Below are 57,464 nucleotides of genomic sequence, written 5' to 3'. Positions count from 1 at the left end.
CGCCGGTGGCCCTCCCGTGCCCACCTGGTGTTCGAGGCAGTGTTCGGGTGGACTGCCCCCACTCGGGAGATGAGCGCTGCCGCGGGGGTCGGCGATTGGGTTCGTCAATCCTGTACGTACACAGCGGAACTGTTCGAGCGGCCCGATGTCATCGCGGCAGCTCCGGCGCTGCTCGGTCAGATGCGCACCGATCCCGAACTGGGGCAGGCCCTGTGGGGAAGCTTCGGTGCGACGGGTGCGGAACTGCTGTCGAAGGTGATGCGTGCGCAATGCCCGGAGATCGATGAGCGGGAGGCGCAGGATCGAGCCAACGCCACCATGTTCATGATCATCGGAGCGAATATGCTCGCGCGTCAGTTGCTTCCCGACGAGCAGGCGGACGCAGTGATCAAATATTTGCCAGAACTGCTGGCAGGGCCCGGCGAGAGCACCGGATCCGCCGACTCTTCTGGTTAGCCACCGGAATCTTCCTGACGGTAAAGCCGGGCGAGGCGCCGGTTGCCCGGTTAGTGTCGAAGGATGCGCAGGGCCGCACAATTGTTCGCTGCCGTCATGGCAGTGGTTGTCGTCAGCGGCTGTGGCAGCGCCAATCCCCTGGGTGGAGGCCCGCTTTCGGGTGATCTGAACACGTTGATCGTCGGTTCGGCGGATTTCCCGGAGTCGAAGATGGTGGCCGAGCTGTACGCGCAGATATTGCAGACCAACGGCTTTCAGATCACCAGGCAGTTGGGCATCGGTAGCCGCGAAACGTACGTCCCGGCGGTCAAGGACCATTCGATAGACCTCATCGCCGATTACACCGGAAATCTGCTGCGCTACTTCGACCCGGAGGCCACCGCTACCAAACCCGATGACGTTGAGCTTGCGCTCGTGCGCAAGCTGGACGGCGACCTGGACATCCTGACTCCTTCGCCGGCATCGGATGCCGACACGTTGTGCGTCACCAGAGCGACCGCGAACAAGTGGAATCTGCACTCCATCGCCGACCTCGCCGGGCATTCGGGAGAGGTGACGGTGGGCGCACCCTCGGAGTTCTTACACCGCAGCGTCGGACTGGCCGGACTCAAGGCCAATTACGGGTTGGACATCCCGGAATCACGCTTCGTCGCCATCAGCGATGGCGGCGGCCCGGCGACGGCCAAGGCGTTGTTGGACGGGACCATCACCGCGGCCAATATTTTCAGTACGTCCCCGGCCATTGCCGAGCACGATCTGGTGGTCTTGGACGATCCCAAGTTCACCTTCCCGGCCGGCAATGTGGTGCCATTGGTCAACGCGCAGAAGAAGTCCGACAAGTTGAAGAAGGTGCTCGACGCGTTGTCGGCGCGATTGACCACCGAGGACCTCACCACGCTCAACGCCGCAGTGTCCGGCAACAACGGCGTCGACCCCAAGCAAGCTGCGCAGAAATGGTTGACGGACAAGGGCTTCGACAAACCGATGGGCAATTGATCGCGTGATCACTTTTGAGAATGTCACTAAGAAGTATCCCGATGGAACCACGGCGGTCGACGATCTCAGCATGCACGTGGACAAGGGATCGTTCACAGTATTCGTGGGGCCTTCGGGGTGTGGGAAGACCACCTCGATGCGGATGATCAACAGGATGACTGACCCCACCTCGGGCGTACTGACGGTCGACGGCGCCGACATCAGGACGGTGGATCCCGTCAAACTGCGGTTGGGCATCGGATACGTCATCCAGAACGCGGGTCTCATGCCGCATCAGCGTGTCATCGACAACGTGGCGACGGTTCCGGTGTTACGTGGTGAATCCCGGCGCACCGCGCGTAAGTCCGCACTCGAAGTGCTGGAACGCGTGGGCCTCGATCCTCAGTTGGCCACCAGGTATCCGGCGCAGCTGTCCGGGGGGCAACAGCAGCGCGTCGGTGTGGCACGTGCGTTGGCGGCCGACCCGCCGATCCTGTTGATGGACGAACCCTTCAGCGCCGTCGACCCGAACGTACGCGATGACCTGCAGGCCGAGATGCAGCGACTGCAGGCCGAACTCAACAAGACCATCGTCTTCGTCACGCACGATATCGACGAGGCAATCAAACTTGGGGACAAGGTGGCGGTCTTCGGGCCCGGCGGTGTGTTGCAGCAGTACGACGAACCCGAGCGTGTGTTATCCAACCCGGCAAGTGATTTCGTGGCCGGATTCATCGGGCGCGATCGCGGCTATCGCGGTCTACAGTTCCGTGACGCGGGTGAGGTGCCGTTGTATGAGGTCAGGCAGGTTCTGGAGTCGCAGATCGGTGACCTGATCATTGCGCCGGGCGACTGGGTGCTGGTCTGCAATCCCGACGGCACTCCGTTCGGGTGGATGGACGACGCCGGGGTGGATGTGTACCGGTCAGGGAAGTCGCTGTACGACAGCGTAATTGCGGGCGGGTCGCTGTTCGGTCCGGACGGGACGTTGCGGCAGGCGCTGGATGCTGCGCTGTCTTCGCCGTGTGGGCTGGGTGTGGCGATCGGTGCTGATGGCCGGGTGCGTGGCGGTGTCCGGGGTGACGATGTGTTGGTCGCTCTGGATCGTCAACGCCACAACGGTCAGCGGTGATATGCGCTATCTCTTCACTCATCTCGGCGACGCGTGGCAGCTGTCGCTGATCCACTTGCGGCTGTCGCTGGTACCGATTCTCATCGGCCTGGCCATCGCAATCCCTTGTGGCGCACTGATTCACCGGCACCGCACGGTGCGGCGGGTGACGACGGTAATCGCCAGCATCGTATTCACCGTCCCCTCATTGGCACTGTTCGTCGCGTTGCCGCTGATCATCCCGACCCGGATACTCGACGAGGCCAACGTGATGGTGGCGCTGACTCTCTACACGACTGCGCTGCTCATTCGCGCGGTACCGGAGGCGCTCGACGCGATCGCGCCGAACGTGCGCGACGCGGCCACCGCGGTGGGATACCGCCCGTTGGCTCGCCTCATCAGGGTCGAGTTACCGCTGTCCATACCGGTGCTGGTTGCGGGCTTGAGAGTGGTTGCCGTCACCAATATCTCGATGGTCTCGGTGGGTTCGGTGATTGGCATCGGCGGTCTGGGTACCTGGTTCACCGAGGGCTACCAGGCCAACAAGAGCAGCCAAATCGTCGCGGGGATCGTCGCGATCTTTCTGCTGGCCGTCATCGTGGATTCGCTGCTGGTGATCCTCGGACGCGCTGCCACACCATGGACCAGAGCGACGAAGACCGTTGGTGCCGCGTGAATTTTCTCTCCGACGCGCTCGGCTACATATTCACCGCGTCCCATTGGACTGGCAACAGCGGCCTGGGAATGCGGATCGGTGAACACCTGGAGTACACCCTGATCGCGGTGCTGGCGGCGGTGGTGATCGCCGTGCCGATGGGTCTGTTCATTGGGCATACCGGTCGCGGCACCTTCCTGGTGGTGAGCGCGGTGAACGCGCTTCGGGCGTTACCGACACTGGGCGTGCTGCTGCTGGGTGTGCTGCTGTGGGGTCTGGGCCTGTTGCCGCCGACGGTGGCGTTGCTGCTGTTGGGTGTGCCGCCGCTGCTGGCGGGCACCTATTCGGGTGTCGCGAACGTGGACCGCACGGTGGTGGAGGCGGCTCGGGCCATGGGCATGACCGAACGCCAAGTGTTGTTCGGCGTCGAGGTGCCCAACGCACTGCCGCTCATGCTGTCCGGGCTGCGGACGGCGACATTGCAGATCGTCGCGACGGCCACTGTCGCTGCCTACGCCAGCCTTGGCGGGCTCGGCCGGTATCTCATCGACGGCATCAAGGTCCGGCAATTCCACCTGGCCCTGGTCGGTGCCATCATGGTCACCGCGTTGGCCCTGCTGCTCGATGCGTTCCTTGCTTTCGCGGTGTGGCTCTCGGCGCCGGGGACCGGACGGCTGCGGACCGTTGCCGCGCTTACGGACGGCGCCGGCCGGGTCAGTTCAGGTGGTAGGGGCTCAAGAGGAACTCAATTTGCGCGGTCGCCTACGGTAGACGGGTGAATACCCCCGAGGCGACTGGGCCTGCCGTGCTGACCTGGCGGGCTCACGACGCATCGCGCATGGAATCCACCAGGGTCCAACTATCTGGTCGGCGTATCCGCGCACACGGCCGTTTCGTGGCAGGTGCGTCCGACGCCCACCCGGCGTTCAGTGCTTCATACGACCTGGTCACCGACGAAACCGGCTCCACCAATCGGTTGTCCTTGTCCACCACGGTCGCCGAGCGGGAACGCCAGCTGTCGATCGCCCGGGACGAAGAGGGCATGTGGACGGTGCAGAACCATGAGGGTGCGACGCGCGCCACGTTTGACGGCGCCCTGGACGTCGACGTGGTGTTCAGCCCCTTCTTCAACGCACTGCCGATTCGCCGGACGGGCCTCTACCAGCAGGAAGGCAGTGCTGTACTGCCTGTTGTGTACGTGACCCTGCCGGATCTGGCGGTCAGTCCCGCCACCATCAGCTACCGCAACGACGGCAAGGGCATCAAGGTCGTCTCACCAGTCGCCGACACCACCGTCACCGTGGATGACGAGGGATTCCTCCTGGAGTACCCCGGACTCGCCATCCGCATCTAGGGCACGTTCCGCAGCACGCCTCCGGCACGACCTGCTTCGGCCAACTGTTCACGCCAGTCGGCATCCTGTCGGCTGATGCCGGTGATATCGAACCGCTTGTGCGCCTCGTATCGCTGCCGCGCGGCGTACCCGGCCTCCACCAGCAGCTCTACCGAGTCTTCGGCATTCAGGGTGTTCCAGGTCGCCGCCAGCAGCGCCATGGCCTCTTCCAGGGCCGGCAGCACGCCGTCTGGGTTCGATTCGCACATGGCGCGCACCAACGATGGATCTGTGGCGGCAACCCTGGTGCCGTCCCGGAATGATCCGGCGGCCAGCGAGTAGGCCAGGGGGATCCCGTCGGCGGTGACGGCGAGAGCCTCGGCGAGTAGGTGCGGCAGGTGCGAGATAGTTGCCGCGGCCGAATCGTGCTCGTCGGAGCGCGCCGGAACCACGACGGATCCGCAGTCCAGCGCCAGCTGGGTCACCTGTGCGAACACGTGCGGATCGACACCGTCGTCGACGCTGACCACCCAGGTCGCGTCGTGGAAAAGCTTTGCGTTCCCGGCGTTCCAGCCGGATTCGGTTGTTCCCGCCATGGGGTGGCCCCCGACGAATCGCGCAGTCAATCCGTGCGCCGATACTTCTTGCAGTACAGCGGATTTCACGCTCGTGACGTCGGTGATCGGACACTCCGGAGCCAGTTCCGAAATGCGGGTGAGCAATGGTGACAGGGCCGGAACCGGCACCGCGAGCACGATGAGAGCCTGGGCATTGCGGGCTCGCCGCAGCGCCAGGTCCAGGTCGGCGGTGGCGTCGTAGCCGGCGGCACGTGCGGCGTCAGTGCCCTCGGCGGAGCGGTTGTATCCCCAGACGTGCCGCCCCGCGGCGGTGGCCGCGCGCACGAGGGAGCCACCGATGAGTCCGAGGCCAAGTACGCAGATCGGGGGGCGTTGGTGGTCGTGTTCGGCGGCGTTCACTCCATCAGGTTTGCATACGTGACCAAATGGATTGTGGTCACAACACGGTGTGTGGCACTACCGTATTGCCCATGGACGCACAGCGCGCAAAGGCCGTAGGGCCCAGTGCCGAGAGCCTGGAGGGCTTCGGCGTAGCCGTCGTGCGCGAGGAAGGCCGCTGGCGGGTGACATCGCTGAAGGCTGGAGCGCTCACCGATTTGGCGGCTGCCGAGACCGAGCTGCGTGAATTACGTAGCGCCGGTGCGGTCTTCGGTTTGCTGGATGTTGACGAGGAATTCTTCATCATCATTCGGCCGGCCCCCTCGGGAACGCATCTGCTGATTTCCGACGCCACGGCGGCCATCGATTACGACATCGCTGTCGAGGTACTCGACAGACTGAATGTGCCGGTCCCGGAGCTCGATCCTGATGAGCTCGACGAGGTCGATCCCTGGGAGGAAGGCGATCTGGGCTTGCTTTCCGATATCGGGTTGCCCGAGCCGGTGCTCAGCGTGATCCTCAGCGAGAGCGATCTCTACCCCGACGAACAGCTCGGCATGATCGCGGCCCGCATGGGCTTCGCCGATGAGTTCGGTGCGGTGCTCGACAAGCTGGATCGTTGACATTCCCAGACGATGAGTCGCTGATTCGTGCCGCGCTGGTCGCGGCGGGTGAGGCCGGTGCGGACGATGTGCCGATCGGTGCGGTGATCTACGCCGCCGACGGAACAGAACTTGCTCGTGCTGCGAATGCTCGTGAACGCCTTGGTGATCCGACCGCACACGCGGAGGTTCTGGCGCTACGGGAGGCCGCTGCCAAGCATGGTGACGGCTGGCGGCTGGAGGGTGCGACGCTGGCGGTGACCGTCGAGCCCTGCACCATGTGCGCCGGGGCCCTGGTTCTTGCCAGGGTGGGCCGTGTGGTGTTCGGGGCCTGGGAACCCAAGACCGGCGCCGTGGGATCGCTGTGGGACGTGGTGCGGGATCGTCGTCAGTCGCATCGTCCCGAAGTGCGCGGCGGGGTGCTGGAGCAGGAATGCGCGGCGCTGCTGGAGGAGTTCTTCGCCACGAAAAGGTAAGTGACCCGCCCGGCGCGATCAGGGGTCGGGGTCTCGCGCCGGACGGGCCGTATTTAGGGGGCTTTACCGGTGCCAGTCGTTACCGTGGTCGGGCCCGCGATCGGGTCCTCGGTCGTCACGATGATCATCGGGGTGCCAGTCACGCCCGTGGTCGTCTCCGTCACGGTCGCGGTGGAAGTCGTCATGGCATTCGCCCCCTTCCCAGTTGAATCCCCAGATGGGATTCCAGAACTCGCCCGGGCACCAGTGGTAGGCGGGAGCAGGTAGGGCCGGAGCAGGTGCGGCGCTGGCGGTGGCAGCCAACCCGAGCCCACTCGCGGCGATGGCAGCGGATGCGGCAATTCCAACGAGGATTTTCACGGGAACAGCAAAACATTGCTAACTGGCAATACGAACCCTCTATTCGTACAGAATGCTGTAAATACGCTGTTAGTCATGCAATTTCATGCATACGACGAGCACCCTTGATCACGGAAAGGCGTCAAATAGCAAACAATCCCACTCACCGGGTGTGCCGGTGGGCGGGATTGTCTGTGGGCTAGATGCGGTTACGGCCTCCAGTCGTGATCGTGGTCGTGCCAGTCGCCACGGTCATGGTCGTGCCAGTCGCCACGGTCGTCACCGCGCCAGTCGCGGTCATGCCGGTCGCCATCGCGATCGCGGTGCCAGTCGTCGTGGCACTCTCCGAATTCCCAGTTGAATCCCCAGATGGGGTTCCAGAACTCGCCCGGGCACCAGTGGTAAGTGGGTGCGGGTATGGCGGGCGCGGCGTTGGCTGTGGCCGCCAGGCCGAGTCCGCCGGCCGCGATGGCTGCGGACGCCGCGATTCCTACGAGGATTTTCATTGGTCAGGGCCTTCCAATCTTGATTGTGTCGATCTCTGCCGTACCGACCTCGTCGTGGCGTTTGACCGCCGCGCAGCATCCGCCCGCCCCGACGGGGCGGCCGCTGCGATGTCAACGAGAACCTGCACAAGCAAGATGGAAAGCCACATTCCTGAGAGCCGCGCCGCTGTATTCGTAGAGGACGCTGGGAGTTCTCTGTCAGTCATGCAATCTCACGCATATGGACGGTGTGTTGCTAACACTGCCGGTCGGTAGCGCGATATAGCACCTTCACCCGTGGTGGTGCGTGGGTCGTCCCGGATAGCTGGGCCAACCGATTGGGGGATAGGGCCTTGCTGCCTGTAGTCTTCTCGGCGGTGGCGTGTCCGAGCGGCCTAAGGAGCACGCCTCGAAAGCGTGTGACGGGTAACCCCCGTCCGAGGGTTCAAATCCCTCCGCCACCGCCATTACCCTCTGACTGCTAGAGCAGATCAGGGGGTATTTTTTTGCGCTTACCGGGTCGGCCCTCAGGCCTTGCCGGGGCAGTACACGGTGTTCGCGTCGTGCATCAGTTGAGACACCTGCTGCGACGCAAGTCCCTGCGCCATCAGCTGGCCGGTGATCTTCATGACCGCAAAACCGTAGGGGCTCATGCCAAAGCCGATACGCCCCTGATCCAGGGCATCGCAGGAGTCATGGCCCGCGGAGATCAACTGCTCGGGGTCCCCTTCGATGCCATGCGAGGCCAACAGCTTCAAATACTGGTCGTCAACAGCGTCGGCATGCGCCACTCCGCCCGACATCAGCACAGCGAAAGCCGCCACCACGATTGCTTTGAACATCGATCAAACCCCCGGTCCCCAGAGTGTTGTGCGGAAATATCCGGAGGGAAGTGTGGCAGTCTCACAGCATCCTCACGGTGACTTTGAAGGAAATTGCGAGGTTTTCGGTGTTCGGTCTGTATCGAACGCCGAACACGGCAGCGCTAGCCCGTACCGCGCCGACGCAACCACTCATCCAGTACGTGCAGCGACCGCGCGGTGCTATCGGTCACCACGCGCAGGAGCACCCTCTCGGAGTGATCGTTGATGTCGACGCCGTTGAGGCATGTCGTGAGGACGGTGCCGCCTTTCTCGGCGGTAAGGCGGTGGCTGATGGTCCAGCGGGCGGGATTGCCCTCGCGGACCGCGCCCACGAAGTCGACGGCCAGCAGCTCACCCGGATCCGCGGCGACGACGGTGCAATCGCCGGTGCCGAGTAGCCGGGTGCCCATGATGGCCGGATGAGTGATCCGGTACTGGCAACCGACCTCCGGTCGGAACCCGTCGGTCTGCAGGGACCACAGGTCCGGATCGACCATCGCCCGCCACACCTGCGGCGGCGGGTAGGCGAAAGATCGCTCGAACAAGATCATTTCGACGCCCTCACGCGGGCAGCGTAGGCGCTGCGCGGCGCCAGCGCTCAGTCTCGGCGCAATGTGAAGAAGTAGGGCTGGTCCATATCGCGCAGGTCCATGATGCCGAGCAATGTCGCGTCATCCACCTTGCGGAAGTGGTCGATGATCGCCTTGTGGTCGTAGACCATGGCCGCACTGACGGCGCCGCGGAACTCGATGTTGCGCAGCCGGGCGCGATGCTTGTTGGTCCGGATCAGCGGCTTGAGCGCGGACAGTGCGGTCGGCGAGGTGCGCTTGACCATCGGGGACTCAGTCAGCCCACTGATCCGGCCCGCCAGACCCATCGGTGCCAGCATCGGGTCGACCGCGAAGATATCGCCGCTAGCGTCGCTGAACAGCAGTGGATGCACATGATCGACATCGTCGAACTGCTTGCCGTACCAGCCCGACACCGTCAGGATGCCGTCCATCGAATGCCCGGTAGGCACCTCACCGCCATGCCAGCGCTGGCCTATCAACTCTTCGGATCGCACGGGCTCCAAATTGTCGAAGAAGACCAAGGCCTCTGCAGTGGTGGTGCCCTGTTCCAGCGCGAGAAGATCCGACATCGTTGTCATGAGCCGAGCCTACGACCCGAGGGCGCGACGTGCCCAGGGCAAAATAGCCTGCGATGACTGACCAGTACTTCTCCATCGACGCCACCTTGCCCGGGACTGCGGGCCGGGCCGGTGTCATTCATACCCCGCACGGCGACATCCAGACCCCGGCCTTCATCGCCGTCGGAACCAAGGCCACCGTCAAGGCGGTTCTGCCGGAAACCATGGCCGCGCTCGGGGCCCAGGCGGTGCTTGCCAACGCCTACCACCTCTATCTGCAACCCGGACCGGACATTGTCGACGAGGCCGGCGGACTGGGCGCCTTCATGAACTGGCCCGGGCCGACATTCACCGACAGCGGCGGGTTCCAGGTGCTCTCGCTGGGTTCCGGGGCGCGCAAGGTGATGGCGATGGAAGTCGACAGAGCGCGTGCTGACGACCATGTGATCGCAGGCAAGGACAAGCTCGCCCACGTGGATGACGACGGGGTGACCTTCACTTCGCATCTGGATGGGTCCACGCATCGGTTCACCCCCGAGGTGTCCATGCAGATCCAGCATCAGCTGGGCGCCGACATCATGTTCGCCTTCGACGAACTCACCACCTTGATCAATACCCGTGAATATCAGGAGGATTCGGTACAGCGCACCCACGAGTGGGCGCAGCGTTGCCTGGACGAGCACGAGAAGTTGACGCGTGAGCGCGCCGACAAGCCGTATCAGGCGTTGTTTGGTGTGGTGCAGGGCGCGCAGTACGAGGATCTTCGGCGCCAGGCCGCGCGGGGGCTGGAATCCCTCGTGAGCAGCGGGGATCGCGGCTTTGATGGTTACGGCATCGGCGGCGCGCTGGAGAAGCAGAATCTCGGCACCATCGTCGGCTGGGTGACATCCGAACTACCCGAACACAAGCCGCGCCATCTGCTCGGGATCAGCGAGCCCGACGACCTCTTCGCGGCGGTCGCGGCGGGGGCGGACACCTTCGATTGCGTGTCGCCGTCACGGGTCGCGCGCAACGCCGCCGTCTACACCCGCGATGGTCGGGTCAACATCACCGGCGCCAAGTATCGCCGGGACTTCACCCCCATCGACGCCGAGTGTGACTGCTACACCTGCGCGCATTACACGCGGGCGTACCTGCACCATCTGTTCAAGGCCAAGGAGATCCTGGCCTCTACCTTGGCCACTATCCACAACGAGCGGTTCACCATTGGATTGGTCGACCGCATCCGGGCCAGCATGGTGGACGGGCGCTTCGACGAGCTGCGGGACGACACGTTGGGCCGCTACTACGGTTAAATTCCGGCGGCCGGACGCCGTTGCCTCAGGCGGATCTCAGAATCTCAACGCACACTGGACGCATGCCTACTACGACCGATCCGGGCACCCTGCTTCTTCAGGTGCTCGACCCGGCCAATCGTGCGAATCCGTACCCCGTCTACGGCCAGTTGGTCGAGCAGACGCAGACCGGTCCGGTGCACCCGCCCGGTATGGCAGTGAGTGTGCTGGCGACCTTCGCGGACTGCAACGCGGTGCTGCGCCACCCGCAGGCGTCATCGGACCGCCGTAAGTCGAAGATCGTCCAACGACAGCTTGCCCAGAATCCCAATCTGGTCGGCAGGCCCTCGTTCTTGGGGCTGGACGCCCCCGATCACACTCGGTTACGTAAGTTGGCTTCAAAGGCATTCGCCCCCAAGGTGATCAACGCGATGGCGGAAGACATCCAGGCCCTGGTGGATCAGCTGGTGGAGAACCTCGCCCGGTGCGGAACCTTCAATCTGGTCACGGATTTCGCCTATCCGCTGCCCGTCGCGGTGATCTGCCGCATGCTGGGGGTCCCCATCGAAGACGAGCCGGAATTCGGCAGGGCCTCGGCGCTTCTCTCCCAGGGATTGGACCCGGTGTACGCGTTGACCGGACAGTCTCCGGCCAACATGGACGAACGGTTCCAGGCCGCTCACTGGATGTGGGACTACTTCATCGACCTCATCGCGGCCCGGCGGCGCAATCTTGGTGACGATCTGCTGTCCGCGCTGATCCAGGTGGAAGAGGCCGGTGATCAGCTCACCGAGGAGGAGATCATCTCCACCTGCACCCTGCTGCTCATTGCCGGACACGAGACCACCGTCAACCTGATCGCCAACGCCTCGCTGGCCATGCTGCGTGATCCAAAGCAGTGGAAACTGTTGGGGCAGAATGCTGATCGCGCACCCTTGGTTGTCGAAGAGACGCTGCGCTACGATCCGCCGGTGCACATGGTCGCCCGTGTCGCCGACGGGGACATGACCATTCGCGACTTCACACTGCCGAGCGGCGAGTGGGTGCTGCTGATGCTTGCTGCCGCACAACGTGATCCGGAGGTCGGCCCCGACTTGGATGTCTTCAATCCCGACCGTGCCGAGATCAAACACCTGGCCTTCGGGCACGGACCACACTTTTGTCTGGGTGCTCCGCTGGCCCGGCTGGAGGCCAAGCTGGCGTTGAGTTCGATCACCGCCCGGTTCCCGGAAGCCCGGCTAATGGGTGAGCCCACCTACCGGCCGAATGTCACGCTGCGCGGGCTCGCCGATCTTCCGGTGGGCATCGCCTAGCGCGCGACCGACTTCTCCAGACGCTGTTCCAGCCGGTCCTGCACCACCGACATCGCCATGCAGACGATCCAGTAGTAGACCCCGGCGGTGACGTAAAGCGTGAAGAACTGGAAGGTCGGTGCGGCGGCGACCTGCGCCGTGCGCATCACGTCGGTCACGAGGATCGCCGATGCCAGCGAGGTGTCCTTCACCAGCGAGATCAACGTGTTCGACAGCGGCGGCACCGCGACCCGGCTGGCCTGCGGAATGACGATGCGCCACAACGTGGTGCTGTAACTCATGCCCAGGCTGGAGGCGGCCTCCCACTGCCCGCGCGGAATGCTCAGGATGGACGAGCGGATGATTTCCGCGGCATAGCCGCCCACGTTGAGACTGAACGCGATGACGGCGGCGGGGAAGGGACTGATCTTCACTCCGAACTCGGGCAGTGCGAAGAAGATCAGAAACAGCTGAAGCAGCAGCGGCGTACCGCGAATAATCGAAATGTAGATGCGGGCGAGGCCGGATAGCACGCGATGATCCGACATGCGGGCCAACGCCACCCCGAGGGCGATCACCAGTCCGATCACGAAACTGATGGCGGTCAGCGGCAAGGTGACAGTGACCATGGCGCGTGCCATCGGCCACAGATTGTCCAGTACCAACTGAGTGTTGGATCTGACCTCACTGGAATCGTTCTGGCCTGCTTCGGTTTTGGTTGTTCCGCTGGCATCGGCCTTCAGGTATTTCTGGGAGATGCGGGTCAATGTGCCGTCGGCCGCCAGCTGATCCAGCGCCCTGTCGAGGTCGGGTAGTAGGCCGCTGTTCTTCCGGGCCGCGAACCCCTGCTCACTGCGCTGTCCGGTGGTCCCGGCGATCTTCACGGCCGGATCGCCGGTGCTGGCCAGGTAGGCGTAGACGGCGATGCTGTCGTTGATGACGACGTCGACCCTGCCCTGGCTCAGCAGGGTGATGGACTGGGTGAAGCCCTCGACCGTCTCCACCCGGGCGCCGGCGTCGCGGGCGATCTGCGACCAGTTGCTCGTCGCGTTCTCGGCGGCCACCTTGCCTCGGACATCGGCCAGGCCGTGAATGGTGTCGTCATTGGCGCGGGTGACGATCACGCCCTCGCCGAGGGCGTAGGGCTTAGACAGGTCGTACTTGGCCTTGCGTGCAGGGGTGATCGTGACTTGGTTCGCGACGACGTCGAACCGTTCGGCGTCCAGTCCGGCGAAGATCGCGTCCCAGGGAATCTCCACAAACTCCACCGGGCGGCCCAGTTTCTCACCGACGGCGCGGGCCACATCCACGTCGTAGCCCGTCAACTCCCCGGTGCGCCCGTCGTGAAAGCTGAACGGCGCGTACACGCCCTCGGTGCCGACGCGTAACGGTTCCTGTGCCGGGGCCGCGCAACCGGCTACCGCCACCAGTGCGAGAAGCGCAAGCATGATGGCACGAAGCACCGCGGGAGGCTAACACGATTCGTCCGCCTTCAGGTCGCTTCGAATCAGCCCGGGTATATCCAGGGCTGACACGGGATGCGCCCGGAATCGAACTGGCTCAGCAGATCGGCGGCGTCGGCGGCCTGGTACCCGAGCGAATCACAGATCAACGCGAACGCCCGATCCGCACCGAGATCGGCGAGGGTCACCGCGCCATCCCGTTTGGCCAACCGTGCCCCCGCGGTATTGAGAACCAAAGGGACATGGCCGTACGTCGGCACCGGATAGCCCAGCAGTGCGGCCAGATAGGCCTGCCGCGGTGCGGAGGCCAACAGGTCGTCGCCGCGCACCACCTGATCGACGCCCTGCTCCTGGTCGTCGATCACCACCGCGACGTTGTAGGCGGTGACGCCGTCACCGCGGCGCACCACGAAATCATCGACGAGGCCGGTGTATTCACCGTGTATCAGGTCGTGCACGGTGAATGACGAGTTTTCTGTGCGCAGTCGTAGCGCGGGCGGGCGCGCGGCGCGCCGTTGCTTTCGTTCGGATTCCGGCAGCTCGCGGCAGGTGCCCGGATACGCGCCCGGCGGTGAGTGTGGTGCCGTCGGGGCTTGGGCGATGTCTTTTCTGCTGCAATAACATTCGTACAGCAGGTCGCGAGAATCTAGCGAGGTGATCACCTCTCCGTAGGTGGTGGTCCGATCGGACTGCCACATCACGGGCAGCTCCCACCGCACACCGATCGCGGCGAGGTCGGCCAGCTGGCGCTGCGCCACCGCGGAGTTTGTCCGGGTATCGAGGTCCTCCACTCGCATCAGGAACCGGCGCCCGCTCGACTGCGCGAACAGCCATGCCAACAATGCCGTCCGTAGATTTCCTATGTGCAGGTCGCCCGAGGGGCTCGGTGCGAACCGCCCCGCACCCGTCATATAGTCTTCGCGCAAGCGCTCATCCGTCACACCAAGCCCGGCACAATATCGTTGAGACTGAACGCGATTGGTCGTTCGAGCTGCTCGTAGGTGCAGGAATGCGGATCGCGATCCGGGCGCCAGCGGTTGAATTGGGCGGTGTGCCGGAACCGCACGCCCTCCATGTGGTCGTAGCGAACCTCCACCACCCGCTCGGGGCGCAGCGCGACGAAGGACAGGTCCTTGCCGGCATTCCACCGAGAGCCCGCGTTCTTCTGCGGTGTGCGTTCGCCCGCCTCGTGCGCGGCCCAGTTCCACGGGTGCCCGTCGAGGGAGGTGACCAGTGGTTGCAGTTCCTGGAAGAGGCGCTTGCGTTCGGCCATGGGGAAAGCGCCGATTACGCCGACCGATGCCAACACGCCGTCGTTCTGATACAGGCCCAGCAGCAGCGACCCGATGGCGTCGTCGCCCGATTTGTGCACCCGGTACCCCGCGACAACGCAATCGGCGGTCCGTTCGGGCTTGATCTTGAACATCACGCGCTTGTCGGGTTGATAGGGGATCGCCAACGGTTTCGCGATGAGCCCATCGGTACCGGCCCCCTCGAACTTCTCGAACCAGTGCTGCGCCAGGGTCTGGTCGGTGGTCGCGGGGGTGAGGTGAATGGAGTTCCCGGCACCGGACAGTGCCTCGGTCAGCGCGGCACGCCGCTCGCTGAACGGCCGGGCCGTGTAGTCCTCGTTACCCAGCGCCAGCAGGTCGAATGCGATGAAGGAGGCGGGTGTCTGCTCGGCGAGCAGCCGTACCCGCGAATCTGCCGGGTGAATCCGCTGTTGCAGTGCCTCGAAATCCAGCCCCGCCTCGGTGGCGATCACGATCTCGCCGTCGACGACGCATCGCTGGGGCAGCTCGGCAAGAATCGCCGCCACCAACTCGGGGAAGTACCGGGTCAGGGGCTTCTCGTTGCGACTGCCCAGCTCTACCTCGTCGCCGTCACGAAACACGATCGACCTGAACCCATCCCACTTGGGCTCATAGGAGGCGTCGGCCGGGATTTTTGCGACAGGTTTTGCGAGCATTGGCGCGATAGGAGGCATGACGGGCAGGTCCATTCCCATATGATGACGGTAATGCCCACGCCCGCCGAGGAACTGGATGTCGACGGCATCGCCGTCCGGCTGAGCAACCCTGACAAGGTGTACTTCCCGCAGTTGGGAGCGGAGGGTGGCACCAAACGCCACCTCGCCGAGTACTACCGCACAGTGGCTGTCGGCCCGATGATGAACGCGGTGCGCGACCGCCCCACACACCTGCAGCGTTTCCCCGACGGCATCGACGGCGAAGAGATCTACCAAAAACGGCTGCCGAAGCACTATCCGGAGTACCTGGACAGCTGTGAGGTCACCTTTCCCTCTGGTCGCACCGCGGAGGTGCTGCGAGTGACCAAGCCCGCCGCGATCGTATGGGCAGCGCAGATGGGCACGGTGACGCTGCACCCCTGGCAGGTTCGTTTCCCCGATCTGGATCATCCCGACGAGCTGCGCATTGATTTGGACCCGCAGCCGGGAACCGGTTTCGACGAAGCCAAGTCGGTTGCGCTCGAGGTGTTGCGCCCGCTACTGGACGAGCTGGGGTTTGTCGCCTACCCGAAAACATCCGGCGGTCGCGGCATCCACGTCTACCTACGTATCGAGGCCCGTTGGGACTTCATCGAGGTGCGCCGGGCCGGGATCGCGCTGGCGCGCGAGGTGGAACGTCGCGCGCCCAAGCAGGTGACCACCTCGTGGTGGAAGGAAGAACGCGGGGAGCGCATCTTCATCGACTTCAACCAAAACGCGCGCGATCGCACCATGGCATCGGCGTACTCGGTGCGGCGCACGCCCATCGCCACCGTATCCACGCCGTTGACGTGGGAAGAACTGGTGGACGCCGAACCCGATGATTTCACCATCGCTACCGTGCCCGATCTGCTGCGGAAACGACCGGACCCCATGGCGAAGATGGATGATGCACCGCAGTCGATCGAGCCGCTGCTGGAGATGGTAGAACGAGACGAGGCGGACGGATTGGGGGATATGCCGTATCCGCCGAACTACCCGAAGATGCCGGGAGAACCGAAACGCGTTCAGCCGTCTCGGGATACCGATAGGAAGCAGTAGTGACGGTCCGCAGTATGTCGTGGCGGGCGGCTGGTGTGTGGTTGGCGGCCGGACTTGTGGCCGTGCTGCTGCAGCATTGGCTGATACCGCTGAACGCCCCGAACAGCTTCGGGTTGTTCACCAACGGTGGCGATCTGATGACCTACCGGTTCGGAGGTCTGCGGGTTCTGCACGGTGAACCGTTGTACGCCACCGAGATACCGGATGCGGGATGGTTCACCTATACCCCGTTCGCGGCAATGATCTTCGCGCCATTGGGTTTTGTGTCGTTGGGGGCTGCGAAGGTCATCTGGTTTTTGGTGAATCTGGGGGCCCTGTTCGCCATCATCTGGCGCTGCTGGCGGGTGCTCGGATACTCCGCGAATGCGCCCCTGGCTGTCGCGTGCGCGGGAATGAACTTGGTGGCCTGGGATATTCAGCCGATCCACGGCACCCTGTGGCAGGGGCAGGTGAATCTCGTACTGGCCGCACCCATCATCTGGGATCTCACCCGACCCGAAGGGGCCCGGTGGCGCGGCTGGTCGGTGGGTGTCGCCGCGGGTGTCAAACTGACGGCCGTCATCTTCGTTCCGTACCTGCTGATCACTCGACAATGGCGCGCCGCGTCAGCGGCGATGGTGACGGCCATGGGCACCGTGCTACTGGGATGGATTGTGCTGCCCTCTGATTCGTCCGACTATTGGTTGGGTGCGGTGCGGACGACGGGCCATATCGGCTCGCTGGACCATCCGGCCAACTCGTCGATAGGCGGCGTCCTGGCGAATATCTACACGCCGCAGCAGATGCCGACCTGGTTGTGGGTTCTACTCGCCGGCTGCGCCGCCCTGTGGGGAATGGCCGCCGCGTGGCGCGCGCATTCGGCGGGCCACGAGCTGCTCGCGGTCATCGTCGTTGGGATGGTCGGCTGCGTGGTCTCGCCGTTGGCGTGGACTCACCATTGGGTGTGGACAGTTCCGCTGATGGTGTTGTTGGTCAACCACATTCTGACGACGAAGGGCAGGGCCCGGTGGCAGTGGGCCGCGGCGTCCGCCGTGATCGCGCTGCTCGTGTCCATGTGGTGGTATCTGGGACTCTATGTGCGCGCGATGCGGCTGAATCCTGATTTCGAGTCCTACATCACCGGCTGGGACGCGGTCATCGCGCACATGTCGCGCGCGGAAAGAGTCTTCGACACGGCGCTCTATCCGTTGCTGTTTCTTGCGGTGGCGATTTGGGTACTCGCTACCAAACGCTTAGGGGCCGGTACCGTGCAGTAATGAGACATTGGGCGGCGGCCTGCGCCGTCGCGCTGTTCACGGTGAGTGGTTGTTCGTTATGGGATAAGGCTGGGTCCACCCAGATGTCCTACACACCGCAACAGACCGGCGCGTCGCCGGTTCGCTACGACTCGGACCCGCTGGAGCAGCGTTTCCCCAAGCTGCCCAAGCCGGTTACCGGTGAGTGGGTGCAGGGCTTCTTCAGTGACGAGCCCCTGCCCGGCCCCGACACCACGTATTGGGTGGACGCGATCATCGAGATGCCGCCGCAGCAGCTGGCCGCGTACGTGGCGCCCTTCCGTTCGAGCATGGTGCTCGCATCCAGGCCACGCCTGTGGAAGACCCTCGATGCCGGGGTGCCGTCCACCGCGCAGTTCGAGCGCAGCGATGAGCTTGACCGGATGTTGTCCACCAAGACCGACAAGGGTGGCTGGGAGGTCAAGGCGTTCGCGCCCAAGGACGGTTCGGTTCTCGTCCTGTCGGCGCGGGGTAAGGACGCCAGTTAGGACCGTCGGGTGCGACGGTTGCGCAGGCCGCGGGCCGGTTCGAGAACCTTCTCGACGGTGTCCTCGTCCTTGCCCTCCGCGTCCGGGGTCTCTTCGTCCTTGACGTCGGTGTTCTCGGCGTCTTCGGGCGCGACGGCCTCGTCCACGTCGGTGTCCTCGGGGGCCTCAGCGTCCCCGGCATCCGCAGAGTCCTCGGTGTCGGGTGTGGCGGCCTTCTTCTTGGCCGGGCGGGGCGTGCGTTCCGGCGCGGGACGCTCGGCCACGAAGGCCAGGTGATAGGCCGCGAACGCCAGGATCCCGATCGCCGCGGCGGCGCCGTACACCCCGAACTCCCAGATGCCGAACCGGTCCAGGTTCAGCCAGATCTCGGCGATCGCCGTTCCGGTGACCAGTGCACCGGCCAGGAAGCTGCCGGTGAAGGCGGCGGCACGCAGCGTGAGGGCCAGTTGTGGCGTCGCGAACTCGGGCCGACGGGTCTGCCGCCAGGCGGCGAGGGCCGGTACGCCCGCGGCCGCCAGCAGCGCGCCGCTGATGATGCGCATCCACGTACCGAAGGTGTGGCCGGTTGAGCCGTTCAGCTCAGGCCAGCGGGGCAGGGCGAAAAAGAAAAAAAGCAGTCCCGCGATCAAGGAGAGAGCGGCATGGCTGCTGGTCAGAACGATGGTCGCCGTCCGGCGTCCGGCAGCCATTGCCCTCCTTGATGCGGTCCTGCAGTGGCGGACGTACTTAAGCCTTACTTGAACATCCGTATTACTCCTTTGGACAGCATAGACACCTCGTCCGGGGATGATCCAAGCCTGCTTGACCAGGCGCGGGGCAAGTCACCGCTGATGTTGTCCGTAGACAAGCCGCGTCCGGTGCCGTCACGGGGGCTGACAGAGGCAGATCAGGCCGAGGTAGTTGAGATGTATGCGCGTGGCATGTCGCTAGCGGCGATTGCCCGTGAACGGCGGATGAGTCGGGGGTCGGTGGCGAAGCTGCTGGATCGGGCGGGAGTGGAGCGGAGGAAGGTGGGAAGAAGGAGGAAACGGGTTTAAGCCCTATTTTCCGACAGCTTTGAGAAATTATGCTGAACCGTATATTCGTACCCTAGATTCCTCGGTGCTCCCAAGTTTTCAAACGTTCTTCACATACTTTCTGATACGACTCCATCTCCTCTTGAGCCGCTATCTCGTGTTTGATAAAATCCATTGCTCCATTCCCAGCGCCCGGTATTATGATGACACCGTCTGACGCGATCAGTCGGCCGCTAAGTTTTGAAACGATACTGCTATTCAACATGTCCTTCTGCTGTTGTATCGCGGCAGCTTTCTTCTGGGCTGAGCTGTCTGTTTCGAGCTCGTCACATAGACGTTGGCATTCGATGAGCATGCTGCGGCAGAGTTCGTACTGTTCCCTATTTGGAGCGTCGATCATGTGAACTTTTCTAGCGAAATACAGTTGCTCTATATGTTCTAAGGTGGGGTCTACTACGTCGTAATCTGACACGTTGGCAAGCAGGAGGTGCCGCCCCAGCTCCATTCGACGCTTAAGTTTATGGCTCATCTCGGCGTACTCTTCGTCGGTTAACTTATTTTCGCTGCCGCCTGAGTTTTGCCTGCATAGGTAGTACTGCATGGTGTCAATTGCGGCAATCATGTTCTGAAATCCAAGCTCACGGCTATCGCCCCGAGAAGAATTGATACTGCTGACACGACTACGCTCGCCGAGGGCTATAGATTCCTTGGTCACCTTCCTGCCACCGCGATACCAAAGATAGCCAAAGATCAGTGCTATCAGCGCGATGACGGCACCTATGACTCCTGCCCATACCCCGATGGCTTCCATGGATGGAGTCTATCTCTTCAAGCGTCGTTGAACCTCGCAGATGTATGGGATAGTTCCTACAAGCAAGCAAATTTTGATTAGAAAGGTGCCTTATGGCCAAGAAGGTCACGGTAACGCTCGTGGATGATGTTGATGGTGAAGCTGCCGCCGACGAATCCGTAGAATTTGGCCTTGATGGCATTACCTACGAAATAGACCTTTCGTCTAAAAATGCCGAGAAGTTACGCAAGCAGCTCTCTGCCTGGGCGGAGCACGCTCGCAAGGTGAGCGGTCGCCGTGGCAGCTCGGGCTCAGGCCGTAAGCGGGCAACCATCGACCGTGCACAGAGTGCGGCAATCCGTGAGTGGGCTGGCAAGAATGGGCACGCGGTCTCATCGCGTGGGCGTATTCCTGCCGAGGTTATTGACGCGTTCAACGCAGCGAACTAATTAGTCAAGTATGCAAGGTCACTTTAGCGGCCAGACCTTTCGTGTTTTCAGGAAATCATCTGAAACCGCGTAGTCCCACAAATGCTCCCACACGCCGAAAAAAGCATGAATGTTCTGTTTATGCCAGGCTTTCCTCGTTAGTTCGCAGAACACATCTGCCAACCAGCGGGCAATGGTCAGGGCATAGTAACGGCCATACCGCTGAACAAGCTCGGCCTGCCCTGTGCGAATTGAGGCATCAAGTGGCGTGGTCATCACGTCGTTAGTCTCGTTGACAAACAGAACAGACGAGTAGGGGGCGAGTAGGGCATGAGCAAGTGCCGCCCGCGACTCAACACCTTGCTGCGCACGTTTTCCGTAATAATGTTTGGTCAGGATTGCTTCAGCGACATCGTTCCACCAGTTGGCAATCGGTTCGTCTTGGCTCAAATTAGGGTCGCCAAGTTCTGCAAAGTTGGCGTACCGGCCACGTCCGGCATCTGCAAATGCGTCAAGACAGTTGAGGATGCTTGATGTAATTTCATTCTTCGGGCGGGAGTAGCGGATCTCCAGTTGGTGGTTGTTTGCGATTTCTTCGACCTTGTCGCAAAGTATAGTTAACTTATGCCCGTAAGACTTCACGAACTTTTGAGTCGGCAATTCGCCTTGGTGGTTGATGGCATGGTCTGCGACTAGGATGAGCTTGCAGAGACGCTCTAAACCAATTGACAGACCGAAAAATGCCGTGTAATACACGCCTGTGAGATCGGCGTAGTTGGCATGTCCTAGTGCTGTCGCACCGGAGCCTATTAACTGCCGCACGAGTGCAGCTTCGCGTCCAAGGGCACGCCACTCAGGTATGTCCCAGGGGTTCCTTGCGTCGGTCATATCAAGTAGCCTATGCGGACTAGCAAGGCTAATCAACGGATTTTACTTATCACGTTGGTGGTTGAAGGATGTCGCTTGCTTCCCTTGCGTTGTTCGTTCGCTGGGCTGTTGCAGATTCTCGAGCGAGCAGGTCGAGAACAAATTCTCTTAGGTGCGGAAGTCTTCGCGCGATTTCTGCAGGCTCGGGTCGTTCAGTCTCAGTAGTATTGCCGTGTACTATTGCGCTTCGTCCAGCGTAGTTTTCGTCAAAGAACTTTCTGGCGCTCTTTCCATCGTATTTCTTGGGATCGAGCTTACCCGCCAGATCTTTACCGAGCCTCAGAATGGATTTCTTCTGCGCTTCTTCGAGCACTTTCGCAATTTGGTCGCGTACTTGGGTATCCCACCGTTCAGATCCCATCACTTCGCCTTGTAGATTTTTCAGTGCTGCAACTAGCGTCTTGTCATCCTTTTCGGGTTTTGTATCGGCAATCAGTGCCTCGATAGCAGTGACGAACAATATGTACTTGATTTCCAAATTCGTCGTCGCCAGCGCCATATGGAACGTTGTGTACGCCAGTTCAAGTTGCCGATTCAGCCCGTCCGGCACTAACTCGCGTGCCGTGGATAAATCTTCTGACAGAAAGTTGTCCAGTAGTCGCGCAACGCGTATTTCCGCTCTTCCGCTAACTCTGATAGCGTTTCCTTCGGGCTGTAGGTAAACACGCAGTCCGCGCGCTTCAGCTGATCGTTCTCGGTCGCCCTCTTCGTGCTGCATCGGCACTGCGTCAAAGTCAGCGCCAATTTCAGCCTTTGCAAAAGCCACCAAGAGTTGTTGACGCCAAAGCATGCCAGCTTCAAATGCCGCATCCGAAGACGGGAACCCTTCGCCTCGAAGCATTAGCCAGTCGGCGTTCTTAAAGCCTGTTTGACTGTGCTCGGGATATAGCGCGACAACTTCGGTGCCTGAATCGTGGATCACACGCGTTGTTTCGGAAGAATCTAAGGTCTTGTCGCCCAAGACAATCCTGTTTTCAAAGGCGTAAGGCATAGATGGATTCTATGCGCGTGCTTCACAGCGGAATGCGCTAAAACATGACTCTGACGTTTGCTCTTGCAGCACGCTTCCGCCCCGGTTAGCCTCGTCACATGTCTGGTGGGGTGTTGGGGGTTCCTCCTGAGGAGCTGCAGCGCGTATCGCGGCTGATTGCTGCGACGGCAGCGGGTGATGCGCGGACGCGGCAAGTCCGGTGGGTTCTATTTCTATTTCGTCTGTCGAGGACGGCAAAGCAAGGTCTGTGATCTGCCCTATATCCGAGCGAGTCAGGCAGAGCATGCCGTGGCAGAGCACTACCGCACCGTCACCCTCGGAGAAGATTTCAAGATTCGGCTTTCAGAACTGTTCGCAGGAGCGGTAGACCAGTCTCGGGCTTCCCGACACAGTGACCGTACCCGGATGAAAAAGCGCCTGACCGAACTCGACCGGCAAGAAGATCGCTACGTCGAACTAGCTCTTGACCCGGACTGGCCGAAAGAAAAGATCACCGCCAAACTGCGCCAGCTCCGCGACGAACGCAAACGCCTGATCCAAGAACTCGATGCCGGTGTTCAGTCCATCACTCAGGCATTCACGAACGTATCCCACGTCCTCGACTACCTCGACAGCCGTATGAGATGTACCGAGAGAGCGGCAACAGATACAAGGCGGCTCTCAATCGCACGATTTTCAACCGCCTGTACCTCAATGTGGACGATGACCAGCCAAACGCATCCCCAGACGGGAGCAGGACGGTCTACGTGGCCTCAGACGAACTGAGCGAGCCGTTCGAGGAAATCATCGAGCTACGGCGCGACTGGCACGCACGCCAGACCACAGGCGGCACGGGCATCCAAACCTTGCACCGACACCACTACAGCCGCAAAAACAACAGCAGCGCCCCTGTTAGGGACGCTGCCGCTGATAACACCACGGTGCTCTCACTACTTGAACAGGCGTTTTATAGCCCTCAGTGTTCAAATAGCAGCACTTTGGCGGAGGATAGGGGATTTGAACCCCTGAGGGCTATTAACCCAACCCGCGTTCCAGGCGAGCGCCATAGGCCACTAGGCGAATCCTCCGTCGGTCATGGTAGCGGACTGGGCTGGGTGCTTATGTCCACCGTCGCCGTGACCGGCCCGGATGCACGTCGTGAGCTGGCCACGAGGGCCGCGCCGGCGATCAGCGCGACTACGAGAGCACCCAGCAGCGGCCGGAACCCGAGAGCACGCGCGAGGTAGGGCGCGGAGCTGGCACCGAGAAAGACCGTGAATCCGTACAGGGCTGTACCCGCACCGCGTCGGGGAGCGGCCCGATCGCCGAACATGGTGACCATTGCCGTGGAGGCGATCGCGATCCCGGCGACGAAGATATTGCTGCCGACGATGATGACCGGAATCGATTCGGCACCTAGCGCCTCGACAGCCAGTCCCACGGCGGCCAGCAGGTATCCCACCAGCGCCCCGGTTTCGGTACCGACCTTGCCCACCCATGACCCGACAAACGGGGCCACCAACATTCCGGGAATGCCGGCCAGCCGAATCGTGGTGCCCATGGATTCGGGCAGGTGCAACGCATCCACCAGCTGAGTCGCCAGGCTCGTGTACATCGCGACGAACGACAACATCAGCACGAAGACGGCCGCCAGTGGCACCGCGATATCGGCACGGGTGAGTAGGCGAGCCTGTGCGGCGAAGCCCGACACCACCCGCGCCGACGGGTCCCCGCTGCGCTCCTCGCGCATGACGAGCGCCAGCAGCGCGACATTGACCGCGAGTCCGGCGGCGCTCACCCAGAACAGCCACTGCCAACCCCATGCGTCAGTGATGACGGAAGCCATTACCTGGCCGAGCACACCCGCCATCAGGTACGCGGTGGATACCGCGCCGATCGCGGTGGTCGCCGTCCGTCGCGGCAGCGCCTCTCCGAGATAACTCAACGCGGACGGCGAGAACGCGCCTCCGGCGAAACCTTGCAGCACCAGGAGCAATCCGAACAGTGCGGGTGTCGGGGCGAAGGGAACCAGGAAGGTCAGGACGGCCATGACGGATACCCCGGCGAGCAGTACAGGCCGACGGCCAAAGCGGTCTGTCACGGGCCCGAACAGCAGGAAACCCGCCGCGTAGCCGAAGAGTGCCGCGGACAGGGCGGGCGTCATGTTCTGCCCGCCGTAGGACGCCGACACCGAGTGGTGGATCGGAATCCACACGTAGAGCTGCATGGTGACCTGCAGCGCGCACAGCACGATCAGGACAACCCGCGTCATTTCTGCACTATTGGCCGGGCACGGGTGCACCGGCAACCAGCGGCCGCATTGTCCGTCACCTCCGAGATCGGCTGATTCCCAGCGATTCTCCAGACTGCCCGGGGATGTTCTTCAGGAATCGCGGGGACAATCGGGGCGTGTCGCCGTCGGGGACATTGGTGTTGGCCGAGCTGCCCGCCTATGCGCGAAACAATCCGCTGTACGCAGGCCCGTCGCTCATTCACGGCTGGCTGCCGGTGGCGATTCAGCTTCTGGCCGCGCTGACACTGGTTGCCGGTCTCTATCGCAGGCCACGGAGTTGGCTCCGTGTGTGGGTGCCCAGTGCCGTGCTGTGCGGTGTGGCTGTGGGTTCATTGGCGTACTGGTACATCACCTCGCAAGGGATGGCCGACAACCCGCCGCCGCTCCTGCTGTGGACATGGATCGGTTTGGCCGCAGTGGCATTGGTTGTCGTGATCGCGGGCTGGGTGCGGACACAGTGGATACGGCGGGGCGCGATGATGCTGGCGGTGCCGCTGTGTCTGTTGGCCGCCGCCACGGTGCTCAATCAGTGGATCGACTACTACGACACGTTGCGCTTGGCGTGGGCGGCGGTGACCGCCGGCCCATTGCCCGACGAGGCCGATTTGGCGACGGTGCAGGACCTGAAGGGCAAAGGATCCACGACAACGGGGCGGGTCGTTCCCGTCGATATCCCTGCGGACGCTTCGGGATTCCGTCACCGCGCCGAGTACGTCTACCTGCCACCCGCCTGGTTCGCGCGGCCCGCGCCCCCGCAACTTCCTGTCATCGTCATGATCTCCGGGGCGTGGTCGACGCCCGCCGACTGGGTACGCCAGGGCAACGCGGCCGGTGCCATGGACCGCTTCGCGCGGTCACATGACGGTGTCACCCCGGTACTGGTTTTCGCCGACACCGGAGGCTCATTCAACAACGACACGGAATGTGTCAACGGGCCGCGCGGCAACGTCGCCGATCACATCACCAAAGAGGTTGTTCCTTATGTGACTTCAGAGTTCGGCACCAGTGCGAGCCCCGGCAGCTGGGGTGTCGTGGGCTGGTCGATGGGCGGAACCTGTGCGGCCGACCTGACCATCACCCACCCGGAGCTCTTCCACGCCTTCGTCGACATGGCCGGCGACCTCACTCCCAACGCGGGCACCAAGGATCAAACGGTGGCACGGCTCTACGCCGGTGACGAAGGACAGTGGGCGCGGTTCGACACGTTGTCGGCGATGCGGAGCCATGGCCGCTATCAGGATGTGGCGGGCTGGCTGGACGTATCGACGACCGCAAAGATCAGGGCGGGGCAGGAGCAGTTCACCGGCCCGATCGCGGCGAGTCGGCTCTGTGCGGCGGCGTTGCCCGCCGGCATCGAGTGTGCGGTGGTGCGGCGGACCGGCAACCACGACTGGGCGTACGCGCAGGAGGCCTTCGCGGATGCCTTCCCGTGGATTGCCGGGCGGTTGGGCACGGCCGGCGTGACGCGGACGGCGCTGCCCGCGCAGGCGCAGTGAATTGCAATCATTGGCAACGTAATCCGTCACGTTGTGACGGGCTCCGGCATGCCGCAAGATGTGTGCATGCGCGCCGCCTACATCGAGCAGCGAGGACCCGCGGAGAACATCAGATACGGCACGCTTCCCGAACCTGTGGCGGGGGCCGATGAGGTGCTCGTCCAGGTCGGCGCGGTAGCCGTCAATCCGGTCGACACCTTCGTGCGGTCGGGTGCGTACCCGACGTCAATTCCGCTACCGTTCGTGGTGGGACGCGACCTGGTCGGCACGGTTGTGCACGATGCCGGGGGATTCCGTGCCGGCGACCAGGTGTGGTGCACCAGTCTCGGATACGACGGAAGGCAAGGTGCTACAGCGGAATTGGCCATAGTGCCGGCCGAAAGACTGTATGAGTTGCCGGCGGATGTCGATCCGCTGGCGGCCGTCGCGTTGGCCCACCCGGCCTCCACCGCATATCTGGCAACCGTCGAGTATGGCGAAATCAGGGCCGGGGAAACAGTGCTGATTGTCGGCGCCGGCGGAAATGTGGGGTCGGCGGCCATCGCCCTCGCGGTCCGAAGCGGTGCGCGGGTGATCGCGGTTGCCTCCCAGCGCAGCCTGGACAGATGCAGGCAACTTGGCGCCCATGAGGCGTACGACTACACCACGGACTGGCTTGGGCCGGTGAGTAAGGCGCACCACGGTGGCGTCGACGTCTATGTCGACACTTCGGGTGTCAACGATCTCGCCGCAGCGGTGGATCTGCTTGCGCCACACGGCCGCATCGTCCTGCTATCGGGAGACGGTACCCGGGAGACCCAGCGGGCCGTCCCCCTGGGTCCGCTGTACCGCAAGAGCGGATCCATCCGCGGATTTGTCATGTCCAGGGCGTCGACCTGTCAGCTCGCCGGTGCGGCCCAGCGCACCGCGATTCTGTTGTCCGACGGCGACCTGACACCGAATACCATTGATATGATGCAGTTTTCGGAAGCGGCGCGGGCGCACCGGCGTATCGAAACCGAGGTCATGAGCGGCACTCGCCTCGTACTGCTGCCCGCGTGATTCCCGGCCGCAACCAGGCGTTTACCGTCCACGGCTCATCGACTTGACGGACCCGGAAACCAACTTGACGGACCGTCCGCGGATACATCGCTGCACCCCAGCACCGGTGCCAGCCTTTTATGCGTGACCCTCTTCGAAATCGAAACCAGCGCCTTCTCCACCGCAACCCCTGACGAGCTGTACGCCTTGGTCAGCGACCTCCCCGAGAGTGGTCGTTGGAGTCCCGAATGCATTGGTGGACAGTGGATATCCGGTGAACCGGGCCAGGTCGGCGCCCGCTTCCGCGGAAACAACAATCGTGCGACCGATGTCGTTGCCTGGGCGCCGGTGGTGCGCGGCGGCTGGCAGACGGAGAGTGAGATCGTGGCCGCCGAAGCGCCTAGGCAGTTCAGCTGGTCCATCCTGAATCGATCGGGCGAACTGCAGGAGAGCGTCTGGAGCTACTTTGTCGATGCCGCCGAGGGCGGATCGATCCTGCGGCACCACTACCGGATGGGTAAGCCCACCGAGGGCATCACCGAGATCATGTCGCACCTCGATGAAGAGGGTAAGCAGCGGTTCGTCAGTGAGTGGGGCGACAAGCTCCGCGCCGATATGCAGGCCACCGTGGACGCCATCGCGCGTATCACCGAGGAGTCTCGCGCAACCCAGGAAGCCGGAGTACCCCAATGATTCTGCAGCGCATCGGAAACCGCGGTATCAAGCTCGGCACGCTCTTCGAGCGCGCCGCACGCAGGCACCCCTCCAACACCCTGACGCTGGATCACCGGCCTTCGCTGGCTCCGCAGCTGGAGGGCACCGCGACCATCGCCGCGGTGGCTGCCGCGGTGGACGATATCGCGCGACGGCTGCGTGCCGCCGGTGTCGCTCCGGGCGAAAAACTGGTCATCCACAAGTCCGATGGTTTCGACATCACGTTGGCGGCATGTGCCGCCGCCCGAGTGGGCGCGGTACCAGTTCTGCTGTCCCCCAAGCTCGACGGCCCGACGGTGGCCACCCTCATCAGGCGGGTCGGCAACCCGACGCTGTTGACCGACGCCGCCAAGCTCGACGGTGAGCTGGCAGGCGAGCCCATCGCCGAAATCACTTCTCGCGTCTTACTCGCCGAGGGCGAACACCCCCAGGCCGTCACACTGTCAGGACTGACTCCCGCCGCTGCGGCGCCTGCCGTTATCCCTAGTCCACACGATCCGGCCCTTATCACCCACACCTCCGGTACCACCGGAGTGCCCAAGCTTGCGGTGCACACCAACTTCACCTTTGAGGCGCGCTATCGCCCACAAGCCGCCGTGGCCGCACTGGTGCGCCGCCGCGAGCCCATCGTTATCCACGTGTCCTTCGTGCATTCGCGTCTGGTGACCGCACTGGCGATCGCGATCCTGCGCGGCTTCCCGGTGGTGGTACTCGTCGACGACGAACCCGAGCACGCCGCGGAGATCTTCCTGCGCGTGAAGCCGGGAATCCTTGAGGCCCACCCGAATACTTTTATCAACTGGGAGGTGCTGGCCGAAGACCCGCGACGCCCACTGGCCTCGGTGAAGTACTTCAGCAGCACCTTCGATGCCATTCATCCTCGCACCGTGCGCACGCTGCTCGCGGCCTCGGGTCGGCGGCGCCCGCTATTCGGACAGCTATACGGACAAAGCGAGGTTGGTCCTATCGTGGCACGCGGGTTCAGCCGCTTCCGTTCCGCGGACTCCGATGGGCGTTGCGTCGGTTACCCCTTCCCGGGCATGACCGATGTGCGGATCGTGTCACGCAATGGACAGCCGCCGTCGTCGGAAAACCCCGGCTACATCGAGGTGCGCACCGACGGCCGGATTCGTACCTATCTCGGCGAGCAGGAACGCTACGACAAGCAGCTCGATGACGGCTGGTGGCGGATGGGCGATGTCGGCTACCGCACCCGCTGGGGTTGCATCCATCTGCTCGATCGCGAGGTTGACCTCATCGACGGTTTCGGCAGCACCCTGGCCGCCGAGGATCGTCTGTTCCTGGCGGTCGATGAGCTCACCGAGGTGATCATCGTCGCCGGTCCGAATGGCCTCGCCCAGCCGGTCGTGTGCACGAAAAACGATGTGCCGCTGAATCTGAACGCGTGGGACGCGGCGGCGGCGCAGCTGCCACCCATGGCGCCGCCCTTGCAGCTGCGTCTCGATGAACTGCCGCAGACGGCCACCACGAAAATCAAGAGGCTGGAACTGTCTGCGCGCATCGGAGCGGGGGCCCTCTGATGAGCCGCTCGCGCGAAGAGAATGGAGCCCAGTGATGAGCCGGCTCATTGTGGTTGGTGGCGGTATCGGCGGGCTTGCCGCCGCGTTGAGCGCGGCCTCGTCGGGTAACGAGGTGATCGTACTGGAGCGGGCCCGTGAGTTCGCCGAGATCGGGGCGGGTATCCAGTTGGCGCCCAACGGGTTACATGCGCTGGACCTGCTGGGTGTGGGCGACAAGATCGCACGCATCGGAGTCCAGGTGGACTCGCTGCGACTGTTCGACGCCACCGTCGATCGTTTGATCAACACGATGAGCCTGGGCGCGGACTACCAGCATCGGTTCGATAGTCCGTACCTGGTGGTTCACCGCGCGGAGCTGCATCGCATCCTGGTCGACAAATGCGCCGCGGACAGCCGCATCGAACTGCGCAGCCGCAGTGAAGTGTTCGGATATCAGCAGGATACCGCGGGAGTGCGCGCGCTACTTGCCGATGGCACCAGCGTGGAAGGCGACGGTCTGATCGGCGCCGACGGTGTCAACTCTGCCATCCGACGCACCCTGCTGGACGACGGAGAACCGCGGGTCGCCGGGATCACGGTGTACCGCACCACGGTCCCGATCGACCGTGTTGACGAGAGCCTGCAATCTAATTCGGTCACCTGGTGGACCGGGCCCGGATGCCATCTGGTGACCTACCCGATCGCCGGTGGCGCACTGCTCAATCTGGCGGCGAGCCGAACCGACGGCGCCATGGAGGCGTTCTCGGGAGTCTCGGTAAGTGGGGCCCGGGTGCTCGCCGAGCTGGCCCCCTTGCGGGGCACGGCCCGCAGTCTGCTTGAGCTGGGCCGGGACTGGAGGTCCTGGGCACTGGTGGATCGTGACCCGGTGCGGCAGTGGTCCGACCGCCGGGTGGCGTTGTTAGGTGACGCGGCGCATCCCATGCTGCATTATGCGGCGCAGGGTGCCAGCCAGGCACTCGAAGACGCCATCGTCCTCGGCGCGATCATCGGTGCCGATCCCGACCGTATCCCGGGCAGATTCAGCCGGTTCGTCGAGGCCCGGCGCGACCGCACCGGCGATGTGACATTGGCGGCCCGGGACAGCATCGGCATCTGGCACGCGGCCGGGCACGCGGCCGCTGAGCGCAATGAAAAGCTGGGCGCCATGCGCGATTCCGATCTGCATGAGGCATTGGCCTGGATGCACGGCGAGACCGATTTCGGCCTGGCCGCGGTGGCGTCAACGGTGGGGGTGCGGTAGATGTCGGATCATCAGATTTGCATCATCGGCGCCGGCCCTCGCGGCCTGGCGGTGCTGGAGCGGCTGTGCGCCAACGAACGTCACGCACCCAGCGCGGACAGGATCGTCGTGCACGTGGTCGATCCGTACTCACCGGGAGCCGGATCGGTGTGGCGCACCGATCAGTCCTGGCATCTGTTGATGAACACCGTGGCCTCGCAAATCACCGTCTTCACCGACGACAGCGTGGCCATCGCGGGCCCCATCGAACCTGGGCCGACTCTCTACGAATGGGCACAAAGCCTTGCATTGCTGGGGGATCCATCGCGCAGTGGCGAGAAGGCCATCGCCGAGGCACGCACGCTGCGGTCCAATTCGTATCCGACGCGCGCACTCTACGGGCACTACCTCAGCGATAGTTTCGCCCGCGTCGTCGGATGGGCGCCGGAGCACGTCACGGTTCGTGTGCACCGTTCCCGTGCGGTGGCGCTGGCCGATACTCACGGCGATATCGATGGGCCCCAGGGGGTTCGGCTGGAGAACGGAGCCCGCTTACACGATCTCAAGGCCGTCATTCTCGCCGTCGGACATGTGCCCGCGGGGCTGCGGCCCGGCGAGGCGCGCGCAGCCTCCCTGGCCCGCATCCACGGACTGACCTATGTCACGCCGGCCAATCCGGCGGACATCGACCTGTCGGCCATCACAGCAGGTGAGCCCGTGGCAGTTCGGGGACTGGGACTGAACTTCTTCGACTACATGGCGTTGTTGACGGTGGGCCGGGGCGGGAAGTTCGTGCGTGAGGGCGCGCGCCTGGTGTACCGCCCGTCGGGGCAGGAACCCGTGCTGTACGCCAGTTCGCGCCGTGGCATCCCGTACCACGCCCGCGGCGAGAACCAGAAGGGTTCCTCCGGGCGTTACTTCCCGCGGCTGCTCACCGTCGAGCGGATTGCCCAGCTCCGCGCGGATCTCGGAGGGCTGCTGCAGTTCCGCCGCGACCTGTGGCCGCTTATCGCGCGCGAGGTGGAATGCGTGTACTACGAACGGCATTTGACTCAGCGTGGTGCACCGGTAGAGGAGTTCGCCGAGCGTTACCTTCATGCCGCGCAGGACGCGTTGCCTGCGATTCTGTCTGATCATGGGCTGGGAGATATCGTCTGGAAGTGGGATGATCTCGACCGCCCCTGGGGCGACCGTCAGTTCAGTGGCCCCGAGGATTTCACCGCGTGGATCCTTGAGCACCTGCGGGCCGATGTCGTGATGGCGCGCGAGGGCAATGTCGACGGGCCGGTGAAGGCGGCACTCGACGTGCTGCGGGACCTTCGCAACGAGATCCGGCTCGCAGTGGATCACGGTGGTCTGGACGGAAAGTCATACCGGGACGAACTGGAGAGCTGGTACACGCCGCTCAATGCCTTCTTGTCCATCGGACCTCCGGCCCAGCGGATCGAGGAGATCATTGCGCTGGTGGAGGCAGGTGTCATGCATTTGGTGGGACCGCAGATGCAGGTGCGCTTCGACACCCACGATCCCGCGGTGGTCATCGAGTCGCCGCTGGTGCCGGGATCGGCGGTACGCACGCGCAGTCTCATCGAGGCTCGACTGCACGAACCGGACCTGCGCCGCAGCAGTGATCCGCTGCTGGTCTTCCTGCAGGAGACGGGACAATGCCGCCAATACGAGATTCCGACGGACGATCAGAAGGCCTACCAGACACGAGGACTGGCGGTCACGGAGCGTCCGTATCGGTTGATCAGTGCGGATGGGAGGGTGCATCCGCGACGGTTCGCCTATGGGGTTCCCACCGAGTCGGTGCATTGGGTCACCGCGGCGGGGATCAGGCCGGGAGTGGATTCGGTGACACTGGGTGACGCCGATGCGATCGCTCGTGCCGCATTGGCCTGTGCGCCCAATCCTGTTGCGGATGTGGGTGATCACGGGGTGTTGGTGTGAGCGGTTTCTTGGACTCCGGGCTGCTGTCCCCGGTGAGCGCTGGCACCAACGCCGAGGCCGAACTGACCGATGCGGCGTGGTTGCAGGCGATGCTCGATGCCGAGGTCGCGCTGGCGGCCGCCCAAGCGGATATCGGTGTGCTGCCGAGGGATGCGGCCGATGTCATCGCCAAGGCAGCGGCCGCGCACGATATCGATGTCCGCACGGTGGCTTTATCGGCTCGGGAGACCGCCAACCCCGTGGTTGGGCTGATCAAGGAACTGACCCGAGTCGTGGGTGAGATCGAGCCGAGTGCCACGGATTACGTGCATCGCGGGTCGACGAGCCAGGACATTCTCGACACCGGGGCGATGATGCTGACGAAGCGGGTGCTGGAGTTGATCGCCACGGACCTGGGCCATGTGGCCGAGGCGCTTGCGGAGCTGGCCGCGCAGCACCGTGACACCGTGATGGCCGCCCGCACGCTGGCCGTGCAGGCAGTGCCGACGACGTTCGGGCTCAAGGCATCCGGGTGGCGTGCGCTGGTTCTCGAGGCGCACACACGGGTGTGCGCGCTGGCGAATGCGCTTCCGGTATCGCTCGGCGGTGCGGCGGGAACTCTTGCCGGATACCTCGAGTACGCGGGGTCGGAGGGGGCCGAGCCCGGTGCGTTCGTCGAGAAACTGAACGCGGCATTCGCGCGCAGAACGGGGCTGGCCGAGTCCGGCTTGCCGTGGCATGCGCTGCGCGCTCCCATCGCGGATATCGGCAGCACCACAGCCTTTGTTGCGGGAGCTCTCGGGAAGCTCGCGGTGGACGTACTGACGTTGAGCCGCACCGAGATCGCGGAAGTAGCGGAGCCCGCCCCACCTGGGCGCGGCGTGTCCTCGGCGATGCCACACAAGCGAAATCCGGTGTTGGCAACCATGATCCGATCGGCGGCGCTGCAGGTTCCGGCCCTGAGCCTCGTCCTGACGCAGTCGTTGCTCAGCGAGGACGAGCGCTCGGCCGGGGGCTGGCACGCGGAATGGCTGGTGTTGCGGGAGTGTTTGCGTCTCACCGGGGGTGCAGCCCAGACCGCCGTTGAACTGAGCCGCGGACTGCAGGTGCGCGCCGAACGGATGTCGGAGAATCTTGCCCTGCTCGGCGGTCAGCCGTCGGCCGAGCGACTGTCGGCGGCACTCGCCCCACGGCTGGGCAAGGGGCCGGCGAAAGCCGTCGTCACCGCCGTGGTGGATGAGGCGGTCGCGCGTAACCTGAGTTTGCGTGAGGCAAGCCTGGCCCGGCCGGAGATCATCGAGTGGTTGAGCGAGGCCGAGATCGATGAACTGCTGGACCCCACCACCTACACCGGAGCGGCAGGTCAGCTGGTTGAGGAGGCCATCGCACGCCCTTCCTGAGGAAATCACCTGCGCGAACTTTCACTCAGGTTGATTCTTTGCGAACTGTTCGCGCGCAAGAGTCTTGACGGTGCCCTACCCCGCCCATACGGTTGCCACGCACACACGGCAGACGGGTAGTTGGGATTGACTGAGATTCAGGCGAGTGGGGCGCGCGACGCGGTGCCGAGTGCGGGCCATTCAGCGCTGGCCGTGCTGCGGCTACTGGCTTCTGGAACGGCTCCCGACGTGTTCGAGGTCAGGCTCAGGGAGATGGCGCGTGAGTCCTCGCCACCGTGGAGCGCCGCGGATCTACACCGGGCCAGGGGGTACGCCGAGCGCATCTACGGCCTTATCGAGGGGCAGAATCAGCGTGAGGCACGGCTGTCCAACTTGGTGGGCGTGGGTATCGACCTACTCGGCTGCCATGACCTCGATGAGGCGTCAACGACCCTGGTCAAACGTGCACGGATCATGCTCGACGCCGACTTCTCCTTCATCTCGGTGCGCGACGACTCGGCTCCGGAGATGCGGCATCACGTGCGCTACGTCGACGGGCCCACCACCGCCATAAACCACGGGCTCTACTTCCCGATCGGAGACGACGTCGGGTTGGTCAGTCTGTACCGCATGGGGCAGGGCCCGGTGTGGACCGCGGATTACCCTTCCGACACCAGATTCAGCCGGGCCAGCGACGGCGATGCCGCCATGCGTTCTGAGGGTGTGCACAGCCTGATGGTCATGCCGATGGAACATGAGGGACGGCATTTCGGCAACCTCTACGTCGGTTCACGGACGGTGCGCAGCTTCACCGCGGCCGAACGGTCTCTGTTCGCGAGCCTGTGCTCGTTCGCGGGTATCGCTCTTGCGCGCGCCCGCGAATTCTCCAGCAATACAGCGCAAATCAGCGCATTGGAGCGCCGGCTGGAGCTGCGGACCACGCTATTGGACACCGGTGCGGGTCCCGGAGGCATGGACGGCTTCGTCCTCACCGCCGGGGAGCAGCTCGGCGTCGCGATGCGGGTGACGGGACATGACGGAGGTGAGATCGCGTCCTATAAATGGAAACCGAACGCGCACAACATCCTTACCGCCGCGCTGACCGTTGGTGACGACTTCCACGGTGAGCTATCCGTCGCGAGTCTGGACGACGGGCCGGTCTCGTTGTACCCGTTGAAAATTCAGGATCTCGCCACCACCGCCGCCGTAGTGCTGTGCGGTGACAACCGGATGTCGCTGTCGGTGTCGCAGCTGCGTAATGACCTGTTGCGCGACGTGCTGGACTACCGCCAGCGTGACAGTAGGCTGGTCCAAATCTATGCCCGCCGTTTGGCTTTGGATCTCAATCAGCCGCATATCGTCGTCATCGTCAGACCCGAACGTGGCGGGCTGGATCGTGCGTCGCTGTGGTCGGCATCATTCGCCTCGCGGGTGGGTGGCTTGCGCGCCACACAGGACGAGGTCGTGGTGCTGCTCATCCCGGGATCCGACGCGGGGCGCACCGCCCAGACGGTATGGGACGAGACGACGGCACACCTTCGGATGCCGGTGACGGTGTCCTCCGCCGGACCGTCAGACCGGATCGAGTCCATCGAGGACACCTACCAGGACGCGATGCGCTGTATGGATGCGATGAGCGCACTGGGCGCCCTTGGAACAGCTGCTGCCGCAAACGAACTCGGCTTCCTGGGGGTGCTTTTATCGCGCCACCAGGATGTGGAGGGATTCGTCAGATCGATGGTCGGCCCCGTCATCGACTATGACGAGGACCGCGACACCGATCTGTTGCAGACACTCGACGTGTATTTCACCGTCGGTGCCAGTCCCACCCGCGCCGCGAAGATCCTGCACACACACCCGAACACCGTGGTGCGCCGACTCGACCGGGTGAATGAACTACTTGGTGACGGGTGGCAGGATGCCGAGCGGCTCCTGGACACGCAGCTCGCCATCAAGCTGTGGAAAGTGAGAGGTTCGCTGCTCACTCGCCAGACCGGGTGACACCAGGCATCCGACTGCCGCCGCGATGGACACCAGGGTGGCATGCCGGTGCCATCCGGTGAACGACCGTCCTGCGAAGTCCTGCATGCCCATCCGGTTCGCCAGGTGCAGGTATCCCTGTTGCACGTGATCTGCCAGTGCCACCTGATGCGCCTGTGACGAGGTGGAGAACTCGGGGTCATTGGTCAACCAGAGTTCGGTGCGCGCACGCGAATGGTCCAGGGGAGTCATCCCGACGAGCGTCAACGGTGTCCGCGATCGTGGTGCCGCGGGGTCGGCCAGCTGAACCTTGGCGATGCTGATCAGGTGGCGGCGTCCCTGATAGACGTACTGCTCGGTGCGGCGGGAGCCCTTGGTGGCCTGCACGATCTGGGCGGCCGGCAGCACACGCCCCTGGTAGCCCGCGAATGCCGGGTCAACGACCTGAAGCTGTAGGTCGCTGGGTACTCGGGTGGTCGCGACCTGGTGTGCGAGTGTCCCGAAGACCTGTGCCAGGTCCGCGCCACTGGCGCCGAGCAGATCGAAGATGACCGGCGCCTTCGCGGGGCGCGCCACCCGGGCGAACTCTTGGAACGACGAGAGCGCGCAGCCGCTCACCGACTCCAGCGGGTAGTCCTCGGGGATGGAGGTCTTCGACTTCTTGGTGGTGGACTCCAGCCAGGGCTGCGACAGGTGCAGCCGCCAGCTCACCGGCACCGCGAAGCCGTCGGCAGCGAGCCACACGCTGAGGGCCAGCTGGCCGTTGACCGCGCGGCCGGCGCGCGGGCAATACCGTCGGTCCACGCCTACCGAGTGCACGCCGGCCTTGGGGATCAGCATCGGGGTCACCACCCATGCCGCCGCGTGGTACGCGCTGGTGAGATAGGACGTCAGGTCCCGGCGCACCGCCCACCAGTCCCAGGTGGAGCTGTTCACGAAGTGATGCAGATTCTGCTCGCTCACCTCGCGACCCATCGATTGGCCCATGCTGGCCGCCATGTTCCGTGCCGACTTACGTCCGCGCACCTTCAGCAGGCCGGTGACATAGTCCTCACCCTTGGCGCGCTGATCGCAGCGTGGCAGCGATCGCAGCACTTCGGGGCATACATGCGAGGCTACGGACGCCATCGCGTCGACCGAGTTGACGCGTGGGCGCGTATCGAACAGTTCGGTCGCGGCCTGGGTCTTGGTCGCAGATGTCATGCTGAAGCACCTCGATGAGTTAGCGGATGTTCAATGTCGACCCAAGAATGGGCGAGACTCGGGCTGAGGGCCAGGTATTGGCACCACACAAAGTGACGGACTATGCGGGTGCCCCGCTACACCGACGTTGGTGGACTAATGCGAGATGGCTGATTGGTGAACAGCCCTCTGAACTGGGACTTGTTGTTTGCGACCTGAGTGCATAGGTGGCGCAATGGGGTGGCTAGGGGGTCAACTTGACGGATTGTCTCCGAACTGACGAATTGAATTCGCGATTGTTTGGTGCGCGATGCCGTATCCCGAAGATAGAGAGGTGATTACCCGGCGGGAATTGCTAGGAACAGCCTTTGCGTTGGCTGGAGCGGCGGCGATTGCCGGTTGCGGCTCGCAGGCTCGTGCGGCAAACCCGCAAGTTACGGTGACCGGCGGCGCGATTCGGGGGGAGACCGCCGGCACGGTGCACGTGTTCCGCGGCGTTCCCTATGCGCAGCCGCCGACGGGAGAGAATCGTTTCCGATCCCCCCGTGCGGTGACTCCGTGGGCAGACACGTTGAACACCACCCGGTTTGGCTCGGACTTCATTCAGCCGGCCGGTGGCGATCCGGTGCGTCAGGAAGATGCGCTCTACGCCAATGTGTGGACGCCGTCGGTCGACGGCGCAGCGTCGCTGCCGGTGATCGTCTACGTCCACGGTGGTGGCTGGTCCCGGGGGGCGGGCAGCCTGCCGGTGTACGACGGGGCAGCGCTCGCCGATCGCGCCGGTGCCGTCGTCGTCAACTTCAACTATCGGCTGGGTGCGTTCGGGTTCTGCAGTCATCCGGCTCTGGAAGACCCCGCCACCGGGCTGCACGCCAACTGGGGGTTACAAGACCAGATCGCCCTGCTGCGCTGGGTTGGTGAGAATGCCAAGGCATTTGGCGGTGATCCGGGAAACATCACGCTCGTCGGTACCTCGGCGGGTGGTGCGAGCACGTGGCAGCTGTCCCTGCACCCGCAGACGCGCCCGCTGCTGCGCCGGATCATCAGTATCAGCCAGGCGCACGTGTGGAGTCCGTACCTGAGCCTCACTCCGGACGATGCCACCGCGGCGTTCGATGCGCTGGCCGCCGCTCAGGGGATCGCGGTGAAGAATCTGAAAGACGTACCGGCGGATCGGATCCGCGACTGGTGGGTTGCGCAATTCGCCCTGCCGAAGCAGCAGCGGGTGGTCAAGAGCGGTCGTCAGTACCGCGGACCGGTGCTGGATCCGGTGCTCCTTCCGGCCTTCGACGTCAATCAGCCGTTACCGGACATCCCCACCATCTCCATCTATACGAGCACCGAGGGAGCCTTCTTCACCGGCCCCAACGCGCCCGAACCACAGGCGCAACCCACCGATGCGGCCTCGCTGCACGCCGCGTTCCGCGACATCCTGGAGCAGGGGGTGCCCTCCGTGTCGGAGGCGACTGTCTCCGATGCCGTTGCCTTGTACACAGATTCGGCAAAGCAGGATGGCAGGCCGACGGATCCACTATCGCTGTGGACTGAGCTGTGGGGCGATGCCCTGATCCGTCACGACATCCTCGCGTTCACCCGTCGTGCAGCGGTGGAGCGACGCGCACCGCTGTACCTGATGGAGTATGCGCACCCGGTGAAGCCGCCGTACTTCGGTGTGCCGCACGAGTCGACATCGCCGTTCCTCTTCGGTACCTACGCACACCCGACCAACGTGGCCAAGTTCGGCGACGGTCCGAAAGAGCGGGAAACCTCGGCCGCCTTTATGGATCTGGTGGCGGAGTTCGTGCACGGCAAGGCGCCGGCAAGTCCGCGGCTGCCGCAATGGGATCCGGTGGGACAGGACGTGCACCAGCTCGTGCTGCGTGACGGAGCCGGAACCATCACCACCCCTCCCAAGACCACACAGCTGGGCGTTCTCGACGCAGTCCAGTGGGGCAAGTGAATCGGAAATCAAACGAATGGAGATCACGAGAATGACTGCGCCATCACTGCTGCTCAATACCGGACGGGCAGTACAGCAGCCGGTCTGGGAGAACAACGCACATCTGGAGCGGGTGCGCTCTGAGCTCAGCGAGCTGCCCGCACTGGTCGGATCCGACGAGATCAGGACTCTGCGCACGCTGCTGAGCACTGTCGCTCAGGGCCGGGCCACCATCATCCAGGCGGGTGACTGCGCGGAGGACCCGCAGGAGTCGACCGATGCACACGTGGCCCGCAAGGTTGGGCTACTCAACATCCTCGCCGGCACCATGCGGATGAAGACGCATCGTCCGGTGCTGCGCGTCGGACGCATCGGCGGGCAGTACGCCAAACCGCGGTCCAAGCCCACCGAGACCATCGACGGTGTCGAGTTGCCCTCATTCCGTGGGCATCTGGTCAACAGTCCGCAACCGCATCCGGTGCACCGGCGCGCCAATCCGGACCGGATGCTGGCCGGATACTGGGCCGCGAACCGGGTGATGAGTCACCTGGGGTGGCGGGTGCCTTCCTCACTGTCTGTCATCGAGCCGCCGGTGTGGACGTCCCATGAGGCGTTACTGCTCGACTACGAGGGGCCCCAGCTGCGCCGCGACGGTGAGAACCGCATGGTGCTCACGTCCACGCACTGGCCCTGGATCGGGGACCGGACCCGGCATCTCGACGGCCCGCATGTCGAATTGTTCTCCCGGATTGCCAATCCCGTCGCGTGCAAGGTGGGGCCGTCGATGACGACGGAAGACCTGCTCGCGCTGTGCGACAAACTGGATCCGGAGCACGAGAGCGGTCGACTCACACTGATCGCGCGGTTGGGTGCCTCGTCGGTGCGGTCCAAGCTTCCTGACTTGGTTGCCGCAGTTCGCGATTCCGGTCACCCGGTGATCTGGCTGTGCGACCCGCTGCACGCCAACACGGTGTCCACCGATTCGGGGTACAAGACTCGGCACGTCCAGACGGCCATCGACGAGGTACGTGGCTTCCGTGAGGTGCTCGCCGATGCCGGTGTGCACGCGGGTGGGTTGCACCTTGAGGCCACACCGGACGACGTCATCGAGTGCGTTTACGACGGCTCCCAGAATCACGAAGTGGGCGAGCGGTATTCAACGCTGTGCGATCCGCGACTCAACGCCGCGCAGGCAACCGAGGTGGTGTCCGCATGGTAGCGGTGGTCACCGGTGCAGGTGGCGGAGTTGGTTCACGGGTGGTGACCACGCTGGCACGCCGGGATGAGCGGGTAGTCGCGGTGGATATCGATGAGGTGGCCATCAAGCAGCTCGTCGAATATGCCGCCGATGAGGGGCTGGATGTCATCGGGCAGGTCCTGGACATCACCGATGACACTGCCGTCGCGGTGGGGGTGTCCGATATCGAGTCCCGTGTGGGCCCGATAACCTCGCTGGTCAACGGCGCGGGCGTACTGAGGACCGGCGCGGCGGTGGAGTTTTCCGACGCAGACTGGGCACGCACCTTCGATGTCAACGTACGTGCGCCCTTCGTGCTGAGCCGGGAGGTGGCGCGGCACATGATTCCGCGCCGCGCGGGATCAATCGTGACGATCGCCTCTAACGCGGCATTGGTGGCGCGTAAGGGAATGACGGCATATTCGGCGTCCAAGGCGGCCGCCAATGCCTTCACCAAGAGCCTTGGGCTTGAGCTCGCCGAGCATGGAATCCGTTGTAACGTGGTGGCTCCGGGATCTACGGACACCCCCATGCTGCGGGCCATGCTCGGTGATTCCTCCGACGCCGGGCTCATCGCCGGAAGCCTTGACGACTACAAGCCGGGGATTCCGTTGGGGCGCGTTGCCCAGCCACAGCACATCGCCGATGCCGTGGCCTTCCTGCTTTCCGACCAAGCCGCCCACATCACCATGCACACGCTGGTGGTCGACGGCGGCGCGACGCTAGGGGTTTGACCCATGACCACCGTTGATGCTCTTCGCGTAAACGGCTCATCGCCAGCCACACGCGGCATCCCGATCATTGCCGAATACGACCTGCCCACCGTCGATCTGCTGCCCGCCAACACCGCGACCTGGCAGATCGATCCCGACCGCGCTGTACTGCTCATTCACGATATGCAGCGCTACTTCCTTGCTCCACTGCCTGTTTCATTGCGCGCGGAGCTGGTGAGCAACGTCGCCGCCATCCGTGACCGGAGCGTGGCGGCCGGAATCCCGATCGCCTACACGGCCCAACCCGGCAGCATGACCCAGGAGCAGCGCGGTCTGCTCAAGGATTTCTGGGGTCCCGGGATGCGTGTCGACGAGGAACATCGCCGGATCGTCGATCCGATCGCTCCCGAAGCGGGGGATTGGGTTTTCACGAAGTGGCGCTACAGCGCATTCCATCGCTCGGCGCTGTTGGAGCGGATGCATGCGACCGGTCGGGACCAGTTGGTGATCTGCGGGGTCTACGCGCACGTCGGAGTGCTGATGACGGCGGTGGACGCGTTCACCCACGACATCGAGACCTTCCTGGTGGCCGATGCGATCGCCGATTTCGATGACGAATCGCATTGGATGGCACTGGAATACGCGGCGCGGCGGTGCGCCGTGCTGACCGTTACGGATGAGGTGCTGACATGAGCGATCTGCTGGGGCGGGTATTGGCCGGAGAAGCCGGACCGTTCGCGCTGCTGTATCGGCCGGAATCCGGTGCGCCGGACACCGTCGATGTGTTCGCCGGCGCGGTGACCTCCGTCGAAAGAATCGCCGACCTGCCACTGCGTGACGATCAGATTGGGCATGATCTGCTGGCATTGGTGCCGTATCGGCAAATCGCCGAGCGAGGATTTGTGGCGCCGGATGACGGTGCTCCGCTATTGGCGCTGGAGATCGAGCGGCAGGAGCTGGTGCCGCTGACCGAGGTGCTGGATCGAATCCCCGAGCATCCGGTGGTGGTGGGCCACAGCGATTTCGACATCGATGACGAGGAGTACGCGCGTCTGGCAGCGGGCATCATCTCCGAGGAGATAGGCCAGGGTGCCGGCGCCAACTTCGTGTTGAAGCGGAACCTGCTCGTGCAGTTGCACGATTATTCGATCAACACGGCATTGACGCTCTTCCGCCGGCTGCTGGAGCGTGAGAAGGGTGCGTATTGGACGTTCCTGGTGAGCACCGGGGAACAGGTGTTCGTCGGTGCCACGCCCGAACGCCATATCAGCGTGCAGGATTCGTTGGCGGTGATGAACCCGATCAGTGGGACCTACCGGTACGGCGTGAATGGTCCGAGCCTGGATGCCGTCATGGAATTCCTTGCCGACACCAAGGAGTCCGATGAGCTCTACATGGTGGTCGATGAGGAGCTGAAGATGATGGCCCGCATCTGCCCCGACGGTGGACAGGTGCAGGGACCGTATCTGAAGGAGATGGCGCGGCTCGCCCATACCGAGTATTTGATCTCGGGTGTGACGAACCGCGATCCGCGAGAGATCTTGGCCGAGACCATGTTCGCGCCCACCGTGACCGGAAGTCCATTGGAGAACGCGTGCCGCGTGATCCAGCGCTATGAGCCCGAGGGCCGCCGGTACTACAGCGGTGTCGCCGCGTTGATCAGCACCGACCCCGTCGGCGTGCGGCAACTGGATTCGGCGATCCTGATCCGGACCGCCGAGATCTCACCGGATGGAGCACTGACCGCCGGTACCGGGGCCACCATCGTCAGGCATTCCAATCCTACGAGTGAGGCCGCCGAGACCCGCAGCAAGGCAGCGGGATTGCTCTCTGTATTGACCACTCGCCGTGAGCTACGCAGCCATCCACGGGTGACGGAAGCGCTCGCGAACCGCAACACCGGTATCGGGACCTTCTGGCTGGGGCACGGTTCGGGGGAGAGCGCCACGAACTTGGCGGGCCGTACCGCGCTGGTGGTCGACGCGGAGGACACCTTCACCTCGATGATCGGGTTGCAGTTGCGGGCCTTGGGATTACGGGTCGAGATTCGCCGGTTTGATGAGCACATCGATCCCGGATCACATGACTTCCTGGTGCTCGGCCCGGGGCCTGGAGACCCGACGGCGATCGATGTACCGAAGATCGCCGCCCTCACCGCATTGACGAAGACGGCGCTGACTCGGCGCGTGCCCTTTCTGTCGATCTGCCTGAGTCATCAGGTGCTGTGCCGGCAGCTGGGCCTGCCTATCCGGCGCAGGGAGCAGCCGAACCAGGGTGTGCAGCGGCAGATCGATCTGTTCGGTACCGAGCGGTACGTCGGGTTCTACAACACCTTCGCCGCGGTGACGGGCGGGGAGTGGGTGGACACTGCGGCGGGCCGGGTGCAGATCAGCGCGGACGCGGTCACGGGTGAGGTGCATGCATTGCGTGCGAAGCGATTCGCGTCGATCCAGTTCCATGCCGAGTCCATTCTGACGCGGGATGGCGTCGGGATCTTCGGTGAGCTGTTGACGCCGCTGGCGACGGGGGTTCCGGTACTAGCATGACGAGTGTGCGCATCGACATTCACGCTCACTTGTGGTCCGACGACTATCTCTCGTTGCTTGACGGTTACGGGCGCCCCGGCACCGATGTCCATCGCGGTCTCGGGGCCGGGGCCACGCGGGACGATCTGGACGGGCGTTTTGCGTTGATGGATGAGGCGGGCGTGGACCTGCAGATCCTCACCGCGACACCGGCATCGCCGCATTTCGAGGACGAGGTTGCGGCCGTGGCAAGTGCGCGGTTCATCAACGACGAGTACGCGAAGCTGGCGACGGAGTATCCGGGGCGGTTCCGTGCGCTGGCATCATTGCCGCTGCCGCATATCCCGGCCGCGCTGGAGGAATTGACTCGGGCGATCGATGAGCTGGACATGTACGGCGCGGCGATCACCACCTCGGTGCTCGGGCGTTCCATCGCCGATCCGATCTTCGATCCGCTGTATGCGGAGCTGAATCGCAGGGGTGCAATCCTTTTCGTACACCCCGCGGGGTGTGGTGCGGAATCGTCACTGATCACTGATCACTCACTGACCTGGTCAATCGGGGCGCCGATCGAGGACACCATCGCGATCATGCATCTGATCGTTGCGGGTATCCCGTCGCGGTATCCGGACATGAAGATCGTGACGTGTCATCTGGGCGGTGCGTTGCCCATGGTGTTGGAGCGTGCGAACCGGCAGGTCACCGAGTGGGAAGCGACGCATTGCCCGGAAGCGCCCAAGGATGCCGTCCGCCGGCTGTGGTTCGACACCGTCGGGCATGACCACACCCCCGCATTGCAGGCGGCTGTCGCGTCATTGGGTGCGGACAGGCTGATCTTCGGATCGGACTTTCCCTACCAAGGGGGCGCCAGGTACGTCAGCTCCGCGAGCTACATCGAGGATGGTCTGCCGGCCGAGGATGCGTCGTTAATCCTGGACCACAACGGCGCTGAGTTGTTGGGGTTGAGCGGCGCTAAACATCTTCTGCCCCAATAGTTTCAACAGTCACAAACCGAGCGGTTCTGTCGGTGGGTGCGGTTATCATTCGAACATGGGTTCGATTGAGGTGTTGGAGGCGGCGGTTGATGCCGTGTGCGCTGACACCTTGGACGGGTTCTCGAACTCTGAGCTGCTGGCGGTGTTGGCGCGGGTGGAAGTGGCCCAACGGCGGCTGCTGTCTGCCTCACACGCCGGGATTGCGCAGTTGGTACGGCAAGCGTCTCCGGTAGAGCTTGGGGGCACGTCGTTTCCGGATGTGTTGTCCCGGCGCCTGCATATCAGCAGGGGTGCGGCCCGGCGGCGGATCGCCGACGCCGAGCATCTCGCCCCGCGGCGGGCGATCACCGGTGAGGTGCTTGAACCTCAACTACCGCGCACCGCCGAAGCGTTGGAGCGCGGCGATATCGGCGAGGAACACGTGCGGGTGATTCGGCAGTTCTTTGACCGGCTGCCGGTGGTGGTCGATGCCCCGACTCGCCAAGCGGCCGAGGCGCAGTTGGCTGTCATGGCCTCCCAGTTTCGGCCCGAACAGCTGCGTACCGGTGCCGACCGGATGATGGCACTGCTGAACCCGGACGGAGAGTTCTCCGATGTGGATCGGGCCCGGCGCCGCGGGGTGAGCATCGGACAACAAGGCTTCGATGGCATGTCACCCATCTCGGGACTACTCGATCCGGAGACCCGGGCCTATCTGGATGCGGTGTTTACGAAACTGGCCGCACCGGGCATGTGTAACCCGGCCGATCAAACACCCCTTGTGGATGGCGAGCCGTCACCCGAAGCCGCCGAACACGACACCCGCACCAGCGCGCAACGCAACCACGACGCACTGCGCGCCGCTCTGCGAGCAACATTGGCCTCCGGCGAATTGGGTTCACACCACGGCCTGCCCGTGACGGTCGTTGTCACCACCACCTTGCGAGAGTTGGAAGACGCGGCCGGTATCGCGATCACCGGCGCCAGCACCCGCCTACCGATGCGGGACCTGATCCGCGCGGCCACGCATGCTCACCACTACCTGAGCATCGTCGATGACGACGGCAGACCCCTGTATCTGGGACGTGCCAAGCGGATCGCGTCGGCGGATCAGCGGATCGTGTTACACGCCCGCGATCGTGGCTGCACCCACCCCGGCTGCCAAGTCCCTGGATATCTCTGCGAGGTCCACCACCTCACCGAATGGGCCCAGGGCGGACCCACCGACATCGACAACCTCACCTTCGCCTGCGCACCACACCACCGCCTCCTAGGCCACGGCTGGACCACCCGAAAACGCAAAGACGGCACCACCGAATGGATACCCCCACCACAGCTGAAGCTGGGTGAGGAAAGACCGCTGACCCCCGCCTACTAGACTGATGGCCGGACCCCGCGCGGCGTCTATCCTGTGAACTCCCCCAGGGCTGGAAGGCAGCAAGGGTCAACGGGCTCTGTCGGGTGCGCGGGGTCCCCTTTCCGAAGATCGCGCCCTCCGGATGCCCCTCAGGGGCGAATAGGGGAAAGTCGTGTCGTTCCTGTCGCTTGGACCCGACGAACTCGCAGCTCAGCATCGGTTGCAGCAGGAGAATTACACCCAGCTCAAGGCCAAGGGGCTGTCGCTGGACCTCACCCGGGGAAAGCCCGCGCCGGAGCAGCTTGACCTGTCCAACGGCCTGCTGTCCCTACCCGGCGCCGATGACTTCCGAGACGGCAATGGCACCGATACGCGCAACTACGGCGGCGGCAACGGCCTGCCGGAGCTGCGCGCAATCTTCGGCGAGCTACTCGGCGTCCCGGCACCCAATCTGATCGCCGCCAATAACGCCAGCCTGTCGCTCATGCACGACGTGATCGTGTACTCGCTGCTGCACGGCAACGTCGACTCACCGCGGCCTTGGTCGCAGGAGCCGTTGGTCAAATTCTTGTGCCCGGCGCCCGGGTACGACCGCCACTTCGCGATCACCGAATCCTTCGGCATCGAGATGATTCCGGTCCCGCTGCGTGAGGACGGCCCGGACGTCGACCTCATCGAGGAACTCGTCGCCTCCGATCCGACCATCAAGGGCATGTGGACCGTGCCTGTCTTCTCCAACCCGACGGGCACGGTGTACTCCTGGGAGGTCACCCGCCGCCTCGTCCAGATGAATACGGCCGCACCGGATTTCCGGTTGTTCTGGGACAACGCCTACGCCGTGCACACGCTCACACACGATTTCGTCCGGAATGTGGACCTGCTGGGTCTCGCCGAAACCGCCGGGCACCCCAACCGCCCGTTGATCTTCGCCTCCACCTCCAAGATCACCTTCGCCGGTGCGGGCGTCAGCTTCATGGGCGGATCGCTGGCCAATATCGCCTGGTATCTGCAGCATGCCGGTAAGCGCAGCATCGGGCCCGACAAGGTCAATCAGTTGCGGCACCTACGCTTCTTCGGCGATGCCGAGGGCGTCAAGCTGCACATGCAGAAGCATCAGCAGATCCTTGCGCCCAAATTCCAACTGGCACTTGAGATCCTGGACGATCGGTTGCGGGAGAGCAAGATCGCGTCCTGGAGTGAGCCCAAGGGCGGCTACTTCATCAGCCTTGATGTGCTTGACGGCACCGCCAAGCGCACCGTCGCCCTGGCCAAGGAGGCCGGCATTGCGCTCACGGAGGCCGGGGCTACGTTCCCGTACCGAAACGACCCGGACGACAAGAACATTCGGTTGGCGCCGACGTTCCCGCCGCTGGAGACCGTAGGCGCTGCCGTCGACGGTCTTGCGACGTGCGCACTGCTGGCGGCGACCGAAAAGCTGTTGGAGCGTGGCGCCTAGGGTGCGTTTTGCACCTTGGCGACCTGCTTGTTGAGCAGCGTCAGCGCCAGCTTGTCGTCATCGCTGGTCCACGGCTCCATGGCATGTAAGACCTTGACGGTCACCGTGGCGCCGCGTGGCTGTGCGGTGAGCGTCTTGATGGTGATCGGGACGGTCTGTTCACCGTCCACGCCCACGGTGCCCGTGAAGACGGTCGCGGTCGTGTCCACGGTGGTCCCGGAGACCTTCTCCACCTTCACGCTGCCCGTCCCGCCCACTCCGTCGAGATCCAGTGTGACGGAACCGCATCGCCCGGCCTTCTCCTGCAGCGATGCGAAAGAGTCGGCAATGCCCTTGCCGACCACCACGTCCACCCGGATGGCTCCGTCCTCGTACTGCGTGGCCGCTTGGTCAAAGGGGACGGTGTCGTGATTGACGAAGATGTTGCACTCGACCGGGCTTACGGTGGGGCCGTCTTGGCCCGGCTGCTTGAGCACCTCATAGGTGCCGGAACCGTCGGGGAAGTCCTCGCGCGGCAGCAGGAGACTGGCGGGATCACCCTTGGGCAGTCCGGGTGAGCCATCCGATTTCGCTTCACCCTCGACGACGTTGGAGCACGCGGAGACGATGATCAGCGCTGCGGATATCGCAGCGATGGACAGTGTGCGGGTCACAGGATTCCCCAACCGTTGCGTGCCTATCTGCCTACGGCGCGTTCTGCACCTTGGCGATCTGCTTGTTGAGTAGATCCAACACCAACGTGTCCTGCTCTGGTGTCCACGGATCTATGAATCGGTCGACCTCGATCCGGACGGTCGTGCCCCGAGGGTGTGCGACTGCGATATGCGACTCGACACCGATCTGATCTCCGTCCGGCCCAAGGAGGCCGCCAATCTTGACCAACTTGGTCTCCACCGCGGCACCGGGCAGGTCGGCAATGGAGACTTTCGCCTTCATGGCCACCCCGTCGCCCTCCATCTGCACCGACGCGCATTCTTGCGCTCGCTTCGCGAGATCGTCGAACGACTGCTTGATCCCGAGCCCGACACTGCTCTCTGCCGTCACGGTGTCCGCCTCGTACTTGGCTTGCGCTCTGTCGTAGTCGCCGTCTCCCTCGGAAATGAACTCATAGCATCCGGGCGGATTGACCTTCTCCGGCTTGGGCTTGCCGGTCTTTTCCTTATCCAGCTGGCCCTTGTCCTCGACCGTGAACTTCCCATTGCCTGCGGGAAAGTCCTCACGGGTGAGCAACAGTGCGCTCGCCGGCCCCGTGGGCAACTTCACGGTCGGTTCATCCGGCTGCTGCGAACTTGATGACGGCGCCGGTGGATTGTCCGGCGATTCCTTAGATTCCTTGGAACAAGCGGAGGTAAATGCGAGTGTGATGACACTCGCGCCCACCGCCAACACAGTGCTCATATCAACGCGACGTGTCCTCATGGCCGGACTTTAGCGAACAAGATCACCCGGCGTGGCGGTTTGTTCACCGGGCGGCCCGGGGAGGGGAGCTGGGTGGAACAGTCTGTGGTCGCCGGTACCCTTGCTCTCCGTGGCCCTGTACCGCAAGTATCGCCCGGCGAATTTCGCCGAAGTCGTCGGCCAGGAGCATGTCACCGGACCGTTGACCACTGCCCTGGACGCTGGCCGGATCAACCACGCCTATCTGTTCTCGGGGCCCCGTGGCTGCGGTAAGACGTCCTCGGCCCGCATTCTGGCCCGCTCGCTGAACTGCGCGCAGGGTCCCACCTCGACGCCCTGTGGCACCTGCGACTCATGTATCGCGCTGGCTCCCAATGGTTCGGGCAACGTCGATGTCATCGAGCTCGACGCCGCCAGCCACGGCGGTGTGGACGACACCCGCGAGCTGCGCGACCGCGCCTTCTACGCGCCCGCCCAGTCGCGCTACCGCATCTTCATCATCGACGAAGCGCACATGGTCACCACTGCGGGTTTCAACGCGCTACTCAAGATCGTCGAGGAGCCGCCCGAGCATCTGATCTTCGTCTTCGCGACCACCGAACCGGAGAAGGTGCTGCCCACCATCCGGTCGCGTACCCACCACTATCCGTTCCGGCTGCTGGCGCCCAAGACGATGCGCACGCTCGTCGAGGGTATCTGTGCGCAGGAGAACGTGGCCGTCGACGATCCGGTGTATCCGCTGGTGATCCGCGCCGGTGCTGGGTCGCCCCGCGACACCCTGTCGGTGCTCGATCAACTTCTTGCCGGCGCCGACGAAGAGCGTGTCACCTACCAGCGGGCGCTCTCGCTGCTGGGTGTCACCGATATCGCGCTGATTGACGACGCGGTGGACGCACTCGCGGCCGGTGACGGTGCCGCGGTCTTCGGTGCCATCGAAGGCGTGATGGATGCCGGGCACGATCCGCGGCGGTTCGGCACCGATCTGCTTGAGCGTTTCCGCGATCTGATTGTCCTGCAGGCTGTTCCGGATGCCGCGGAGCGCGGCGTGGTCGATGCGCCACAGGATGTGCTCGAGCGTATGCGCGAGCAGGCCGAGCGCATCGGTCCTGCCACGCTGACGCGGTACGCCGAGGTGCTGCATGCCGGGCTGGGGGAGATGCGTGGCGCGACGGCGCCACGGCTGCTGTTGGAAGTGGTGTGCGCGAGACTGCTGTTGCCGTCGGCGGCCGATGCCGAATCGGCTGTGCTGCAACGTGTCGAGCGTATCGAGAAGCGTCTGGACATGTCGGTGCCGGAGGCCGGTGGAGGAGGCGCGGCACCGCGTTTCGTCCGTAAGTCGCAGGCGCCCGCTGCCCCGACCGCGGAAGCCGCCACTGTCCCGGCCGCAGAGGCGCCCGCGTCACCCGCGCCCACCCCGGCGCCCGAACCTCCCACGCCGGCACCGGCTCCCGCACCCGAACCTCCGGCACCAGCTCCCGCACCGACGCCCGCGCCGAGTCCGGAACCGGGGCCCGCTCCTGAACCAAGACCTGAGCCGCCCGCGCCGGAACCCGTTCCCGAACCGGAACCTCCCGCGCCGGAGCCAACTCCCGAACCGGAGCCTGAACCCGAGCCCGCTCCGGAACCTGAGCCCCGCCAGCCCGGTGCCCTCGATACCACCGCCGTGCGCAATGCCTGGGCGGAAATCCGGTCCAAGGTCAGGGACCGCAGCCGCACCACCGAGGTCATGCTCTCGGGCGCTACCGTGCGCGCCATTGAGGGTAAGACCCTTGTGCTGTCCCATGATTCGCCGCCATTGGCCAAGCGCATCACCGAGTCGCGTAACGCTGAGGTCATTCGAGAGGCGCTGAAGGATGCGCTCGGTGTGGACTGGGAGATCCGCTGCGAGGTGGGCAGCGCCGAGGCGACGGCGCCTGCGGCAGGTACCCGACCGGCCAAGGCTGCTCCCCGGGTGGTGACCCGTCCGAGCCGCCCGACGGCTGAACCCGAGCCGACTCCCGAACCTGAGCCAGAGCCGCCGTCGCCGGAGGACGAAGAGGAGCAGATGCTCGCCGAGGCCGGGCAGGGCGAGGCTGGGCCGCGGCGTGATCCCGAAGAGGTTGCGCTGGAACTACTTCAGAACGAGCTGGGCGCCCGCAAGATCGATCCCAGCTAGGGCTGCCACCACGGGCGCAGCGGCAACGAGGAGCCGCCACGCTCATCGAGCTTGGTGGCCAACACCTGGTGGAGCTGAACGACGTTGCGTTCGAAGCCCAGTCGCGAACCGGCCATGTACAGGCCCCACACCTTCGCGGTGGCCTCGCCCACTTCACCCACCGCCGCATCCCAGTGTTCGACGAGGTTGGCGCACCACTCCTTGAGTGTCAGCGCGTAATGATGGCGCAGGTTCTCCTCGTGCAGCACCTCGAGACCGACGTTCTGTATCTCGGTGATGATCCTGCCGGATCCGGTCAGCTCCCCGTCGGGGAACACATAACGGTCAATGAAATACCCTGCTACGGCGGAGGTTCGGTTGTCCGGCCGGGTGATGCAGTGATTGAGCAGCAGGCCACCGGTCTTGAGCCGCGACTGCAGGAACCGGAAGTACGCCGGATAGTTCGCGATGCCGATGTGCTCGGTGAGCCCAATGGACGAGACGGCATCGAACTCGCGTTCCGTGATGTCCCGGTAGTCGGCATGACGAACCTCGGCCAGGTCCGAGAGCCCCTCGTCGGCAATGGCTTTCTGGGCCCAGGCCGCCTGCTCCGCGGAGAGCGTGACACCGGTGGCCCGTACGCCGCGCCGCGCCGCGTACCGGACCATCGAGCCCCATCCGCAGCCCACATCGAGCAGCCGGTCACCGGCCTTGAGCCCCAGCTTGTCGAACACCAGCCGGTACTTGTTCTCCTGCGCCTCCTCCAGGCTGGCATCGGCGTTGGGATAGCAGGCGCACGTGTAGGTCATGGACGATCCAAGCACCCACTCGTAGAACGTATTCGAGACGTCATAGTGATGGTGGATGGCCTCGGAGTCGCGTGTCTTGCTATGGCGAAATCCTTCGACGATCCGCCGCCAACGGGGTAGCGCCTCCTGCGGGGGTGGCGCGATGGGCCGTAGATGCTCAAGACCGATCGACCTGACGATATTGGCCAGCACCCGCGCGGGTGGACGTTTGAAGTCCAGTCTTTCGGCCATGGCCTTCAGCAGTTCATAGGGGTCTCCCGGATGAACCCCTTGCATCTCGATATCGCCCGAGACGTAGGCCCGCGCCAGCCCTAAATCACCTGGAGCCGTTGCCAAATACGTGGTACCTCGTGGTGTCAGCAGATCGAGTCCCAGCTCCGCGTTCTCCGGACCAGCCTTGCTGCCGTCGTATGCGCTGAACCGCAGCGGCAGATCACCGGCTGCCATGATTTCCAGGATCTCGGCCAACGAGAGCTTGCCGCTCTCGCCTCGATCATTCTTGGCTTGTGTGGTTGTCATTGTCGCCGTACCGCCTTCGCATAGAGATCCAGCAATCGGTTATCCGGGTCGTACGTCTTCTTCAAGGTCCGGTAGTGCTCGCCGCCGTATTGCGACTCGAACTCGTCTCGTGAATAGAAGGATTCGGAGTACAACGACTTGTGCCCACCCAGCTCACCTACCTTGCGCTCGATGAGCCTGTTGGTGGTGCCCTCGACGGGACCGATGGGCACGGAGGACCAAAACCCGATGTTGACGTATGTCTGTCCCGACCGTATCGGGTACAGCGGCCAACCCTGGTCATCGCGTAATCGCAAGGGACACAGCCACACCGGTTCGATCGGGATCTCGTCCAGGAACCAGCGCAGGAACTCCGCGGTCTGCGCGATCGGTACCTCGACGTCCTGCACGACACGTTCGCGGGCGGGACGTCCGTTGAACCGCTCGATGCGGTCGGCGATGTCATAACGCTGGTCCAGACCGATCATCTTCCAATACACGCTGCTGCGCCGGTACTTTCGCGGCCACAGTCGCCGGATGCGCGGATTCTGCGCACCGAAGGCACGCGAACACCAGAACCAGTCCGTGTCCCAGCGCCATAGATAGTCGTGAATTGTCAGCCGATCGTTGCTGATTCCGTCCGTGTGCTGGATTGACCGGTAGTAGATGCGTTGCCCGGTGTAATCGCTCACCGGTCCCGCAGTGGCCGTCTGGGTGCCCAGGCAGAGGTAGGACTCGTCGGTGCTGAACACTGCGCCGTCCACGTAGTCCACGGGTTCGCCCTGATAGGTGGCCGAGGCCACGACTGTGTCCATCGCCGTCACCAGGTCATCGACGCTGCGGAATCGAATGTGGCGCAAGGCGACGAATGGTTTGACGGGTTCGAGTTCGATGCGCAGACGCACCGAGTAGCCCAGCGTGCCGTACGAATTGGGGAAGCCCCGGTACAGATCCGGATGACGATCCGGCGCGGCGGTGATGATCTCGCCCGCGCCGGTGAGAATGTCCATCTCGAGGACGGATTCGTGCGGAAGTCCGTTGCGAAAGGATGTGGATTCGATGCCGAGTCCGGTGACCGCTCCACCCAGCGTGATCGTCTTGAGCTGTGGCACCACCAAGGGCGAGAGCCCGTGCGCAAGTGTTGCCGCGACCAGGTCCTCATAGGTGCACATGCCGGCCACATCGGCCGTCCTCTTGACGGTGTCCACGTCGATGACACCGGTGAGCCCGGAGGTATCCAGGCCCGGTGTGGTCGACTTTGCCCTTGCGCGGAACAGATTTGACGTGGGCTTAGCCAAACGGACAGTCGCCGTCGTGGGAATGGCCCGGTAACTTCGCAGTAGCCGGTTCACTCCCTCGGCGTGCACCGATCCCATTGTGATAGGCACAATTCCTACGCTAGCCCGGTTCCGGGCGGGGCGCATCCGAGATCTTGATTCAGCGACTACGCGCGACTAACCGAGGGTCAATCGTCCTAACCGAATCGGTGCTCCGCCAAGCTGTTCGTCGATGCGGAGCAGCTCGTTCCACTTCGCGGTGCGTTCGGATCTGGTGATGGAGCCCACCTTGAGTTGCTCAGCGCCCCAACCCACCGCCAGGTGCGCAATGGTGACGTCTTCGCTCTCACCGGATCGCGCGGAGACGATGGTGTCCCATCCGCAGTCGTGAGCGGTATCGTGCGCGGCCTTGGCCGCACTGAGCGTTCCTGCTTGATTCGGCTTTACCAGCAAGCCGTTACACGCGCCGGTTTCGGTTGCTCGTCGCACACGCTCGGCGTTGGTCACCGTGAAATCGTCCCCGACAACCAGGACACGATGTCCCACTGCTTGAGTGAAGGCCGCCAGAGCCACGGGGTCGTCCTCGGCGAGGGGATCCTCGATGGAGGCGATCGGATACTTATCGATCCAGCCGATCAGAACCTCCGACCACGCGTCGGAGTCAAGTTCGGTGCCATCGAGACCAAGGCGGTAGCGGCCGCCACTGCCGAACTCGCTTGATGCGATGTCCAAGGCGATCGTTACCTGGGTGCCGGGCTGCAATCCGGCGCGCTCGATGGAGGCGACCAGCAGCTCCAACGCGTCCTCATTGGAGTCCACCACCGGCCACCAACCCCCCTCATCGGCCACACCGGAAAGCCTGCCCCGATCGGAAAGTATTGCCCCGCAGGCGCGATGGATCTCGGCCACCCAATTCAGGCCCTGCTCGATGCTGTCCGCGGCGGCGGGTACCACCATGAAGTCCTGGACGTCGGTGCGACGCGCGGCATGGGCGCCGCCGCCAATCACCTGAATCTCCGGCAACGGCATTGCGGCCGTGCGATCTTCGATCAGATACCGCCACAAAGGTATTCCGTGTGCGGCCGCAGCGGCGTGTGCGGCTGCCATCGATATCGCCACCGCGGTATTCCCACCGATGGCCGCGAACTCGGCCGAGCTGTCGGCCGCTGCCAGCGCCGCATCGACGGCCTGCTGGTTCGTGGCATCGACGCCGACGAGATGCTGGGCCAGGCCCCGGGCCGCGGCCACGGCTGCCGTCACGTCGTACCCGGCGAAGGGCTTGCCGCCGTCCCGCAAGTCGGTCGCCTCACCGCTGCCGCGAGATGCGCCGGCCGGAGCGATCGCGCGCCCGATGCTGCCATCGCCGAGGCGCAGCTCCGCTTCGACGGTCGGCCGTCCCCGCGAGTCCCATATCCGTCGAGCGTGCACACCGCTGATCTGTGTTCCGGTCATAACCCTTCCAACTGTTGTGCGACGGCCAACGGATCGGTGGCCGATTCATGCAGGGTCCGTCCGGCGCGCACGCGTAATGAATCACGTTGTGCATCAGACAAATAGTCGACTGGCGAACGTCCGTCGACGCGGGCCAGCGCCAACGCGGGCAGGAGCCGCGCGGTGCGAGTGGCAACCGCATCCGGGGGCTCCCAGGAGACGTCCCTCAGGTATGCGGCGAGGAGATGGGCGCTCGTCTGCTGTAGTAGATCGCGGTGCTGCGGCTTCCATATCCGCTTGAGCAGCAGGTGATTGAGACAGAATGCCAGATCGAAGGCGGGGTCGCCGTACCAGGCGCATTCGGCGTCGGTCAATACCGGCCCGTCGGCGGTGACGATGATGTTTTTTGGACTCACGTCTCCGTGCACCAGCGCGATCCGAGTGTTCGCGAGATCGTCGGCAAGCGTCGACAGGACGGCAGCGTGTTCGGGTAGGTGCTGCGCCGAGTACCGCAGATACGGCTCGATTCGCAACGCCTCGAACAGGTCGTCGGAGGCGAATTCGCATGCCGCCGTGTCATCACCGGCGGTGTGGGCATGCACGGCGGCCAGGCGCGCACCGAGTACCGCGCCGACCTCAGGGTCGATGCGGCCAGCTGCCAGATCCTCTCGCCAGGACGGGAGAGGTCCCAGATCGACCATCGCGAAGGCGTGTAGGCCCTCGTCGGCCACCACAACCTCCGGCACGAAGGCCGGAACGATCTTCGACACGGCCGTCAGATAGCGCGTTTCAAAGGCGTTGCGCGCCAGCGGAACTACCCAGTGTGCGGCTACACGCAGTCGCTCGACGGCCCGCTTGACCACGACCGATTCCCCGGAACTCAGCCGCACGCGCCATACGTCGGAGGACACCCCTCCGCTGAGCGGTTGCGCCTCCAACGGCACGAGTTCGGCGCGGGATAGAAGTGTCACCACCCAGTCAGGTGGTGCCATGCGCGCCTTCGGATTTCCACCACAGCGCGTTGAACCAGATGCGGGCCAGTGTGTCGATGGCTTCCTCGTCGGTGACCGAGCTGCGCACGGTCTCGCCGCCCTCGACCAGCCAGACGTAACAGAAGTAGTCCATCATCGCGCCGATCGCCGAGGCGGTGATATCGGGATCCATCCCCGGGCTGTACCCGCGCGTCTGTAGATGCCGAATGTTGTTGGCGATCATCGTGCGTGCCGGGGCCCGCAGTTTTCGCCAATAGTCCACGAAGGTGGGGTCGATCTGGGCTGCCTGGAACACCCCGGAAAGCACCGGCGCATGTTCCCGATAGGTGGTCCAGTAGACCGTGACGATGTCCCTGATCACGTCGTACGGTGCGCGATCGCTGGTTGCGACGGTGTCGCCGCGCGTGTACGCATCGTCGCGGAACTCATCGACCATGGTGCGCAGCAGCTCGGCTTTGTCGGTGAAGTAGTTGTAGAAGACTCCGACGGATTTCCCGGCCTCGGTGGTGATGTCGACGACCCGTGTCTCGGCGTAGCCAACTCGGGAGATGACCCCGCGTGCGGCGTCCATCAAGGCGCGGCGGGTGCTGCGCCCGCGCTGCGTTGAGGGTTGATCGGCGGCTGTGGGCCGGATCGTTGAATCGCTAGACATCACCACCCCGCCAAGGCTACATTAAACCTGAATCGAGATTCAGGTTTAATTCGATCGTGTGTCATCCACTAATGATTGCGCAGGTTGCGAGGTTTTGATGACGAGTTCGACAGCAGTGCAGCCCGATGCCGTTCAGCGCGCGCGTGAGCTCGCGCCCGCCATTGGCGCCAGAGCGCTGGAAGCAGAGCGTCTACGACGGATGCCCGACGAGACCATCGCCGAGCTGTCCGAGTCCGGGCTTTTCAGCCTGATGGCGCCGAGACGATACGGGGGCGATGAGGCAAGCCTGGAGACCCTGGTCAGTGCGGTCATCGAGGTGGGCAAGGTCTGTGGGTCGAGCGCCTGGACGTTCTGTATCTACGGGATTCACAACTGGCTTGCCGGCTTGTTCCCCGAGAAGCTACAGGACGAGATGTTCGGGTCCGTGCCCGCCGGGTCTCCCTTGCTGTTTCCGGGCAGCTGGTCGCCGTCGGGTATCGCCACCCCGGTCGAGGGCGGCTACAAGATAACGGGGCGTTGGCAATTCGGTAGCGGTGTGTGGCATTCATCGTGGGCGTCCGTCGCCGCCGTGGTGCAACATGATGAGCCGCCGAAGTACCCCGACCTGCGCACCTTCATGGTCCCCCGCTCCGACCTCGAGGTCATCGACACCTGGTTCACCTCGGGCCTACGGGGTACCGGAAGCATGGATATCGCCGTCAACGACATCTTCGTTCCCGAGCACCGGGTGCAGGAGTTCGGTCCGCTGGCACGTGGACAGTCGCCGTCGGCGGAACTGCACGGGTCTGCCATCTACCGGATACCGCTCTTCTGTGCCCTGTCCAATGTCGCGGCGGCGCCGGCGGTCGGGATGGCCCTGGGCACGGTGGAGCTGTTCACCGAGAAGATCAAGACCAGGGTGATGCGGTATTCGATGCAGGAGCAGTCCAAGCTGGCCACCGCGCATCGCCGTATGGGGCATGTTGCCG

At 63.9% G+C, this 57,464-nt stretch carries 54 protein-coding genes, 2 tRNA genes, 1 other RNA gene and 1 pseudogene (2 of these 58 cut by a window edge); 35 read left to right on the top strand and 23 right to left on the bottom strand.

The window, feature by feature from the left end; genetic code table 11:
- The 6 genes and pseudogenes from BKG76_RS09795 to BKG76_RS09770 all read left to right on the top strand — a co-directional run.
- Positions 1–456: the 3' portion of a TetR/AcrR family transcriptional regulator gene (locus BKG76_RS09795; RefSeq protein ID WP_070937477.1), read on the top strand. 165 nt of this gene lie to the left of the window's left edge; 456 of the gene's 621 nt are visible here — the last part of the coding sequence; its start codon lies off the left edge, out of view; the stop codon is at positions 454–456.
- A gap of 63 nt (positions 457–519) precedes the next feature.
- Complete coding sequence (locus BKG76_RS09790) at positions 520–1,452, top strand: ABC transporter substrate-binding protein (RefSeq protein WP_070937476.1); 933 nt, start codon at positions 520–522, stop codon at positions 1,450–1,452.
- A gap of 4 nt (positions 1,453–1,456) precedes the next feature.
- Positions 1,457–2,563 carry an ABC transporter ATP-binding protein gene (locus tag BKG76_RS09785; protein WP_070937475.1) on the top strand — a complete coding sequence of 369 codons (1,107 nt, stop codon included), beginning with the start codon at positions 1,457–1,459 and terminating at the stop codon, positions 2,561–2,563.
- A 1-nt stretch (position 2,564) separates the two neighbouring features.
- Positions 2,565–3,218 carry an ABC transporter permease gene (locus BKG76_RS09780; protein ID WP_070937474.1) on the top strand — a complete coding sequence of 218 codons (654 nt, stop codon included), beginning with the start codon at positions 2,565–2,567 and terminating at the stop codon, positions 3,216–3,218.
- Positions 3,215–3,887, top strand: a pseudogene (locus BKG76_RS09775) (ABC transporter permease); the annotation flags it as partial. The gene BKG76_RS09780 and the pseudogene BKG76_RS09775, both read left to right, overlap by 4 nt.
- 115 nt (positions 3,888–4,002) lie before the next feature.
- The gene (locus BKG76_RS09770) at positions 4,003–4,551 is read left to right on the top strand and encodes a putative glycolipid-binding domain-containing protein (protein ID WP_070939095.1); all 549 of its coding nucleotides are present in this window, start codon (positions 4,003–4,005) and stop codon (positions 4,549–4,551) included.
- Here BKG76_RS09770 and BKG76_RS09765 read toward each other — a convergent pair.
- Positions 4,548–5,507: a prephenate dehydrogenase gene (locus BKG76_RS09765; RefSeq protein ID WP_083337994.1), complete on the bottom strand. Its 960-nt coding sequence runs from the start codon at positions 5,505–5,507 to the stop codon at positions 4,548–4,550. The two genes, BKG76_RS09770 and BKG76_RS09765, sit on opposite strands and share 4 nt — an antisense overlap.
- Positions 5,508–5,578: 71 nt before the next feature.
- Here BKG76_RS09765 and BKG76_RS09760 point away from each other — a divergent pair, with 71 nt between their 5' ends.
- Positions 5,579–6,109, top strand: coding sequence for a tRNA adenosine deaminase-associated protein (locus BKG76_RS09760; RefSeq protein ID WP_070937473.1), 531 nt, complete (start codon positions 5,579–5,581; stop codon positions 6,107–6,109).
- Positions 6,106–6,564: a nucleoside deaminase gene (locus tag BKG76_RS09755; protein ID WP_070937472.1), complete on the top strand. Its 459-nt coding sequence runs from the start codon at positions 6,106–6,108 to the stop codon at positions 6,562–6,564. Before BKG76_RS09760 ends, BKG76_RS09755 begins: the two co-directional genes overlap by 4 nt.
- A 63-nt stretch (positions 6,565–6,627) precedes the next feature.
- Here the strand turns inward: BKG76_RS09755 and BKG76_RS09750 are convergent, their stop codons facing one another.
- On the bottom strand, positions 6,628–6,924 hold the full coding sequence (locus tag BKG76_RS09750) for a hypothetical protein (RefSeq protein ID WP_070937471.1): 297 nt from the start codon (positions 6,922–6,924) through the stop codon (positions 6,628–6,630).
- A gap of 188 nt (positions 6,925–7,112) precedes the next feature.
- Positions 7,113–7,409 carry a hypothetical protein gene (locus BKG76_RS09745; RefSeq protein ID WP_070937470.1) on the bottom strand — a complete coding sequence of 99 codons (297 nt, stop codon included), beginning with the start codon at positions 7,407–7,409 and terminating at the stop codon, positions 7,113–7,115.
- Between the two features lie 355 nt (positions 7,410–7,764).
- On the opposite strand from BKG76_RS09745, the gene BKG76_RS09740 reads away from it, so the two are divergent.
- Positions 7,765–7,855: transfer RNA gene (locus BKG76_RS09740), tRNA-Ser, on the top strand.
- 60 nt (positions 7,856–7,915) lie between these two features.
- Here the strand turns inward: BKG76_RS09740 and BKG76_RS09735 are convergent.
- From BKG76_RS09735 to BKG76_RS09725, 3 genes are all read right to left on the bottom strand, one after another.
- Entirely contained in the window at positions 7,916–8,230 is a 315-nt protein-coding gene (locus BKG76_RS09735; RefSeq protein WP_070937469.1) for a DUF732 domain-containing protein, read from the bottom strand.
- Between the two features lie 143 nt (positions 8,231–8,373).
- Positions 8,374–8,802 carry an SRPBCC family protein gene (locus BKG76_RS24355; protein WP_083337993.1) on the bottom strand — a complete coding sequence of 143 codons (429 nt, stop codon included), beginning with the start codon at positions 8,800–8,802 and terminating at the stop codon, positions 8,374–8,376.
- Between the two features lie 47 nt (positions 8,803–8,849).
- Positions 8,850–9,401, bottom strand: a complete 552-nt coding sequence (locus BKG76_RS09725; RefSeq protein ID WP_070937468.1) for a DUF4334 domain-containing protein — start codon at positions 9,399–9,401, stop codon at positions 8,850–8,852.
- A 53-nt stretch (positions 9,402–9,454) separates the two neighbouring features.
- On the opposite strand from BKG76_RS09725, the gene tgt reads away from it, so the two are divergent.
- Both tgt and BKG76_RS09715 read left to right on the top strand, forming a co-directional pair.
- On the top strand, positions 9,455–10,675 hold the full coding sequence (tgt, locus tag BKG76_RS09720) for a tRNA guanosine(34) transglycosylase Tgt (RefSeq protein WP_070937467.1): 1,221 nt from the start codon (positions 9,455–9,457) through the stop codon (positions 10,673–10,675).
- 62 nt (positions 10,676–10,737) lie between these two features.
- Positions 10,738–11,967 carry a cytochrome P450 gene (locus BKG76_RS09715; RefSeq protein ID WP_070937466.1) on the top strand — a complete coding sequence of 410 codons (1,230 nt, stop codon included), beginning with the start codon at positions 10,738–10,740 and terminating at the stop codon, positions 11,965–11,967.
- On the opposite strand, the gene BKG76_RS24350 is transcribed toward BKG76_RS09715, so the two are convergent.
- From BKG76_RS24350 to BKG76_RS09700, 3 genes are read right to left on the bottom strand one after another with little or no spacing between them, the layout of a single operon-like run.
- The gene (locus BKG76_RS24350) at positions 11,964–13,409 is read right to left on the bottom strand and encodes an ABC transporter substrate-binding protein/permease (RefSeq protein WP_109420676.1); all 1,446 of its coding nucleotides are present in this window, start codon (positions 13,407–13,409) and stop codon (positions 11,964–11,966) included. The genes BKG76_RS09715 and BKG76_RS24350 overlap by 4 nt on opposite strands.
- A 44-nt stretch (positions 13,410–13,453) precedes the next feature.
- On the bottom strand, positions 13,454–14,320 hold the full coding sequence (gene gluQRS / locus BKG76_RS09705; protein ID WP_070939093.1) for a tRNA glutamyl-Q(34) synthetase GluQRS: 867 nt from the start codon (positions 14,318–14,320) through the stop codon (positions 13,454–13,456).
- A 26-nt stretch (positions 14,321–14,346) separates the two neighbouring features.
- Positions 14,347–15,411: an ATP-dependent DNA ligase gene (locus BKG76_RS09700; protein WP_070937465.1), complete on the bottom strand. Its 1,065-nt coding sequence runs from the start codon at positions 15,409–15,411 to the stop codon at positions 14,347–14,349.
- 18 nt (positions 15,412–15,429) lie between these two features.
- Here BKG76_RS09700 and ligD point away from each other — a divergent pair, with 18 nt between their 5' ends.
- The 3 genes from ligD to BKG76_RS09685 are packed head-to-tail and all read left to right on the top strand — an operon-like array spanning position 15,430 to position 18,220.
- The gene (gene ligD, locus BKG76_RS09695) at positions 15,430–16,458 is read left to right on the top strand and encodes a non-homologous end-joining DNA ligase (protein ID WP_070937464.1); all 1,029 of its coding nucleotides are present in this window, start codon (positions 15,430–15,432) and stop codon (positions 16,456–16,458) included.
- The gene (locus BKG76_RS09690; protein ID WP_070937463.1) at positions 16,458–17,714 is read left to right on the top strand and encodes a glycosyltransferase 87 family protein; all 1,257 of its coding nucleotides are present in this window, start codon (positions 16,458–16,460) and stop codon (positions 17,712–17,714) included. Before ligD ends, BKG76_RS09690 begins: the two co-directional genes overlap by 1 nt.
- On the top strand, positions 17,714–18,220 hold the full coding sequence (locus tag BKG76_RS09685) for a hypothetical protein (protein WP_070937462.1): 507 nt from the start codon (positions 17,714–17,716) through the stop codon (positions 18,218–18,220). Before BKG76_RS09690 ends, BKG76_RS09685 begins: the two co-directional genes overlap by 1 nt.
- On the opposite strand, the gene BKG76_RS09680 is transcribed toward BKG76_RS09685, so the two are convergent.
- Positions 18,217–18,909, bottom strand: a complete 693-nt coding sequence (locus BKG76_RS09680; RefSeq protein WP_070937461.1) for a hypothetical protein — start codon at positions 18,907–18,909, stop codon at positions 18,217–18,219. The genes BKG76_RS09685 and BKG76_RS09680 overlap by 4 nt on opposite strands.
- Positions 18,910–19,309: 400 nt before the next feature.
- Complete coding sequence (locus tag BKG76_RS09670) at positions 19,310–20,047, bottom strand: hypothetical protein (protein ID WP_070937459.1); 738 nt, start codon at positions 20,045–20,047, stop codon at positions 19,310–19,312.
- 92 nt (positions 20,048–20,139) lie between these two features.
- Between BKG76_RS09670 and BKG76_RS09665 the strand changes: the two genes are divergently transcribed.
- Positions 20,140–20,475: a histone-like nucleoid-structuring protein Lsr2 gene (locus BKG76_RS09665; RefSeq protein WP_070937458.1), complete on the top strand. Its 336-nt coding sequence runs from the start codon at positions 20,140–20,142 to the stop codon at positions 20,473–20,475.
- Positions 20,476–20,493: 18 nt separating this feature from the next.
- Here the strand turns inward: BKG76_RS09665 and BKG76_RS09660 are convergent, their stop codons facing one another.
- Together BKG76_RS09660 and BKG76_RS25015 are read right to left on the bottom strand one after the other, a co-directional pair.
- Positions 20,494–21,342, bottom strand: coding sequence for a hypothetical protein (locus BKG76_RS09660; protein WP_070937457.1), 849 nt, complete (start codon positions 21,340–21,342; stop codon positions 20,494–20,496).
- Positions 21,343–21,391: 49 nt separating this feature from the next.
- A complete protein-coding gene (locus BKG76_RS25015; RefSeq protein ID WP_131815809.1) occupies positions 21,392–22,372 on the bottom strand; it encodes a hypothetical protein in 981 nt (326 codons plus the stop codon).
- 177 nt (positions 22,373–22,549) lie between these two features.
- Between BKG76_RS25015 and BKG76_RS25010 the strand changes: the two genes are divergently transcribed.
- On the top strand, positions 22,550–23,137 hold the full coding sequence (locus BKG76_RS25010; protein WP_207543762.1) for a zinc ribbon domain-containing protein: 588 nt from the start codon (positions 22,550–22,552) through the stop codon (positions 23,135–23,137).
- A gap of 213 nt (positions 23,138–23,350) precedes the next feature.
- Here the strand turns inward: BKG76_RS25010 and BKG76_RS09645 are convergent.
- Both BKG76_RS09645 and BKG76_RS09640 read right to left on the bottom strand, forming a co-directional pair.
- A tRNA-Ser gene (locus BKG76_RS09645) sits at positions 23,351–23,439 on the bottom strand.
- Positions 23,440–23,444: 5 nt separating this feature from the next.
- A complete protein-coding gene (locus BKG76_RS09640; protein WP_070937454.1) occupies positions 23,445–24,623 on the bottom strand; it encodes an MFS transporter in 1,179 nt (392 codons plus the stop codon).
- 137 nt (positions 24,624–24,760) lie between these two features.
- Here BKG76_RS09640 and BKG76_RS09635 point away from each other — a divergent pair, with 137 nt between their 5' ends.
- The 8 genes from BKG76_RS09635 (at position 24,761) to BKG76_RS09600 (ending at position 35,943) form a co-directional block, all read left to right on the top strand.
- Positions 24,761–26,140 carry an alpha/beta hydrolase gene (locus tag BKG76_RS09635; RefSeq protein WP_236737553.1) on the top strand — a complete coding sequence of 460 codons (1,380 nt, stop codon included), beginning with the start codon at positions 24,761–24,763 and terminating at the stop codon, positions 26,138–26,140.
- Between the two features lie 66 nt (positions 26,141–26,206).
- Entirely contained in the window at positions 26,207–27,181 is a 975-nt protein-coding gene (locus BKG76_RS09630) for an NADPH:quinone reductase (protein ID WP_070939091.1), read from the top strand.
- Between the two features lie 123 nt (positions 27,182–27,304).
- Positions 27,305–27,853 (top strand): SRPBCC family protein, encoded by a 549-nt coding sequence (locus tag BKG76_RS09625; RefSeq protein WP_070937453.1) that lies wholly within the window; start codon positions 27,305–27,307, stop codon positions 27,851–27,853.
- Positions 27,850–29,415 (top strand): AMP-binding protein, encoded by a 1,566-nt coding sequence (locus BKG76_RS09620; protein WP_070937452.1) that lies wholly within the window; start codon positions 27,850–27,852, stop codon positions 29,413–29,415. Before BKG76_RS09625 ends, BKG76_RS09620 begins: the two co-directional genes overlap by 4 nt.
- Before the next feature lie 34 nt (positions 29,416–29,449).
- The gene (locus BKG76_RS09615) at positions 29,450–30,655 is read left to right on the top strand and encodes an FAD-dependent monooxygenase (RefSeq protein ID WP_070937451.1); all 1,206 of its coding nucleotides are present in this window, start codon (positions 29,450–29,452) and stop codon (positions 30,653–30,655) included.
- Positions 30,656–32,584, top strand: coding sequence for an FAD/NAD(P)-binding protein (locus BKG76_RS09610; protein WP_070937450.1), 1,929 nt, complete (start codon positions 30,656–30,658; stop codon positions 32,582–32,584). It begins immediately after the preceding gene.
- The gene (locus BKG76_RS09605; protein WP_070937449.1) at positions 32,581–33,963 is read left to right on the top strand and encodes a lyase family protein; all 1,383 of its coding nucleotides are present in this window, start codon (positions 32,581–32,583) and stop codon (positions 33,961–33,963) included. Before BKG76_RS09610 ends, BKG76_RS09605 begins: the two co-directional genes overlap by 4 nt.
- Before the next feature lie 228 nt (positions 33,964–34,191).
- Positions 34,192–35,943, top strand: a complete 1,752-nt coding sequence (locus tag BKG76_RS09600) for a helix-turn-helix domain-containing protein (RefSeq protein WP_070939090.1) — start codon at positions 34,192–34,194, stop codon at positions 35,941–35,943.
- Here BKG76_RS09600 and BKG76_RS09595 read toward each other — a convergent pair.
- Complete coding sequence (locus BKG76_RS09595) at positions 35,839–37,125, bottom strand: IS701 family transposase (RefSeq protein ID WP_070937448.1); 1,287 nt, start codon at positions 37,123–37,125, stop codon at positions 35,839–35,841. The two genes, BKG76_RS09600 and BKG76_RS09595, sit on opposite strands and share 105 nt — an antisense overlap.
- Positions 37,126–37,438: 313 nt before the next feature.
- Here BKG76_RS09595 and BKG76_RS09590 point away from each other — a divergent pair, with 313 nt between their 5' ends.
- From BKG76_RS09590 to BKG76_RS09550, 9 genes are all read left to right on the top strand, one after another.
- Positions 37,439–39,064, top strand: a complete 1,626-nt coding sequence (locus BKG76_RS09590) for a carboxylesterase family protein (protein WP_070939089.1) — start codon at positions 37,439–37,441, stop codon at positions 39,062–39,064.
- A gap of 16 nt (positions 39,065–39,080) precedes the next feature.
- Positions 39,081–40,262: a 3-deoxy-7-phosphoheptulonate synthase gene (locus BKG76_RS09585; protein WP_070937447.1), complete on the top strand. Its 1,182-nt coding sequence runs from the start codon at positions 39,081–39,083 to the stop codon at positions 40,260–40,262.
- Positions 40,256–41,014, top strand: a complete 759-nt coding sequence (locus BKG76_RS09580; protein WP_070937446.1) for an SDR family NAD(P)-dependent oxidoreductase — start codon at positions 40,256–40,258, stop codon at positions 41,012–41,014. The genes BKG76_RS09585 and BKG76_RS09580 overlap by 7 nt, the downstream gene beginning before the upstream one ends.
- Positions 41,015–41,017: 3 nt before the next feature.
- Positions 41,018–41,686, top strand: a complete 669-nt coding sequence (locus BKG76_RS09575; protein ID WP_070937445.1) for an isochorismatase family protein — start codon at positions 41,018–41,020, stop codon at positions 41,684–41,686.
- On the top strand, positions 41,683–43,539 hold the full coding sequence (locus BKG76_RS09570) for an anthranilate synthase family protein (RefSeq protein WP_070937444.1): 1,857 nt from the start codon (positions 41,683–41,685) through the stop codon (positions 43,537–43,539). The genes BKG76_RS09575 and BKG76_RS09570 overlap by 4 nt, the downstream gene beginning before the upstream one ends.
- 5 nt (positions 43,540–43,544) lie before the next feature.
- The gene (locus BKG76_RS09565; RefSeq protein WP_083338103.1) at positions 43,545–44,513 is read left to right on the top strand and encodes an amidohydrolase family protein; all 969 of its coding nucleotides are present in this window, start codon (positions 43,545–43,547) and stop codon (positions 44,511–44,513) included.
- Positions 44,514–44,568: 55 nt separating this feature from the next.
- Complete coding sequence (locus BKG76_RS09560) at positions 44,569–45,870, top strand: HNH endonuclease signature motif containing protein (protein WP_070937442.1); 1,302 nt, start codon at positions 44,569–44,571, stop codon at positions 45,868–45,870.
- A 7-nt stretch (positions 45,871–45,877) separates the two neighbouring features.
- Positions 45,878–45,972: signal recognition particle sRNA small type (gene ffs, locus BKG76_RS09555), an RNA gene on the top strand.
- A 49-nt stretch (positions 45,973–46,021) separates the two neighbouring features.
- Positions 46,022–47,305, top strand: coding sequence for an aminotransferase class I/II-fold pyridoxal phosphate-dependent enzyme (locus BKG76_RS09550; protein ID WP_070937441.1), 1,284 nt, complete (start codon positions 46,022–46,024; stop codon positions 47,303–47,305).
- On the opposite strand, the gene BKG76_RS09545 is transcribed toward BKG76_RS09550, so the two are convergent.
- Both BKG76_RS09545 and BKG76_RS09540 read right to left on the bottom strand, forming a co-directional pair.
- On the bottom strand, positions 47,302–47,958 hold the full coding sequence (locus BKG76_RS09545; RefSeq protein WP_070937440.1) for a hypothetical protein: 657 nt from the start codon (positions 47,956–47,958) through the stop codon (positions 47,302–47,304). The genes BKG76_RS09550 and BKG76_RS09545 overlap by 4 nt on opposite strands.
- 31 nt (positions 47,959–47,989) lie before the next feature.
- Positions 47,990–48,724, bottom strand: a complete 735-nt coding sequence (locus BKG76_RS09540) for a hypothetical protein (protein ID WP_083337989.1) — start codon at positions 48,722–48,724, stop codon at positions 47,990–47,992.
- A 109-nt stretch (positions 48,725–48,833) separates the two neighbouring features.
- Between BKG76_RS09540 and BKG76_RS09535 the strand changes: the two genes are divergently transcribed.
- Positions 48,834–50,858 (top strand): DNA polymerase III subunits gamma/tau, encoded by a 2,025-nt coding sequence (locus BKG76_RS09535; RefSeq protein WP_070937439.1) that lies wholly within the window; start codon positions 48,834–48,836, stop codon positions 50,856–50,858.
- Here BKG76_RS09535 and BKG76_RS09530 read toward each other — a convergent pair.
- From BKG76_RS09530 to BKG76_RS09510, 5 genes are all read right to left on the bottom strand, one after another.
- A complete protein-coding gene (locus BKG76_RS09530) occupies positions 50,855–52,165 on the bottom strand; it encodes a class I SAM-dependent methyltransferase (protein WP_070937438.1) in 1,311 nt (436 codons plus the stop codon). The genes BKG76_RS09535 and BKG76_RS09530 overlap by 4 nt on opposite strands.
- Positions 52,162–53,532 carry an FAD-binding oxidoreductase gene (locus BKG76_RS09525; protein WP_109420675.1) on the bottom strand — a complete coding sequence of 457 codons (1,371 nt, stop codon included), beginning with the start codon at positions 53,530–53,532 and terminating at the stop codon, positions 52,162–52,164. Before BKG76_RS09525 ends, BKG76_RS09530 begins: the two co-directional genes overlap by 4 nt.
- Before the next feature lie 66 nt (positions 53,533–53,598).
- On the bottom strand, positions 53,599–54,873 hold the full coding sequence (eno, locus tag BKG76_RS09520; protein WP_070937436.1) for a phosphopyruvate hydratase: 1,275 nt from the start codon (positions 54,871–54,873) through the stop codon (positions 53,599–53,601).
- On the bottom strand, positions 54,870–55,844 hold the full coding sequence (locus BKG76_RS09515; protein ID WP_070937435.1) for a phosphotransferase: 975 nt from the start codon (positions 55,842–55,844) through the stop codon (positions 54,870–54,872). The genes eno and BKG76_RS09515 overlap by 4 nt, the downstream gene beginning before the upstream one ends.
- Entirely contained in the window at positions 55,831–56,502 is a 672-nt protein-coding gene (locus BKG76_RS09510; RefSeq protein WP_207543761.1) for a TetR/AcrR family transcriptional regulator, read from the bottom strand. Before BKG76_RS09510 ends, BKG76_RS09515 begins: the two co-directional genes overlap by 14 nt.
- Positions 56,503–56,593: 91 nt before the next feature.
- On the opposite strand from BKG76_RS09510, the gene BKG76_RS09505 reads away from it, so the two are divergent.
- Positions 56,594–57,464: the 5' portion of an acyl-CoA dehydrogenase family protein gene (locus BKG76_RS09505; RefSeq protein ID WP_070937433.1), read on the top strand. The gene runs 323 nt beyond the window's last position; 871 of the gene's 1,194 nt are visible here — the first part of the coding sequence; the start codon lies at positions 56,594–56,596; its stop codon lies beyond the right edge, outside the window.

Origin of the sequence: Mycobacteroides franklinii, from assembly GCF_001853795.1 — a bacterium.
GTDB lineage: Bacteria > Actinomycetota > Actinomycetes > Mycobacteriales > Mycobacteriaceae > Mycobacterium > Mycobacterium franklinii.
Note: the sequence above shows the minus strand (reverse complement) of the source record. Positions and strands in the feature narration are given on the sequence as shown.

Coding starts and splice junctions, on each gene's coding strand:
- BKG76_RS09760 (WP_070937473.1), top strand. CDS start 5,579: ATGGACGCACAGCGCGCAAAGGCCGTAGGGCCCAGTGCCGAGAGCCTG.
- BKG76_RS09515 (WP_070937435.1), bottom strand. CDS start 55,844: ATGGCACCACCTGACTGGGTGGTGACACTTCTATCCCGCGCCGAACTC.
- eno (WP_070937436.1), bottom strand. CDS start 54,873: ATGACCGGAACACAGATCAGCGGTGTGCACGCTCGACGGATATGGGAC.
- BKG76_RS25010 (WP_207543762.1), top strand. CDS start 22,550: ATGCGCGGACGCGGCAAGTCCGGTGGGTTCTATTTCTATTTCGTCTGT.
- BKG76_RS09615 (WP_070937451.1), top strand. CDS start 29,450: ATGAGCCGGCTCATTGTGGTTGGTGGCGGTATCGGCGGGCTTGCCGCC.
- BKG76_RS09620 (WP_070937452.1), top strand. CDS start 27,850: ATGATTCTGCAGCGCATCGGAAACCGCGGTATCAAGCTCGGCACGCTC.
- BKG76_RS09790 (WP_070937476.1), top strand. CDS start 520: ATGCGCAGGGCCGCACAATTGTTCGCTGCCGTCATGGCAGTGGTTGTC.
- BKG76_RS09735 (WP_070937469.1), bottom strand. CDS start 8,230: ATGTTCAAAGCAATCGTGGTGGCGGCTTTCGCTGTGCTGATGTCGGGC.
- BKG76_RS09725 (WP_070937468.1), bottom strand. CDS start 9,401: ATGACAACGATGTCGGATCTTCTCGCGCTGGAACAGGGCACCACCACT.
- BKG76_RS09585 (WP_070937447.1), top strand. CDS start 39,081: ATGGAGATCACGAGAATGACTGCGCCATCACTGCTGCTCAATACCGGA.
- BKG76_RS25015 (WP_131815809.1), bottom strand. CDS start 22,372: ATGCCTTACGCCTTTGAAAACAGGATTGTCTTGGGCGACAAGACCTTA.
- BKG76_RS09595 (WP_070937448.1), bottom strand. CDS start 37,125: ATGACATCTGCGACCAAGACCCAGGCCGCGACCGAACTGTTCGATACG.
- BKG76_RS09660 (WP_070937457.1), bottom strand. CDS start 21,342: ATGACCGACGCAAGGAACCCCTGGGACATACCTGAGTGGCGTGCCCTT.
- BKG76_RS09665 (WP_070937458.1), top strand. CDS start 20,140: ATGGCCAAGAAGGTCACGGTAACGCTCGTGGATGATGTTGATGGTGAA.
- BKG76_RS09685 (WP_070937462.1), top strand. CDS start 17,714: ATGAGACATTGGGCGGCGGCCTGCGCCGTCGCGCTGTTCACGGTGAGT.
- BKG76_RS09560 (WP_070937442.1), top strand. CDS start 44,569: ATGGGTTCGATTGAGGTGTTGGAGGCGGCGGTTGATGCCGTGTGCGCT.
- BKG76_RS09745 (WP_070937470.1), bottom strand. CDS start 7,409: ATGAAAATCCTCGTAGGAATCGCGGCGTCCGCAGCCATCGCGGCCGGC.
- BKG76_RS24355 (WP_083337993.1), bottom strand. CDS start 8,802: ATGATCTTGTTCGAGCGATCTTTCGCCTACCCGCCGCCGCAGGTGTGG.
- BKG76_RS09570 (WP_070937444.1), top strand. CDS start 41,683: ATGAGCGATCTGCTGGGGCGGGTATTGGCCGGAGAAGCCGGACCGTTC.
- BKG76_RS09530 (WP_070937438.1), bottom strand. CDS start 52,165: ATGACAACCACACAAGCCAAGAATGATCGAGGCGAGAGCGGCAAGCTC.
- BKG76_RS09630 (WP_070939091.1), top strand. CDS start 26,207: ATGCGCGCCGCCTACATCGAGCAGCGAGGACCCGCGGAGAACATCAGA.
- BKG76_RS09575 (WP_070937445.1), top strand. CDS start 41,018: ATGACCACCGTTGATGCTCTTCGCGTAAACGGCTCATCGCCAGCCACA.
- tgt (WP_070937467.1), top strand. CDS start 9,455: ATGACTGACCAGTACTTCTCCATCGACGCCACCTTGCCCGGGACTGCG.
- BKG76_RS09680 (WP_070937461.1), bottom strand. CDS start 18,909: ATGGCTGCCGGACGCCGGACGGCGACCATCGTTCTGACCAGCAGCCAT.
- BKG76_RS09700 (WP_070937465.1), bottom strand. CDS start 15,411: ATGGACCTGCCCGTCATGCCTCCTATCGCGCCAATGCTCGCAAAACCT.
- BKG76_RS09610 (WP_070937450.1), top strand. CDS start 30,656: ATGTCGGATCATCAGATTTGCATCATCGGCGCCGGCCCTCGCGGCCTG.
- BKG76_RS09715 (WP_070937466.1), top strand. CDS start 10,738: ATGCCTACTACGACCGATCCGGGCACCCTGCTTCTTCAGGTGCTCGAC.
- ligD (WP_070937464.1), top strand. CDS start 15,430: ATGCCCACGCCCGCCGAGGAACTGGATGTCGACGGCATCGCCGTCCGG.
- BKG76_RS09670 (WP_070937459.1), bottom strand. CDS start 20,047: ATGGAAGCCATCGGGGTATGGGCAGGAGTCATAGGTGCCGTCATCGCG.
- gluQRS (WP_070939093.1), bottom strand. CDS start 14,320: ATGACGGGTGCGGGGCGGTTCGCACCGAGCCCCTCGGGCGACCTGCAC.
- BKG76_RS09540 (WP_083337989.1), bottom strand. CDS start 48,724: ATGAGGACACGTCGCGTTGATATGAGCACTGTGTTGGCGGTGGGCGCG.
- BKG76_RS09640 (WP_070937454.1), bottom strand. CDS start 24,623: ATGACGCGGGTTGTCCTGATCGTGCTGTGCGCGCTGCAGGTCACCATG.
- BKG76_RS09780 (WP_070937474.1), top strand. CDS start 2,565: ATGCGCTATCTCTTCACTCATCTCGGCGACGCGTGGCAGCTGTCGCTG.
- BKG76_RS09580 (WP_070937446.1), top strand. CDS start 40,256: ATGGTAGCGGTGGTCACCGGTGCAGGTGGCGGAGTTGGTTCACGGGTG.